General features: G+C 64.9%; 54 protein-coding genes and 1 riboswitch (1 of these 55 only partly in view). Of the genes, 40 read left to right on the top strand and 14 right to left on the bottom strand.

Annotation, left to right across the window (positions count from 1 at the left end; translation table 11 throughout):
• Nucleotides 1–459, bottom strand: partial view of a DUF1697 domain-containing protein gene (locus V9L18_RS20160; protein WP_337348927.1) — the 5' portion only. The gene continues 81 nt to the left of window position 1, outside the view; the window shows 459 of its 540 coding nt (coding positions 1–459); its start codon is at nt 457–459; its stop codon lies off the left edge, out of view.
• 43 nt (nt 460–502) lie between these two features.
• Nucleotides 503–1,222 carry an IclR family transcriptional regulator gene (locus V9L18_RS20155; protein ID WP_066292257.1) on the bottom strand — a complete coding sequence of 240 codons (720 nt, stop codon included), beginning with the start codon at nt 1,220–1,222 and terminating at the stop codon, nt 503–505.
• 112 nt (nt 1,223–1,334) lie between these two features.
• Here V9L18_RS20155 and leuC point away from each other — a divergent pair, with 112 nt between their 5' ends.
• From leuC to V9L18_RS20125, 6 genes are all read left to right on the top strand, one after another.
• The gene (gene leuC, locus V9L18_RS20150) at nt 1,335–2,789 is read left to right on the top strand and encodes a 3-isopropylmalate dehydratase large subunit (protein ID WP_337348926.1); all 1,455 of its coding nucleotides are present in this window, start codon (nt 1,335–1,337) and stop codon (nt 2,787–2,789) included.
• A gap of 9 nt (nt 2,790–2,798) precedes the next feature.
• The gene (gene leuD / locus V9L18_RS20145) at nt 2,799–3,401 is read left to right on the top strand and encodes a 3-isopropylmalate dehydratase small subunit (RefSeq protein WP_337348925.1); all 603 of its coding nucleotides are present in this window, start codon (nt 2,799–2,801) and stop codon (nt 3,399–3,401) included.
• 153 nt (nt 3,402–3,554) lie between these two features.
• Complete coding sequence (gene murA / locus V9L18_RS20140) at nt 3,555–4,880, top strand: UDP-N-acetylglucosamine 1-carboxyvinyltransferase (protein WP_337348924.1); 1,326 nt, start codon at nt 3,555–3,557, stop codon at nt 4,878–4,880.
• Nucleotides 4,881–4,890: 10 nt separating this feature from the next.
• Nucleotides 4,891–5,712, top strand: a complete 822-nt coding sequence (locus tag V9L18_RS20135) for a lysophospholipid acyltransferase family protein (RefSeq protein WP_337348923.1) — start codon at nt 4,891–4,893, stop codon at nt 5,710–5,712.
• Nucleotides 5,709–6,761 carry an NAD(P)H-dependent glycerol-3-phosphate dehydrogenase gene (locus V9L18_RS20130; RefSeq protein ID WP_337348922.1) on the top strand — a complete coding sequence of 351 codons (1,053 nt, stop codon included), beginning with the start codon at nt 5,709–5,711 and terminating at the stop codon, nt 6,759–6,761. Before V9L18_RS20135 ends, V9L18_RS20130 begins: the two co-directional genes overlap by 4 nt.
• Before the next feature lie 2 nt (nt 6,762–6,763).
• The gene (locus V9L18_RS20125) at nt 6,764–7,903 is read left to right on the top strand and encodes a D-alanine--D-alanine ligase family protein (protein WP_337348921.1); all 1,140 of its coding nucleotides are present in this window, start codon (nt 6,764–6,766) and stop codon (nt 7,901–7,903) included.
• A 73-nt stretch (nt 7,904–7,976) separates the two neighbouring features.
• Here the strand turns inward: V9L18_RS20125 and V9L18_RS20120 are convergent, their stop codons facing one another.
• Nucleotides 7,977–8,510, bottom strand: a complete 534-nt coding sequence (locus V9L18_RS20120; protein WP_337348920.1) for a DUF3515 domain-containing protein — start codon at nt 8,508–8,510, stop codon at nt 7,977–7,979.
• Nucleotides 8,511–8,663: 153 nt separating this feature from the next.
• On the opposite strand from V9L18_RS20120, the gene V9L18_RS20115 reads away from it, so the two are divergent.
• The 6 genes from V9L18_RS20115 (at nt 8,664) to rsmD (ending at nt 17,785) form a co-directional block, all read left to right on the top strand.
• Nucleotides 8,664–11,252, top strand: a complete 2,589-nt coding sequence (locus tag V9L18_RS20115) for a hypothetical protein (protein WP_337348919.1) — start codon at nt 8,664–8,666, stop codon at nt 11,250–11,252.
• A gap of 4 nt (nt 11,253–11,256) precedes the next feature.
• Nucleotides 11,257–12,633, top strand: coding sequence for a hypothetical protein (locus V9L18_RS20110; protein WP_337348918.1), 1,377 nt, complete (start codon nt 11,257–11,259; stop codon nt 12,631–12,633).
• Between the two features lie 122 nt (nt 12,634–12,755).
• Nucleotides 12,756–13,811, top strand: a complete 1,056-nt coding sequence (locus V9L18_RS20105) for a thiamine-phosphate kinase (protein ID WP_337348937.1) — start codon at nt 12,756–12,758, stop codon at nt 13,809–13,811.
• Between the two features lie 22 nt (nt 13,812–13,833).
• A complete protein-coding gene (locus V9L18_RS20100) occupies nt 13,834–14,856 on the top strand; it encodes a DAK2 domain-containing protein (protein WP_337348917.1) in 1,023 nt (340 codons plus the stop codon).
• Nucleotides 14,846–17,113: an ATP-dependent DNA helicase RecG gene (locus V9L18_RS20095; protein WP_337348916.1), complete on the top strand. Its 2,268-nt coding sequence runs from the start codon at nt 14,846–14,848 to the stop codon at nt 17,111–17,113. The genes V9L18_RS20100 and V9L18_RS20095 overlap by 11 nt, the downstream gene beginning before the upstream one ends.
• Nucleotides 17,114–17,158: 45 nt before the next feature.
• Nucleotides 17,159–17,785: a 16S rRNA (guanine(966)-N(2))-methyltransferase RsmD gene (gene rsmD, locus V9L18_RS20090; RefSeq protein WP_337348915.1), complete on the top strand. Its 627-nt coding sequence runs from the start codon at nt 17,159–17,161 to the stop codon at nt 17,783–17,785.
• A gap of 31 nt (nt 17,786–17,816) precedes the next feature.
• Here the strand turns inward: rsmD and V9L18_RS20085 are convergent, their stop codons facing one another.
• Entirely contained in the window at nt 17,817–18,605 is a 789-nt protein-coding gene (locus V9L18_RS20085; protein ID WP_337348914.1) for a spermidine synthase, read from the bottom strand.
• Entirely contained in the window at nt 18,605–19,834 is a 1,230-nt protein-coding gene (locus V9L18_RS20080; RefSeq protein WP_337348913.1) for an aminotransferase class I/II-fold pyridoxal phosphate-dependent enzyme, read from the bottom strand. The genes V9L18_RS20085 and V9L18_RS20080 overlap by 1 nt, the downstream gene beginning before the upstream one ends.
• Before the next feature lie 43 nt (nt 19,835–19,877).
• Here V9L18_RS20080 and coaD point away from each other — a divergent pair, with 43 nt between their 5' ends.
• The 7 genes from coaD (at nt 19,878) to ftsY (ending at nt 27,988) form a co-directional block, all read left to right on the top strand.
• Entirely contained in the window at nt 19,878–20,378 is a 501-nt protein-coding gene (coaD, locus tag V9L18_RS20075; RefSeq protein WP_337348912.1) for a pantetheine-phosphate adenylyltransferase, read from the top strand.
• A gap of 123 nt (nt 20,379–20,501) precedes the next feature.
• Nucleotides 20,502–21,026, top strand: a complete 525-nt coding sequence (locus V9L18_RS20070; protein ID WP_337348911.1) for a YceD family protein — start codon at nt 20,502–20,504, stop codon at nt 21,024–21,026.
• A gap of 36 nt (nt 21,027–21,062) precedes the next feature.
• Nucleotides 21,063–21,266: a 50S ribosomal protein L32 gene (gene rpmF, locus V9L18_RS20065; RefSeq protein ID WP_009356569.1), complete on the top strand. Its 204-nt coding sequence runs from the start codon at nt 21,063–21,065 to the stop codon at nt 21,264–21,266.
• 21 nt (nt 21,267–21,287) lie between these two features.
• Nucleotides 21,288–22,016, top strand: coding sequence for a ribonuclease III (gene rnc, locus V9L18_RS20060; protein ID WP_337348910.1), 729 nt, complete (start codon nt 21,288–21,290; stop codon nt 22,014–22,016).
• An 8-nt stretch (nt 22,017–22,024) separates the two neighbouring features.
• Complete coding sequence (gene mutM, locus V9L18_RS20055; protein ID WP_337348909.1) at nt 22,025–22,981, top strand: bifunctional DNA-formamidopyrimidine glycosylase/DNA-(apurinic or apyrimidinic site) lyase; 957 nt, start codon at nt 22,025–22,027, stop codon at nt 22,979–22,981.
• Between the two features lie 140 nt (nt 22,982–23,121).
• Nucleotides 23,122–26,712: a chromosome segregation protein SMC gene (gene smc, locus V9L18_RS20050; RefSeq protein ID WP_337348908.1), complete on the top strand. Its 3,591-nt coding sequence runs from the start codon at nt 23,122–23,124 to the stop codon at nt 26,710–26,712.
• A 64-nt stretch (nt 26,713–26,776) separates the two neighbouring features.
• The gene (gene ftsY / locus V9L18_RS20045) at nt 26,777–27,988 is read left to right on the top strand and encodes a signal recognition particle-docking protein FtsY (RefSeq protein ID WP_337348907.1); all 1,212 of its coding nucleotides are present in this window, start codon (nt 26,777–26,779) and stop codon (nt 27,986–27,988) included.
• 67 nt (nt 27,989–28,055) lie between these two features.
• Here ftsY and V9L18_RS20040 read toward each other — a convergent pair whose 3' ends face one another.
• Nucleotides 28,056–29,291, bottom strand: a complete 1,236-nt coding sequence (locus V9L18_RS20040) for an MFS transporter (RefSeq protein ID WP_443197981.1) — start codon at nt 29,289–29,291, stop codon at nt 28,056–28,058.
• Between the two features lie 226 nt (nt 29,292–29,517).
• Between V9L18_RS20040 and V9L18_RS20035 the strand changes: the two genes are divergently transcribed.
• A complete protein-coding gene (locus V9L18_RS20035; RefSeq protein WP_337348906.1) occupies nt 29,518–30,876 on the top strand; it encodes an ammonium transporter in 1,359 nt (452 codons plus the stop codon).
• Nucleotides 30,873–31,211 carry a P-II family nitrogen regulator gene (locus V9L18_RS20030; protein WP_015937412.1) on the top strand — a complete coding sequence of 113 codons (339 nt, stop codon included), beginning with the start codon at nt 30,873–30,875 and terminating at the stop codon, nt 31,209–31,211. The genes V9L18_RS20035 and V9L18_RS20030 overlap by 4 nt, the downstream gene beginning before the upstream one ends.
• A gap of 88 nt (nt 31,212–31,299) precedes the next feature.
• Here V9L18_RS20030 and V9L18_RS20025 read toward each other — a convergent pair whose 3' ends face one another.
• Entirely contained in the window at nt 31,300–32,703 is a 1,404-nt protein-coding gene (locus V9L18_RS20025; protein ID WP_337348905.1) for a glucose-6-phosphate dehydrogenase, read from the bottom strand.
• Nucleotides 32,704–32,846: 143 nt separating this feature from the next.
• Here V9L18_RS20025 and ffh point away from each other — a divergent pair, with 143 nt between their 5' ends.
• Together ffh and V9L18_RS20015 are read left to right on the top strand one after the other, a co-directional pair.
• Entirely contained in the window at nt 32,847–34,430 is a 1,584-nt protein-coding gene (gene ffh, locus V9L18_RS20020) for a signal recognition particle protein (protein ID WP_337348904.1), read from the top strand.
• 103 nt (nt 34,431–34,533) lie between these two features.
• Nucleotides 34,534–35,268: an alpha/beta hydrolase gene (locus tag V9L18_RS20015; protein WP_337348903.1), complete on the top strand. Its 735-nt coding sequence runs from the start codon at nt 34,534–34,536 to the stop codon at nt 35,266–35,268.
• Nucleotides 35,269–35,272: 4 nt separating this feature from the next.
• Here V9L18_RS20015 and thiC read toward each other — a convergent pair whose 3' ends face one another.
• Nucleotides 35,273–37,021 (bottom strand): phosphomethylpyrimidine synthase ThiC, encoded by a 1,749-nt coding sequence (gene thiC, locus V9L18_RS20010; protein ID WP_443197982.1) that lies wholly within the window; start codon nt 37,019–37,021, stop codon nt 35,273–35,275.
• A gap of 57 nt (nt 37,022–37,078) precedes the next feature.
• A riboswitch (TPP riboswitch) is annotated at nt 37,079–37,186 on the bottom strand.
• A 75-nt stretch (nt 37,187–37,261) separates the two neighbouring features.
• Here thiC and V9L18_RS20005 point away from each other — a divergent pair.
• The 17 genes from V9L18_RS20005 to V9L18_RS19925 all read left to right on the top strand — a co-directional run bounded on the left by V9L18_RS20005 (nt 37,262) and on the right by V9L18_RS19925 (nt 50,561).
• Entirely contained in the window at nt 37,262–38,344 is a 1,083-nt protein-coding gene (locus V9L18_RS20005) for an amidohydrolase family protein (RefSeq protein ID WP_337348902.1), read from the top strand.
• A 105-nt stretch (nt 38,345–38,449) separates the two neighbouring features.
• On the top strand, nt 38,450–39,325 hold the full coding sequence (locus V9L18_RS20000) for a VOC family protein (RefSeq protein ID WP_337348901.1): 876 nt from the start codon (nt 38,450–38,452) through the stop codon (nt 39,323–39,325).
• A 118-nt stretch (nt 39,326–39,443) separates the two neighbouring features.
• Complete coding sequence (locus V9L18_RS19995; RefSeq protein WP_337348934.1) at nt 39,444–39,881, top strand: hypothetical protein; 438 nt, start codon at nt 39,444–39,446, stop codon at nt 39,879–39,881.
• A gap of 204 nt (nt 39,882–40,085) precedes the next feature.
• Complete coding sequence (rpsP, locus tag V9L18_RS19990; RefSeq protein WP_337348900.1) at nt 40,086–40,499, top strand: 30S ribosomal protein S16; 414 nt, start codon at nt 40,086–40,088, stop codon at nt 40,497–40,499.
• Between the two features lies 1 nt (nt 40,500).
• Nucleotides 40,501–40,743 (top strand): RNA-binding protein, encoded by a 243-nt coding sequence (locus tag V9L18_RS19985; RefSeq protein WP_066292169.1) that lies wholly within the window; start codon nt 40,501–40,503, stop codon nt 40,741–40,743.
• 108 nt (nt 40,744–40,851) lie between these two features.
• Nucleotides 40,852–41,397, top strand: a complete 546-nt coding sequence (rimM, locus tag V9L18_RS19980; protein WP_337348899.1) for a ribosome maturation factor RimM — start codon at nt 40,852–40,854, stop codon at nt 41,395–41,397.
• A complete protein-coding gene (trmD, locus tag V9L18_RS19975; RefSeq protein ID WP_337348898.1) occupies nt 41,398–42,198 on the top strand; it encodes a tRNA (guanosine(37)-N1)-methyltransferase TrmD in 801 nt (266 codons plus the stop codon).
• 248 nt (nt 42,199–42,446) lie between these two features.
• Nucleotides 42,447–42,806 carry a 50S ribosomal protein L19 gene (gene rplS / locus V9L18_RS19970; RefSeq protein WP_337348897.1) on the top strand — a complete coding sequence of 120 codons (360 nt, stop codon included), beginning with the start codon at nt 42,447–42,449 and terminating at the stop codon, nt 42,804–42,806.
• 85 nt (nt 42,807–42,891) lie between these two features.
• On the top strand, nt 42,892–43,569 hold the full coding sequence (lepB, locus tag V9L18_RS19965) for a signal peptidase I (protein ID WP_337348896.1): 678 nt from the start codon (nt 42,892–42,894) through the stop codon (nt 43,567–43,569).
• A complete protein-coding gene (lepB, locus tag V9L18_RS19960; protein ID WP_337348895.1) occupies nt 43,570–44,433 on the top strand; it encodes a signal peptidase I in 864 nt (287 codons plus the stop codon).
• Nucleotides 44,434–44,435: 2 nt separating this feature from the next.
• Nucleotides 44,436–45,173 (top strand): ribonuclease HII, encoded by a 738-nt coding sequence (locus tag V9L18_RS19955; RefSeq protein ID WP_337348894.1) that lies wholly within the window; start codon nt 44,436–44,438, stop codon nt 45,171–45,173.
• A gap of 54 nt (nt 45,174–45,227) precedes the next feature.
• Nucleotides 45,228–45,554, top strand: a complete 327-nt coding sequence (locus V9L18_RS19950) for a DUF2469 domain-containing protein (RefSeq protein WP_056335405.1) — start codon at nt 45,228–45,230, stop codon at nt 45,552–45,554.
• 146 nt (nt 45,555–45,700) lie between these two features.
• Entirely contained in the window at nt 45,701–46,057 is a 357-nt protein-coding gene (locus tag V9L18_RS19945; protein WP_337348893.1) for a YraN family protein, read from the top strand.
• Nucleotides 46,058–47,602, top strand: a complete 1,545-nt coding sequence (locus V9L18_RS19940) for a YifB family Mg chelatase-like AAA ATPase (RefSeq protein WP_337348892.1) — start codon at nt 46,058–46,060, stop codon at nt 47,600–47,602.
• Nucleotides 47,603–47,612: 10 nt separating this feature from the next.
• Nucleotides 47,613–48,797: a DNA-processing protein DprA gene (gene dprA / locus V9L18_RS19935; RefSeq protein ID WP_337348891.1), complete on the top strand. Its 1,185-nt coding sequence runs from the start codon at nt 47,613–47,615 to the stop codon at nt 48,795–48,797.
• Between the two features lie 50 nt (nt 48,798–48,847).
• Nucleotides 48,848–49,774 carry a tyrosine recombinase XerC gene (locus tag V9L18_RS19930; RefSeq protein ID WP_337348890.1) on the top strand — a complete coding sequence of 309 codons (927 nt, stop codon included), beginning with the start codon at nt 48,848–48,850 and terminating at the stop codon, nt 49,772–49,774.
• 283 nt (nt 49,775–50,057) lie between these two features.
• On the top strand, nt 50,058–50,561 hold the full coding sequence (locus V9L18_RS19925; protein WP_337348889.1) for a DUF3145 domain-containing protein: 504 nt from the start codon (nt 50,058–50,060) through the stop codon (nt 50,559–50,561).
• 102 nt (nt 50,562–50,663) lie between these two features.
• Here V9L18_RS19925 and V9L18_RS19920 read toward each other — a convergent pair whose 3' ends face one another.
• The 6 genes from V9L18_RS19920 to V9L18_RS19895 form a co-directional block, all read right to left on the bottom strand.
• Complete coding sequence (locus V9L18_RS19920) at nt 50,664–51,899, bottom strand: beta-ketoacyl-[acyl-carrier-protein] synthase family protein (RefSeq protein ID WP_337348888.1); 1,236 nt, start codon at nt 51,897–51,899, stop codon at nt 50,664–50,666.
• Between the two features lie 161 nt (nt 51,900–52,060).
• Nucleotides 52,061–52,306 carry an acyl carrier protein gene (locus tag V9L18_RS19915; RefSeq protein ID WP_009359314.1) on the bottom strand — a complete coding sequence of 82 codons (246 nt, stop codon included), beginning with the start codon at nt 52,304–52,306 and terminating at the stop codon, nt 52,061–52,063.
• Between the two features lie 81 nt (nt 52,307–52,387).
• Entirely contained in the window at nt 52,388–53,449 is a 1,062-nt protein-coding gene (locus V9L18_RS19910; RefSeq protein WP_337348887.1) for a beta-ketoacyl-ACP synthase III, read from the bottom strand.
• A complete protein-coding gene (locus tag V9L18_RS19905) occupies nt 53,446–54,375 on the bottom strand; it encodes an ACP S-malonyltransferase (RefSeq protein ID WP_337348886.1) in 930 nt (309 codons plus the stop codon). The genes V9L18_RS19910 and V9L18_RS19905 overlap by 4 nt, the downstream gene beginning before the upstream one ends.
• A gap of 88 nt (nt 54,376–54,463) precedes the next feature.
• Nucleotides 54,464–55,708 (bottom strand): PucR family transcriptional regulator, encoded by a 1,245-nt coding sequence (locus V9L18_RS19900; RefSeq protein WP_337348885.1) that lies wholly within the window; start codon nt 55,706–55,708, stop codon nt 54,464–54,466.
• Nucleotides 55,709–55,896: 188 nt separating this feature from the next.
• Nucleotides 55,897–57,429: transketolase-like TK C-terminal-containing protein (locus tag V9L18_RS19895; protein ID WP_443197980.1), on the bottom strand; the 1,533-nt coding region annotated here is incomplete at its 5' end.

The following is a 57,429-nucleotide window of genomic DNA, read 5'->3' as shown; positions in this document are numbered from 1 at the left end:
CTTCGATGAGACCTTGCTGAAGGGGCTGTCCAACGTGCCGCCCGCAGGTGCCAGCCAGGCCAGGGCTTCCGGTCCGAGCCTTTTCTGTTCTGTACCTTCCAGGGCCGCCCCGGCCGCATCCAGTTCATCCAGCATGGCGGTGTCTGAAGCCAGCGTGACATAGGTGTGGGTGGATTTGTCGTCATCCGGGTACGGGCACGCGTCCACCAGTTCGGACACTCTCTGTGCGGTGAGGACAACCACCCAGGCGTCATAGCCGAATGATGTCCGCAGGCAAGCCTCGAAGTCCTTCTTAACGGCGGCGGGTCCCAGTTCGCTGGCCAGGACCACGTTGCCGCTGGCAAGAAGGGTCTTGACGCCGTCAAAGCCCGTGGCTTCCAGGGCTGCCTTGAGATCCGCCATCTTGATATTGATCCCGCCCACGTTGATGCCGCGGAGGAACACTGCGTAGCTGTTCATGCTGAAAGCCTAGCCGCGGCGGCGCGTCACCTGCGGGTAGGCCCTAGTCGTTGTTCTTGCGCAGGGCTTCGGTGAGGATGCGGCCTGCGTTGCATACCACTTCGGCGTGCAACCGGCCCGGCTGGCGGGTGAGGCGTTCGATGGGGCCCGAGATCGACACTGCGGCAATGACACGGCCGGACGGTCCGCGCACCGGTGCGGAAACTGAGGCAACCCCCGGCTCACGTTCGCCGAGGCTCTGTCCCCAGCCCCGCCGTCGTACTCCCGCCAGCACCGTGGGCGTAAAGCGCGCGGATTGGAGGCCTTCGAGGAGCCGGTCATGGTCTTCCCACGCGAGCAGGACCTGGGCGGCCGAGCCGGCCTTCATGGAGAGCTGCGTGCCCACCGGAATGGTGTCCCGCAGGCCGATCGGACGCTCCGCGGACGCAACGCACACACGCCAGTCGCCCTGGCGCCGGAAGATCTGGGCACTTTCGCCTGTGGCGTCGCGCAGTTGCATCAGTACAGGTCCGGCGGAAGCGATCAGGCGGTCTTCTCCCGCGGCGGAAGCCAGCTCAACGAGCCTGCTCCCGAGCACGAACCGGCCTTGGATGTCACGGCTGACCAGCCGGTGATGGACCAGGGCAAGGGCAAGCCGGTGGACGGTGGGCCGGGCGAGGCCGGTGGCTGCTACGAGCTGGGCCAGGGTGGTAGGCCCGGCCTCAAGTGCGTCCAGCACATGGGCCGCTTTATCAATGACACCGACTCCACTAGAATTGTCCATGTAATGATATTGCCGTCTCAATATCTGAGATGCAAATGTTTCGGCTGGCGATTTGCACAGCCGCCCTGATTCAGTGGACCTTAACAGCCAACAGCAGTGAAGGGAGATGGCCGTGGCAAAGACACTGGCCGAGAAAGTCTGGGACGCGCACGTGGTGCGCAAAGGCGACGGCGAAGGAGCCAACGCCCAGCCCGACCTTCTCTTCATCGACCTCCACCTCGTTCACGAGGTGACCTCCCCGCAGGCTTTTGAAGGCCTGCGCCTGGCCGGCCGCAAGCTGCGCCGCCCGGACCTCACGATTGCCACGGAGGACCACAACACGCCCACACTGGACATCGACAAGCCCATTGCCGACCTGACCAGCCGCACCCAGATTCAGACGCTGCGCAACAACTGCGCAGAGTTCGGCGTCCGGCTGCACTCCCTTGGCGATGCCGAACAGGGCATCGTCCACGTGGTGGGTCCCCAGCTTGGCCTGACGCAGCCCGGCATGACAGTGGTCTGCGGCGACTCGCACACCTCCACGCACGGCGCGTTCGGCGCGCTCGCGATGGGCATCGGCACCTCCGAGGTGGAGCACGTCATGGCCACGCAGACGCTGTCCCTGAAGCCGTTCAAGACCATGGCCATCAACGTCGAGGGCACCCTCCGCCCGGGCGTCACGGCAAAGGACATCATCCTCGCCGTCATCGCCAAGATCGGCACCGGCGGTGGCCAGGGCTACGTCCTGGAATACCGTGGCTCCGCCATCCGGGCGCTGTCCATGGATGCCCGCATGACCATCTGCAACATGTCCATCGAAGCCGGGGCCCGCGCCGGCCTCGTCGCGCCGGATCAGACTACCTACGACTACATGTACGGTCGCCCGCACGCCCCGCAGGGTGCCGAGTGGGACGCCGCCGTCGAATACTGGAACACGCTGCGTACCGACGACGACGCCACGTTTGACGTCGAGGTGGACCTCGACGCCGACACGCTTGAGCCTTTCGTCACCTGGGGTACCAACCCTGGCCAGGGCGTGTCGCTTTCCGGGTCGGTGCCGTCCCCGGATGACTTCGGCGACGAGAACGCCAAAGCCGCCGCTGAGCGTGCCCTGCAGTACATGGGCCTGGCCGCAGGTACGCCCATGAAGGACATCCGCGTGGACACTGTCTTCCTCGGCTCCTGCACGAATTCGCGGATGGAGGATCTGCGCGCTGCGGCAGACATCATCCGCGGCCGCCAGAAAGACCCCAACATCCGCATGCTGGTGGTACCAGGCTCGGCACGCGTCAGGCTGGAAGCCGAAGCTGAGGGCCTGGACAAGGTTTTCAAGGACTTCGGCGCCGAGTGGCGCTTCGCCGGCTGCTCGATGTGCCTGGGCATGAACCCGGACCAGCTGGAGGTGGGGGAGCGTTGCGCCTCAACGTCCAACCGCAACTTCGAAGGCCGGCAGGGCAAGGGCGGACGCACGCACCTCGTCTCCCCGGTGGTGGCAGCAGCCACGGCCATCCGCGGCACGCTGAGTTCGCCGTCGGACCTTGATCCGGCCCCCGAGTCCGCCGCCATCCGCACCGACGCAGCCTAGGAGACCGATATGGAAAAGTTCACCACCCACACGGGCATCGGCGTCCCGCTGCGCCAAAGCAACGTTGACACGGACCAGATCATCCCTGCCGTCTACCTCAAGCGGATCACCCGCACCGGCTTCGAGGATGCGCTCTTCTCCGCCTGGCGCAAGGACCCTGCCTTCATCCTGAACCAGGCACCGTTCAACGCCGGTTCCGTACTGGTGGCCGGACCTGATTTCGGCACCGGCTCCTCCCGTGAACACGCCGTCTGGGCGCTGAAGGACTACGGCTTTAAGACCGTCCTGTCGTCACGGTTTGCGGACATCTTCCGGGGCAACTCCGGAAAGCAGGGGCTGTTGGCCGCTGAAGTGGCCCAGGACGACATCGAGCTGATTTGGAAAGAGCTCGAGAACGCACCGGGAACCGAAGTGACGGTTGACCTGGTTTCCAAGACTGTGATCTGCGGCAACATTGTGGCGCCGTTCGAGATCGACGACTACACACGGTGGCGTCTGCTCGAAGGCCTCGATGACATCGGCCTGACGCTGCAGCACGAAGAGGACATCACCGCCTACGAGGCCACCCGCCCCGCATTCATGCCGAAGACGCTCCCGGCCCGTCTGTCCTGAACAGCCGGACCGGCCAGCCGATAAGCCAGGCCAAGGAGGACGCCACACCCTGCCGGAGGCGCCCGCGCATTTCGGTTCGGTAACGCGACCTCCTATGCTTAGCTGGAGCCTTTGCAAGGACTTGGGGGCGAGTAATCGTAAGGAAACCGGTATATGAGTAGTGTTCTGACAATCCGCGGCGGAGTCCCGCTTACAGGCCGCGTCAGCGTCCGTGGGGCCAAGAATCTTGTTCCCAAGGCCATGGTGGCGGCGTTGCTGGGCAACGAACCCTCGGTGTTGCGGAACGTTCCGGAGATCAAGGACGTGGAGGTAGTCACCTCCCTCCTGCAGCTGCATGGCGTGACCGTGGTCAAGGACCCCGTCAACGGGGACCTGACGCTCGATCCCAAGGCGGCCAAAACCGCTCCCAGCACGGCCATTGATGCCCACGCCGGCGATTCTCGGATTCCCATCCTGCTGTGCGGACCGCTGATCCATGCGATCGGTGAGGCCTTCATTCCTGACCTGGGCGGTTGCAAAATCGGCGACAGGCCCATCGACTACCACCTCAATGTCCTGCGCCAGTTTGGCGCGGTCGTGGAAAAGCGCCCGGGCGGCATCCACATTTCGGCGCCCAAGGGCCTGCACGGTGCCAAGATCTCGCTGCCGTACCCGTCCGTTGGAGCCACCGAGCAGGTGCTGCTCAGCGCTACCCGCGCCGAGGGCATCACCGAGCTCTCAGGTGCGGCGACGGAACCCGAAATCATCGACCTCATCGCGGTGCTGCAGAAGATGGGCGCCATCATCAGCGTCCAGACTGACCGCACCATCCGCATCGAAGGCGTCCGAGACCTCGGCGGCTACAACCACCGTGCCCTCTCGGACCGCAACGAATCGGCGTCGTGGGCATCAGCCGCGCTCGTGACGCGGGGCGACATCTTTGTCGAAGGTGCTTCGCAGCGGGACATGATGACCTTCCTCAACACCTACCGGAAGGTGGGCGGCGGGATGGACATCGGCGAGGACGGCATCCGCTTCTACCACCGGGGAGGCAAGCTCAACCCGCTGGTCCTGGAAACGGACGTACATCCCGGCTTCATGACCGACTGGCAGCAGCCGCTGGTAGTGGCGCTCACCCAGGCCGAGGGCGTGTCGATTGTCCATGAGACGGTCTACGAGAACCGCTTCGGCTTCACGGACGCCCTCATCAGGATGGGTGCCAGCATCCAGGTGCACCGCGAATGCCTGGGCAGCGTGCCGTGCCGGTTCGGCCAGCGCAACTTCCTGCACTCAGCCGTTATCTCCGGACCCACCCAGCTCAAGGGAACCGACATTGACGTCCCTGACCTGCGCGGCGGCTTCAGCCACCTCATCGCAGCCTTGGCCGCTACCGGCACCTCCCGCGTGACCGGAATCGACATCATCAACCGCGGCTATGAGCGGTTCACGGAAAAGCTGGCAGGCCTCGGCGCAGATTTCGACATCACCACAGCAAAGTAGCGGGGGGCACGTGAAGGAAACGGCCAAGAGCCAGGCCACCTTTGTGGTCGTTGCCGGCATCGTCAGGCCGGTGATGAACCTGCTGATGAACAAGAAGTGGGAGGGCATTGAGAAGCTGCCCGCCGGCGGCTTCATCGCAGCACCCAACCACTGCACCGAAATCGATCCCCTCATCGTGGGCCACCTCCTCTATAACAACAAGAGGGCGCCCCACTTCCTCGCCAAGGCCGGACTGTTCAAGGTGCCGGTGCTGGGCTGGGTCCTGCGGGCCACGAAGCAGGTCCCGGTGGAACGCTCGACGGCGGGAGCCAACCGCTCCTTGCAGGTCGCCCAGGAGATCGTCGCCGAGGGCGGCGCGATCATCATCTACCCTGAGGGAACCTTGACCAGGGACCCGGACCTGTGGCCGATGAAAGGGCACACCGGCGCGGCCAGGCTGGCGCTCGAGGGTGGCATTCCAGTGGTGCCGATCGCCCACTGGGGCGCCCACGAGGTCTTCCCCCGCTATGCCAAGCGGTTCCACATGTTTCCCCGCAGAACCTCCACGGTTGTTGTGGGTGATCCGGTGGACCTCAGCCCCTACACTGGCCGTCCGCTGGACAAGGCCACACTGACGGCGGCCACCGAGGCGATCATGGACGCCGTGACGGCTTTGCTGGCTGGCATCCGCAACGAAGAGCCGCCCGTCGAGCGGTGGGATCCCGCCAAGCACAAGCAAGCGAAACACGGGCGGTTTGTGGAGCGGGGACCACGGGCCGCAGGTGCTGGCCCTGCCGCTGGAACCGCAGATGCGGCTGGAACGTCGGCTGGCGACGAGGCGGACGCCCTGTGACCGGTGACGGGCGCCGCCCCGGCTCAGCCCGCTCGGTTGCGGTCCTCGGTGCCGGTTCCTGGGGAACCACCTTTGCCAAGATCCTGGCCGACGCCGCCACGGCCGCGGGCGACGAACGGCAGATACGGGTCTGGGGCAGGCGCGGGGAAGTCGTGGAGCAAATCAACGGCATACACCGAAACATCCAGTACCTGAAAGACATCGCCCTGCCGGAGACCATCACCGCCTCCACGGATGTGGGCGAGGTCCTGGCAGGAGCGGACCTGGTGGTCCTGGCGGTACCTGCGCAGTCCCTGCGGCTGCAACTGCGCGAATGGAAGCCACTGATCGACCATCAGGCCATGGTGGTTTCCCTGATGAAGGGGCTCGAGCTCGACACCGACGCCCGGATGAGCGAAGTCATCAGCCAGGAACTCGGCATCCCGGCGGACCGCATCGCTGTGGTGTCGGGTCCGAACCTGGCCATGGAAATCGCCCGTGAGGAGCCAACGGCGTCAGTTGTCGCGTGCAGTGATTCCGCTGCTGCCGGGTGGATCGCTCGCAGCTGCACGGCGCCCTACTTCCGCCCGTACACCACGGCCGACGTCGTGGGCGTGGAAATCGGTGGCATCGTCAAGAACGTCATCGCGCTGGCTGTCGGTATCTGCGAGGGTAAGCAGATGGGGGACAACACCAAGGCGTCCGTGATCACCCGGGGTCTGGCTGAAACCTCACGGCTGGCCCTCGCCCTCGGCGGCGAGGCCCAGACCATGGCCGGCCTCGCAGGGCTGGGCGACCTGGTGGCCACGTGCTCCTCGCCGTTGTCCCGGAACCACACAGCGGGCCGCCTGCTGGGGGAGGGCCTGACGCTGGACGAGGTTGCCCAGAAAATGACCCAGACTGCCGAAGGGATCAAGTCCGGCCAGGCCGTGCACGAACTGGCCGGAAAGCTCGGCGTCGACATGCCCATTACCGCTGCCGTTGTAGCTGTCCTGGCCGGCAAACTGTCCGTTGACCAACTGGGGCCGCTTCTGCTGGCCCGGGAACTGAAACCTGAAGGCGATTACTGACCATGTCCGAAGACAACCTGAAAGCGGCCCCTCCCGCCAAACCGCGGGTGGCCGTGCTGTTTGGCGGCCGGTCCAGCGAACATGCAGTGAGCTGTGTGACCGCTGCCGGAGTGCTTGCCGCCATCAACAAAGACAAATACGAGGTCATCCCCATCGGCATCGCCAAATCGGGGCAGTGGGTCCTTGCCTCGGGGGACACCGCCCAGTGGTCATTGTCGGCGTCGTCGCTGCCGGAAGTCCCGCCGTCGACCGAAACGGTGACGCTCGCCGAGATCGGCGGCGAGCACCAGCTGATCGTCGCCGCACCCAACGAAGTTCCGCAGGAACTGGGGACGGTCGACGTCGTATTTCCACTGCTGCACGGTCCGTTCGGTGAGGACGGCACCATCCAGGGACTCTTGGAACTGTCCGACACCCGCTACGTCGGCGCCGGGGTCCTCGCTTCAGCCGTGGGCATGGACAAGCACTACATGAAGGTGGTCTTTGAGGCGGCCGGCCTCCACGTCGGACCCTACATCGCTGTTACCGACCGGCAATGGCTCAAGGACGCCGAGTCAGTCCGCAAGCAGGTGGACCGCCTCGGGTTCCCGGTCTTCGTCAAGCCCGCGCGGGCCGGATCCTCCATGGGAATTTCCAAGGTGGACTCATTGGAGGGGCTGGACGCCGCCGTCGAGGAAGCCCGCCGCCATGACCTCAAGCTGGTCATCGAAGCCGGCATAGTAGGCCGCGAAATCGAATGCGCCGTCCTGGAAGGGCGCGGGACAGCAGCGCCGCGGACTTCCATGCCTGGTGAGATCTCCGTTGCCGGCGGCACCCACGAGTTCTACGACTTCAACGCCAAGTATGTCGAGGATGACGCCGCTGCACTCAGCTGCCCGGCGGACATCCCGGAGGAAGCAATCGCCCGCGTTCGAGAACTGGCAGCAGCGGCGTTTGATGCCGTGGGAGCCGAAGGACTGAGCCGGGTTGATTTCTTTTACACCCCTGAGGGTGAGCTGATCATCAACGAAATCAACACCATGCCCGGCTTTACACCGAAGAGCATGTACCCCCAGATGTGGGCGGCTTCGGGCCTGGACTATGCAGAGCTCATTGACGAACTCATTTACTTGGCACTGAACCGGAAGACCGGCCTGCGCTGACGTTCCGGGCGCCCCGCGCGGACGCCGGGCCTGTCCTTCCGGGCCTGTCCTTCCAGGCCAGGCCCGGCGTGGCCTACCCGGTGGACGGCAGGTTCTTCAGCTCTTCCTGCCCGACGCAGTTCCCTGTGGCGGGGATCTTTGCCGCCGCGGCCGACAAGTCAGCAAGGACTGTCGCGGAACTGACGGCCTCCTGATCCTTGGTCAGGAGGATTTCGGTGGCTGGTTCGCGGCCGAAGGTAGTCAGGGTCCACGCGGTGTCCCCCTCCTTGATGACCCAATCCACGCCGTTGACGCTGACGCAGCGGTCCGTCGTCGGTCCCGGAACGTTGACGCCACAGCGCAGGATTACTTGCGAGGGGTCGCCCCACGCAGCGGTTGCCTGGCTGTTGGTTTTCCGCAGGCCCGCGTCCCCGATGGCATCAGGCAGTGCCACCATCATGGGTGCGCAGGCGGGGTTGGCTGCGTCCTGCGCCGCGGTAACATCCACTACCGGGGAACACGCCGCCAAGCAGAGTCCCACAGCGAGAACGGCCACTACTGCACCGGAAGCCCTGCTGTACGCCGTCGGGATGGGCATGGCTGGTGCGGGTAAAAGGGCGGGGCGCATCAACCCATCATCTCCATTTACCGTTTGCTGCGCCAATCCTTGGATTCGCCTAATCAAAGGCTTGGATCAGTTTTTGCGCAGGTATCCCCGCGATGCCCGTGGTTCCCCTAGGATGACTGCATCACTTCTGGTCTCACCCCTAAGCGAGCACTCTTGAATATTCTGCGTCGGACGGCCCTGGCCGTGTCCGTTATCGTGCTGTCGTCAGCCCTTCCCCAGTTCGCGTTTGCGGCGCCGGCTGATCTGTCCGTGCCGGCGGGCGTTTCCGCCGTGGCGGATCCGGGTCCTGTGCCGGTGGACGACTTTGTCCGCCCCGACGTTCCTCCGCGGCACATCGAATCGGAATACACGTACGTTGACCAGCCGCTGGCGGGGACCATCAAGACCACCCTCGTGACTGTGAAGCTTGCCGACAAAACGGTAGAGGAGACCAACGCAGCGGTTCCCATGGCGGCCGCCCAGGCTTCCCTGAGTGCGGCAAGCGCGTACTGGTCAACGCAGACTGTGGGCAGGGTGAACATGTCGCTGATCAAGGCCGAGACGGCCCGGCCGTCGGCGGCGCGCTCCACCCAGTCGCCCAACGAAATCGTTGACATCGTCTCGCGCGAGCTGGGATGGACGCAGACGTCCTACACCGCGCTGGTGATGTACATTCCGGGCGCCTATCTGACCAATGGCGCCGCCGGCATGGCTTTCAGCAACGGCTCCGTGGGCGGCCGGATCATCATGCCCCAGAACGGCAGGCTCAGCACGCCGGTCCTGACACATGAATTCGGACACGCTCTGGGGCTTGACCACGCGAACAGCCTCCAGTGCGGCAGCGGGATCTCCGACGTCGCCCCGGGACCGTACGGGGGATTCGCGGATTCGTCATGCAGCATCAAAACCTATGGCGACAACCTGGATGTCATGGGCATCTCGCACTACGACTTCATGCCGGCCATAGGTGCCCCGTTCTGGGAGATGGGACGCTTCGGCAACGGCAACGAGATTGCCGACGCCGGCACTGTCACCGCAACAAAGTCACTGACGCTTAAGCCGTGGGCCGGCACGGGTGCAGCCCGCGCCGCAAAGTTCACAGACCCGAAATCGGGCGAGGTCTACTACCTGGAACTGAGGGCACCCGTCGGATACGACGTGGGCAAGGCCATTGGCGGGAACCGGGGCGTGAAGATCTCGCAGCAGGGTTCGGGAAACTCGTCCATATTGCTGCCTCCTTCGACTTTTCCCATCAGCGGCAACTACAGCTCCACCCAGGCGTGGCAGGCCGGCACAACCTTCAAGACCCATGCGGGGACGAAGGTGACCATAGATTCGGTGAGTGACACCTCCGCGACCGTGACGCTTCGTCCTCCGGGCGCGCCGGGTATCGGCGCTATCGATGCCGTAGAACTGCAGCGTGACAGCTCGGCGGTGAAACTGGTGGTGCGGGGCTGGGCATACGATGGCGCCAAACCAGCGGAATCAAGCGACGTGCACGTCTACCTGAAGACACCTGACGGAGTGGAGCGCAGCTACGCAGTGCCGGCGAACCAGCCGCGGCCGGACGTTAACAGCGTGATGCAGGTGACCGGTCAGCACGGTTACTCTAAGACTTTTGACGTCACCGCAGCCGGGCCGTACCGGGTGTGCGTGTACGCAATGGGAAGCGTCGAAAACACATACCTTGGCTGCAGGACGGTGACAGCGGAAGCGTCGCCGCCGCCGCTGGGTGTGCTTGACTCATTCAGCTACGCCGTGGAATCCGGAAAGGGTGTTCTCAAGGCTCGGGGCTGGGCTTTCGATGCCGGCGCTTCCTCTGCCAGCATCCCCGTGCATATTTATCTCAGCGGCCCCAGCGGCCAGAGTGCCCACGCCCTGACTGCGAACGGCTCCCGCCCGGACGTCAACTCCGTGTTTTCGATTTCCGGAGCCCATGGATTCAGCCTGAGCACGCCGGTGACACAGGGCGGCCGTTATACCGCGTGTGCCTATGGCCTCTTTGTCGCCCCGCTCTCGCAAGGCAACAGCTTCCTTGGTTGCAAGGAAATCCTGTTGCCGGCGACTCCAGCGCCTGCCGGATTTGTGGATAGCGTCTCCCTGCGCAAGGTTGACACGAAAGCCTACCTCTCGGTCTCCGGGTGGACGGCAGACCTTGGCTCCCCACTGGCCTCCATCCCAGTGCATGTCTACGTCACGTCACCCGATGGAAGCGTCAAAGGCCAGGCATTCACCGCCGACCGGCCGCGCGCTGATATAAACAGTGCGCTCGGCATCACTGGCAACCACGGTTTCGAGCCATCGGTGGAGATCCAGGGAGCCGGCACCTACAGGGTCTGTGCCTACGGGATACCGGTCAGCCCACTGGCGGAGGGCAACAGCCTCCTGGGGTGCCGGAGCATTAACGTGCCGGCCACGCCTGCGCCCGTGGGGTCCTTCGATTCGCTCGTCGTTGAGTCCGGGGCTGCCGGGTCGGTGCTGGTGTCCAAGGGCTGGGCCTATGACCCGGCCTTCACCTCGGCCAGTATCCCCGTGCATGCATACCTCACGGCGCCAGACGGGGCGGTGAGTGCTGTCGCCTTCACCGCGGATGTGCCCCGCCCCGACGTCAACAAAGTGATGGGCATACCGGGAAACCACGGATACACCGTTTCGGTCCCCCTTGCACAACGCGGCAAATACACCCTCTGCACCTGGGGACTGGCCGTGTCATCCCTCTCTGCTGGAGTAACACAGCTGGGCTGCAGGGCGATAAACTACTGACCAAATGACTAAAATTATCGACGTCGGTTCTCCTCGAAGAATGGCGCCCCAGGAGACGAGGACGGCTCACCCGGCGGTCAAAATTGGCATCAGGGTGTTGGTAAATGCAGTGGCCGTGGCGGTCCTCGGGCTGTTGACCTGGGGAAGGCTTCCGCCCCTGGCCCGCCAGACCGTCTGGGCTGAGGACGGCGGAGTATTCCTCCGCGACGTACTCAGCAATGGACACTTGAGGAGCATCCCGCTTCCGTACGACGGGTACCTCCATGTCATCCCGCGCACGCTGGCAAGCCTGGCCCACGCCGTCGTGCCGCTTCAAGGCTATGCGTTGGCCATGTCGCTCCTGAGCTGCCTGGCTGTTGCGGCCATTTCCGTAGCGGTTTTCCACCTGTCACGTTCGGTTGCAGAGTCCGTTCCCGTGCGGGTCATGATCGCAGCGATCCCTGTACTGCTGCCGATCGGGCCGCAGGAAGTACTGGGGAATGCAGCGAACCTCCACTGGTACCTCCTCTGGCTGATGCCTTGGCTGCTGCTTTACAGGCCCAAGTCGCGCCCGGCAGGGGTAGTGATGTTTGTTGGCGCCTTCCTTACGGCGGCCAGCGAGATCATCACCGGTATGTTCTTGCCGCTGGCCGTCTGGGCTGCGTTCCGGCGTCGCAATTTTGCAGCCTCCGCAGGTCTGGTGCTGGGGGTCGGACTGCAAGTCCTGGCCACCTTGACCAAGCCGCGTTTCAGTGGTGCAGCCCCTTCCGATGCCGTGGATGTCATATCAGTATTTCTAGGGTTCGGGCTGTTGCCGATCGGTTCCATCTGGCACGCGGACAGCCGGACCCTGGCGTCGAACATTGTCTCTTACGGGGGTTGGGCGCTCTTCATTCCCTGCCTGCTGGTTGTTGCCCTTCTCACGTACACTCTCTTTGCCGGCGGCCGCGGGCTGAAACTCACAGCACTCGGCGCCCTGGGAGCTTCGGTGCTGTGCTGGGTGGCGTCCGTCGTGCTGAGCGGTAACACCATGTTTAACTACGCCACGTACACCGAGGCTGACTGGGCCACAGGGTTCGGCTATATCCGCTATGCGGCGGCGCCGGCGATGTTCCTCCTCCTGCTGGTGCCATTGGCTGTCGCAGCTGCCCTTGCGAAGGGACATGTCAACCGGAGGGCTGCCTTCGCGGTCACCGGGATGTTCCTTGCTTTCCTCTTGGTCAGCTACCTGCCAGCGTCCACCGTGCGTCAGGCCGGCCCCTCCTGGTCAGCGGGCGTCAGCGACGCCCGGGTGGCCTGCGAGGCTGATCCCAGCCTTGCCACTGGGACTGTGCTGATAGCGCCCGTGACGTGGAAGTTTGCCCAGGTCCAGATTCCCTGCAGCGAGCTCCGTTCTCCGTGAGGAGTGCGGAGCGCAAGCTGGCACCGGCAACGAATGTCGGTGCTGCGCTGTAGCGTAGTGGCGTGCCTGTAAATGCTGTGCCTGGGAATGCCCCCACCGATAAAGCCCTGCCTGAAAAGGCACTGCCCGAAGAAGCTGCGCCTCAGAAAGCCGCCCCTGGAGAGGCCGTGACTGTCGCGGAACTGTCCGAGTCCGATCTTCTGACCCGGATATTCCCTCGGCTGGCGATGGACAGCCGCCATGCCGCTGCCACGCTGCTGGGTCCGGGGGACGACGCCGCGATCGTTGCCGCCCCGGACGGCCGGACGGTCATCAGCATCGACACACAGGTGCAGGACCAGGACTTCCGGCTTCAGTGGCCCAACGGGTACCGCACCACCGGCTTTGACGTGGGCTGGAAGGCTGCTGCCCAGAACCTCAGCGATATCAATGCCATGGGCGCCACCGCAACGTCCATAGTGGTCAGCCTCACCCTTCCGCGGGACACCCCGGTCAGTTGGGTGGAGGATCTTGCCGATGGCCTGGCAGCCGGAATCCGGAAGCTGGGCGCTGACTCCTGTTCTGTTGCCGGCGGTGACCTCGGCCGTGGCCGGGAGATTTCGGTCAGCGTCGCTGTGCTGGGCACCCTGAGCGGCGGATCGCCGGTCCTGAGATCTGGAGCCTGCCCCGGCGATGTGCTGGCACTTGCCGGTACGGTGGGGCGGGCGGCGGCTGGGCTAGCCCTCCTGGAGTCGGACGCAGGCATAGAGTCCCTGACTCCGGAACAGCGCAAACTGGTGGCACTTCAGTGCCGGCCGGTGCCTCCTCTTGCCGCAGGTCCGCTGGCACGGTCAGGCGGCGCAACGGCGATGCTGGATATCTCCGATGGGCTCCTCCGGGACGGGGCCCGCCTCGCCCGCTCCAGCGGCGTCGTCCTGGACCTGGATCCGCAGGCGCTTCGGCAACTGTCCGAAGGGCTGGAACCGGCGTCGGACCTTCTCAATGCCGACCCCATGGAGTGGGTGCTGGCCGGAGGAGAAGACCACGGACTCCTGGCCACATTCCCTCCCGGCGTTCAGGTGCCTCCCGGATTCACTGCGATAGGCTCAGTACAAGCCTTGGGAGAAAGCGAAAGCCCGGGCATCAAAATTGCAGGCCACGCCGCGGACACCGGGGGATGGGATCACTTTGCACACTAAGGTTGCCGCCAACGCGCAAGCGATGAAGCGGTGGTTGGGCAAGGCTGAAACGGCTCTTGGCAACCACAGCGACCGCCTTAACGCCATCAATATCTTCCCCGTGGCGGACGGTGATACCGGCACCAACCTCTATCTCACAGTCCGGGCGGCCTCCCGCGCGCTCCAAGGCGTCGGGCCGGGCAACGGCAGCACCAGCCTGGATTCCCGGCAGCCCGACGCCGGACAGGCGGACGTCGGAGCTGTCCTGGCAATGGCCGGACAGGCGGCCTTGGAGCAGGCAAGGGGCAATTCGGGCACACTCTTTTCCGTCTTTCTGTGCGCAGCCGCGGAGCCGCTGGCCGGCCACACCAGGCTGACGTCCACCCTGCTTGCCGCCGCCCTCAACCGGGCTCAGATCAGGGCCTGGTCAGCATTAAGCGACCCCGTCCCCGGGACCATGCTCTCAGTTATGGAAGCTGCCGCCCGTGCTGCTGCCGCGGTGGATGCCGGTCAAAACGGCGACGACAGCAACCACGCTCTTGGCTTGTCGCTGGACGCCGCTGTTGAGGGCGCCCTGGCGGCAGTTATCCGCACGGAGGACCAGCTGGACGCCCTGCAGGCGGCGCACGTCGTGGACGCCGGCGGTGTGGGAATGCTCCTCATCCTGGATTGCCTCCGATCCGCCGTCCTGGGGGAGGAACTGCAAAGCGAGCTCCTCGACGGGCTGCACGGCTACGACGTCCAGGACCCTCATATTCACACCAGCATGCCTGACGACGACGGCGTGGAAGTCATGTGCACCATCAGCCTCTCGCCGCTCAACGCGGCCACCCTGCGGCAGCGGCTCGATGAGATCGGCGAGTCCGTAATCATGAGCCAGGTGGGTTCTTCGGCTGAGGCTGACGGCAATTACCGCTGGCGCGTCCACGTCCACGTACCGGATGCAGAACTGGCCGTCCGGCTCATCCGTTCCTTGGGGGATCCCACGCAGATCACGGTCAGCGAGCTCGCCCTGCCGAGAGACCCCGACACCGACCCGGTGAACTCCAGTGGGCATGAACGCTGAATTCGACTTTGACCTAGGACGCCTCGTCGGCAGACGCTCCGCCGGCGTCATCGAGAAACACCTTGGCCTGACTACCGTCGGTGCCTTGCTGAACTACTTCCCCCGGAGGTACCTGGACCGGGGCGAGCTGACCCCTATCAGCGAGGTTCCCCTGGATGAGGACGTCACTCTGATAGCCCGGGTGGTGTCCAACAGCACCCGTTCCATGAAGGCACGCCGCGGCACCATTACCGACGTCGTGATTTCCGACGACGACGGAACGCCGGGGCTCCGGCTGGTCGGGGGCAGCGATTACCGCGGCAAAGTCCCCGGCACGCTCAAAGTCAGCTTCTTCAACGGTTACCGCGCCAAGGCTGAACTGCTGCAGGGGCGGCGGGCACTGTTCTCCGGCAAAGTCACTCGCTACGGTGGCTTGTTGGGGCTCACGAATCCCGATTTCCTTTTGCTGGACGAGGACCCCTTCACGCAGGGGAAGGACCCGGAGTCGCTGGCCCTGATGCCCATTCCGGTCTATCCGGCCACGGGCAAACTCACCAGCTGGGCCATCCAGAAAGTTGTGCGGGCATTGCTCGAAACGGCCGACCTCGACGCGCTGCCGGACCCAATTCCGCCTGCTGTTGCGGCACGGGAAAAGTTCCTGCCGGTCGCTGAGGCATACCGGCTGATCCACGCACCGGAATCCACGGCGGACTGGCAGCGTGCCCGGGATCGGTTCCGCTACCAGGAAGCGCTGGTCCTGCAGTCGGCATTGGCCAGGCGCCGGGCCCAGTTGGCCGCCGAAGAGGCCACCGCCCGGCGTCCTGTCCCGGACGGCCTTCTCGCTGCCTTCGACCGGCAACTCCCGTTTACCCTGACTGCCGGCCAGGCCTCCATCGGCAAGACACTCTCCACTGAACTTGCCCAGGACGGCCCCATGAACAGGCTCCTGCAGGGCGAGGTGGGTTCGGGCAAGACCGTCGTTGCACTCCGGGCCATGCTGCAGGTGGTCGACGCCGGAGGCCAGGCAGCACTCCTCGCCCCCACCGAAGTCCTCGCCGCCCAGCACTTCGAATCGATCAGGCGCACCTTGGGCTCGCTGTCCCGGGACGGGCTTCTTGGCGGATTGGGCAACGACGCCGTCCAGGTAACGCTCCTGACTGGATCCATGCCCACTGCGGCCCGCAAGCAGGCCATGCTGGACGCCGCTTCCGGTACGGCCGGGATCGTCATCGGCACCCACGCCCTGCTCAGCGGCAACGTGTCCTTCTATGATCTCGGCCTGATCGTGGTGGACGAGCAGCACCGGTTCGGCGTCGAGCAACGGGATGCCTTGCGGGCGAAGGCAAGCAAACCGCCCCACCTGCTGGTCATGACTGCCACCCCCATTCCCCGAACCGTGGCAATGACAGTTTTTGGGGACCTTGAAACGTCTGTGCTTGATGAGCTGCCCGCGGGCCGGGCCCCCATCTCCACCCACGTGGTGGGCCTGGCCGAGAACCCGGGCTGGGTAGGCCGCATTTGGTCCCGGTCGCGGGAGGAGATCGACGCCGGGCACCAGGTTTATGTTGTCTGCCCCAAAATTTGGACTGACGACGACGGCGACTTCAGTCCCGGAGAAGCGGAACCAACGGCGGCGGACCTGGAAGAGGGCGGCGCGGCGCGCGAGCTCGCGTCGGTGACGTCCGTCGTCGAGCAGCTCCAGCAGGAGCCGGCTTTGGCTGGCGTGCCCTTGGCTCCGCTTCACGGGCGCCAGGACCCTGCGGTCAAGTCGGCGGCCATGGCTGATTTCACGGCCAACCGGACCAAGCTTTTGGTCTCCACCACGGTCATTGAGGTGGGCGTCGATGTCCACAACGCAACCCTCATGGTGATCCTCGACGCCGACCGTTTCGGTATTTCCCAACTCCACCAGCTCCGTGGGCGTGTGGGCCGCGGCGGACACCCCGGCACGTGCCTCCTGGTGACGGCCCTGGAGCCCGGCCATCCAAGCCGTCGCCGGCTGGACGCAGTGGCCGCCACCACTGATGGTTTTGAACTCTCCCAGGAAGACTTGAAGCTGAGGCGTGAAGGGGACATCCTTGGCGCCTCACAGTCAGGTGTTCGGTCCACGCTGAAACTCCTCAGAGTGCTGGAGCATGAGGACGTCATAGCAAAGGCACGGGAGGACGCCCAGAAGATCGTGGGTTCGGATCCGTCCCTTCAGCAGCATCCGCAGCTGGCACACGCCATCGATGGATACCTCAATCCCGAAAAGGAGGCGTTCCTTGAACGAGGATAACGCGGCGACAGCCGGCACGGCGGCGCGGAACAGGAAGTGCCCGGCATGAGCAGGATCATCGCGGGAGCTGCCGGTGGCACGCCTTTGGTCAGTGTTCCCGGATCACTGACCAGACCCACGACGGACCGCGTCAAGGAAGCCCTGTTTTCACGGCTGGATGCCTTCGATGTCATCTCCGGCGCGCGGGTCCTTGACCTGTACGCCGGCTCAGGGTCGCTCGGTGTGGAGAGCGGCAGCAGGGGCGCCGGAACCGTTGACCTTGTCGAATTCGATGCCAAGGCGAGCGGTGTGTGCCAGCGCAACGCGGACCTGGTCAACGGCGTCGTGGGGCGAAAAGTCGTCACCGTGCACCGCTCCAGGGTGGAGTCGTTCCTGGAGCGCGCCACACTTGACGACAACTGGGACCTGGTCTTCCTGGATCCGCCCTACCCGCTGGACGAGCCGGCCCTGTCCGCCGTGCTGGCCAAGCTTAATGCGCACCTTGCGCCGGCCGCCGTTGTGGTGGTCGAACGCTCGTCGCGGTCGCCGGAACCTGGTTGGCCGGTGGGAATGGAACGTTTTGCCGAGAAGAAGTACGGGGAGACGCGCCTCTGGTTCGCGGAGCCCTCGGTTCCGGATGCGATTCAGGTCGAGGAAGAACTTGACGAGCACGCAGACGCCGGCGGCAATTGAACGCCGGTGGTCAAAGTCCGGTCACTGAAACTCAGCCTGCGAGGCCGTCCAGTTCAACGCCCGCCAGCACTTTGGCCGGGTGAGGTCCCCGCGCGGTCAGTTCCACTGACCAGTTCCGGGGCCACGGGAATTGTGTACCGGCGAGGATGATGTTGCCCGGGTAGCGGCCAGCGAACATCCCGGCCTCAGCGAAGGCCGCGACATCCTCCATGGCCCGGCGAAGGGCAGCGGCCTGGCTGCGCACCAGGGTGAGTCCGGGTTCATCCCCCACGTTGACGATCAGCAGGCCGTCTGCTGTGAGCCGTGCGCGGGCCTCCTCGTAGAAACCGGTACAGGCGATGTGCTCCGGGGCGTCCGGTCCGGAGAAGATATCCAGGATAATCACGTCGAACCGCAACTCCGGTGCCAGTCCGGCCAGGGCCTCACGGGCGTCGGCGATCACAGGATGCAGGTCCGTGCCGTCCGGCAGCGGCAGCTGTTGAAGGACGAAATCCAGCAGTTCGCGCTCCAATTCAACGGCATACTGGACGGATCCTGGCCTGGTCGCTTGGATGTAGCGGGCCAGGGTCAGGGCACCGGCCCCAAGATGGAGCGCCTTGATCGCCTGCCCCTCCGGAGCTGCCAGATCCACCAGGTGGCCGATCCGGCGTAAGTACTCGTAGAAGATTTCCTCGGGATGGTCCACATTGACGTGGGACTGCTCGGCACCGCCAATGGTCAGGATGTATGCGCCATCGATGAGGTGGTCCGCTTCGATGGAGGCATGTTGACCCGTGGTTCGCAGGAATCTGGTGGCCGCATGCCGGCCGTCCGCAGGCATCAGAGCCTTCCGCTGAGGCTGGCCAGCCGTGCGGCGGCCTCTTCCAGGACTTCCACTTTCTTGCAGAACGCGAATCGGAGCAGGCTGCGTGTCCGTTCAGCGCCGTCGGGGTGGCAGAAGACTGGCACCGGGATTGCCGCCACTCCTACGAGTGCGGGAAGCCGGCGCGCAAGGTCCACCGAGTCTTTGATGCCCAGCGGGGCGGTGTCCACGTTCACGAAGTAGGTGCCCTGCGGGGTGAAGACTTCGAAACCGGCCGCACGGAGCCCCTCACTGAGGATGTCGCGCTTGTGACGCAGCGTGGCAGAAACTCCGGTGTAGAAATCATCCGGAAGGGCCAGTGCCGTTGCGATCGCCGCCTGGAACGGCGTCCCCGAGCTGTACGTCAGGAACTGTTTCACGGTACGGACGGCGGACACCAGACGCTCCGGTCCGGTCAGCCAACCGATTTTCCAGCCAGTAAACGAGAAGGTCTTGCCTGCGGAGGAGATGGTCAACGTCCGCTCCGCAGCCCCGGGCAGTGTGGCGACCGGAATGTGGCTCACGCCAAACGTCAGGTGTTCGTACACCTCATCGGTGATGATCAGGCAGTCATGCTTCGTGGCAAGATCGACGACCCGCTGAAGCACCACCAGCGGGAAAACGGCACCCGTGGGATTGTGCGGATTGTTGAGCAGCACCACACGCGTACGGTGGCTGAAGGCCGCTTCGAGGGCGGCCATATCCGGGAGGAAGTCAGGGGCGAGCAACGGAGCAGTCACGTGGGTGGCCCCGGACAGCCCGATCATGGCGCCGTACGAGTCATAGAAGGGCTCGAACGTCAGCACCTCGTCGCCCGGACCGGTCAGGGCCAGCAATGAAGCGGCAATACCCTCGGTGGCTCCCGTCGTGACGATGACCTCCGTCTGAGGGTCCGGGGCCAAGCCGTAAAACCGTTCCTGGTGGGCCGCGACGGCCTCACGAAGTTCAACGGTGCCCTTCCCCGGAGCATACTGGTTTGCGCCGGCGCCGATGGCTGCCTGCGCGGCAGCCCGGATCTCTGCCGGCCCGTCCTCGTCCGGGAACCCCTGGCCCAGGTTTATCGCGCCGGTCTGCAGGGCGAGCGTGGTCATCTCTTCAAAGATGGTGACCCCCAGCTGGCCGTCCTGTCCGAGCAAGTTGGCCCCGAGGGCTGCGCGCTGCCACGGAGCAGGTGCGGTGGGTAGAAAAAGGTCCCGTGGTGGATGCATTCAGTCATGGTATCCCGGCGTCGGAATGCGGTAGGTTCGGTGCATGAGACGCGCTGTCTGCCCAGGATCCTTTGACCCCATCCACAACGGCCATCTCGAGGTAATCGCCCGGGCGGCCGGCCTCTTTGACGAGGTCATCGTGGCTGTATCCACCAACTATGCGAAGAAGTACCGGTTCAGTCTTGGGGACCGGATCGACATGGCTCGGGAGACCCTTGCATCCTTGAAGGGGATTGTGGTTGAGCCCGTCGGTGAAGGGTTGTTGGCTGAGTATTGCCGCCAGCGTGGAGTGTCTGCGATTGTGAAGGGACTTCGGTCCTCGTCGGATTTTGACTATGAACTCCCCATGGCCACCATGAACCGCCAGCTCAGCGGAGTCGAAACAGTGTTCCTGCCCGCGGAAGCCCATTACCTGCACCTGTCCTCCACCCTCATCAAGGAAGTTGCGTCCCTGGGCGGCAGCGTTTCGGACTATGTGCCGCGCTCGGTGCAAAAAAGGCTGCTGGCTGGCGAGTCTTCGTCCGATCAGCCGCCGAGAGGGTAGGCTAGTCCGGTACTCGGCGGCCTTCGGTGGCCTGGTTTGAGTCCATACGGGTCTTCAGGCTAAGATGGTACGTCGGTCATATGTTCAACAGGAGTTCTCATTAAGCGAGATGCTAGTTCGCCCTTGGCGTTCGACGTCAAGGACCTCGGGCGCAGCCCGGGAAGCATGCGGACACTGAAGGAACATGTACCCGCACCAAGTGATCTTGGTGTGGCGCTCATTGGCGTTCAGGAAGGCTCGGATGTTGAGCTGGATCTGAGGCTTGAGGCCGTACACGAAGGAATTCTGGTATCAGGAACCGCAGTCGCTGCAGTAACGGGCGAATGCGGCCGATGCCTGGATCCCCTTGCGTATGACCTTGAGGTCAATGTGCAAGAACTTTTCTTCTACGAAGGCGTCCTGCTTTCGGATGAAGAAGACGATGAAGAGCAACGTCGAGTCGAGCACGATCTAATCGATCTTGAACCGGTGTTGCGGGACGCAGTTGTAACCATGCTGCCGTTCCAGCCGGTGTGCCGGGAAGACTGCCAGGGCCTTTGCTCCGAATGCGGAGCTCGCCTGGAAGACGAGCCGGGGCACCACCACGAGGTCTTGGATCCTCGCTGGGCTGCCCTAGCTGATATGGCTAAGCCTGACCGGCAAAATTGATTTGTACGTGTTTGTCTAGAGAGAAATGAGTTAGCCGTGGCTGTTCCCAAGCGGAAAATGTCTCGCTCGAATACCCGCGCCCGCCGCTCCCAGTGGAAGGCAACTGCCCCCCACCTGGTGAAGACCGTAGAGAACGGCCAGGTCACCTACAGCCTGCCGCACCAGGCAAAGGTCGTCACCGACTCGGCTGGCACTGCGCTGTTCCTTGAGTACAAGGGACGCAAGGTCGCAGACGTCTAATTGGCCATTCAGGCTGAGATGATGTCTTCAACTGAAGAGCTTCTGAAGCGTCTCGGTGTCTCCATTGACGCCGGGACGCTTCGTCTTGCTCTCACGCACCGTTCCTACGCCTACGAAAACGGCGGAATCCCTACCAACGAGCGGCTGGAATTCCTGGGTGACTCCATCCTGGGCTTCTCCGTCACGGATGCCCTGTACCGGGACAACCCGTCGCTGCCGGAAGGGGACCTGGCGAAACGACGCTCCGCCGTCGTCAGCACACGGGCCCTGGCCGGCATTGGCCGCAGCCTCGGCATTGGCGACTACATCTACCTGGGCCAGGGCGAGAAGCTCACGGAGGGCAAGAACAAGGCCTCCATCCTGGCGGACACCATGGAAGCACTGATCGGTGCCACTTACGTGTCCAACGACATCGAGACCGCGCGCCAACTGGTCATGCGCCTGATTGGTCCACTCCTTAAGGACGCGGCCGCCCTCGGCGCCGGAACGGACTGGAAGACCAGTATCCAGGAATTGGCAGCCAGCAGGCAGCTCGGCAGCATCCACTACGCGGTGGAAGGGGCCGGGCCGGATCACGCCCGCACCTTTACGGCCGTCCTGGAGATCGGCGGCAACGCCTATGGCAAGGGTTCCGGTCATTCCAAGAAGGAAGCCGAGCAGGAGGCCGCCGCCGATGCCTGGCGCGTGCTCTCCGGAGCTTCCCGCACGGAGGCTGCGGACGGCTCCGCGGGCTCCGCTGCCTCCGTCTAGGCTGACCTGTGCCGGAACTCCCGGAAGTGGAAGTAGTCCGCCGCGGACTGGTGAGTTGGGTCCGCGGCCGCAGCATCACCTCAGTTGACGTGCTGGACCCCCGATCCATCCGCCGCCATGCGCTGGGCACGGAGGACTTCGTCGGCAACCTGGAAGGCGCCACAGTGGCGGATGTAGTCCGCCGCGGCAAGTTCCTCTGGATGCCGTTGCTGGATGCAACGTTGACTGGCTCTGCGCAGGCCACGCCTGCCATCGCCCTGATGGCCCATCTGGGCATGAGCGGTCAGCTCCTGATGCAGGACACTTCTACACCCGATGAAAAGCACCTCAAAGTCAGGCTCCGGCTCAGTCCGCGCGACGGCATGCCGGAACAGCTCCGTTTTGTGGATCAGCGGATTTTTGGCGGGCTGTTCGTCACCGGCATGGTTCCTACGGACGACGGCGGCCCCGGGGGTCTCGCTGAATCCCCGGTTCCGCTCATCGCCGAGGAGGCATCCCACATTGCCCGCGACCCCCTTGACCCGGCGTTTTCTTTTGAGCTTTTCTTCACCAAGCTCCGCAAACGCAGGACCGGCCTGAAACGCGCCCTGCTGGACCAGGGACTGGTTTCGGGGATCGGCAACATCTACGCGGATGAGGCCCTGTGGCGGGCCAAACTGCACTACGCCCGTCCTACCGACAAGCTGCGGCGTGCCGACGCGGCCAGGCTCGTGGACTGCGCCCGTGAGGTCATGCTGGACGCGCTGGCTGCCGGCGGGACAAGCTTTGATTCGCTGTACGTGAATGTCAACGGCGCCTCAGGCTACTTTGACCGCTCACTGAATGCCTATGGGAGGGAAGGCCAGCCCTGTGGGCGGTGTGCCGCCGTCGGACTTAATTCGCCGATCCGACGCGAGCAGTTCATGAACCGGTCGTCCTACACTTGCCCGGTGTGCCAGCCGCGACCGCGGAACGGGCGCTGGTAGCTCGGGGCCCGCAAGCAGACGTCCCAGCCGGCCGCATCACGCCAGGACAACTGCCGCAAATCCGAGGAAACCCGCAGTGACGCAGTAGATTTGGGGACAGCAAAGCAGCCGCTTCAGCCACTCAGGAGACCAGAAACACCTTGCACCTCAAAAGCCTTACTGTCCGGGGGTTCAAGTCGTTCGCGTCCGCCACGACCTTCGATTTTGAACCCGGTGTCACGGCAGTGGTGGGACCGAACGGTTCCGGAAAGTCCAATGTTGTGGACGCCCTCTCCTGGGTAATGGGTGAACAGGGGGCCAAGACGCTGCGCGGCGGCAAAATGGAAGACGTCATATTCGCGGGAACCTCAGGGCGGCCTCCGCTGGGCCGGGCCCATGTCTCCCTGACCATTGACAACGCTGACGGGGCATTGCCGATTGAGTACAGCGAGGTCACCATCTCGCGGACGCTCTTCCGTACCGGGGGATCTGAGTACGCCATCAACGGTGCCAGCTGCCGCCTGCTCGATATCCAGGAACTGCTTTCCGACTCCGGTCTCGGCCGGGAAATGCACGTCATCGTGGGCCAGGGGCAGCTGGACAAGGTCCTCCACGCCACCCCTGAGGACCGCCGCGGCTTCATTGAGGAGGCCGCCGGAATCCTGAAACACCGCCGCCGCAAGGAAAAGACCGTCCGCAAGCTCGAGGCCATGCAAGCCAACCTCCAGCGCCTGACCGACCTCACCGGTGAAATCCGGCGGCAACTCACGCCGCTGGGCAAGCAGGCCGACGTCGCGCGCCGGGCCCAGCGCGTCCAGTTCGACGTCCGGGACGCGCGTGCTCGGCTCCTGGCAGACGACCTCGTCAGCCAGCAGGCAACCCTCGATCAGGACGTGGCGGATGAGGAAGCCCTGAAGGCACGCCGTGCCGTGGTGGAACAGGAGCTGGAGTCCGGGCGAAGGAAACAGGCCGCCATGGAACAGCTCGCCGCGGAAGCAACACCGCTGCTCAATGCTGCGCGCGATACCTGGTATCGGCTGTCCGCAGCGAGGGAGCGCCTCCGCTCCCTCGGTTCGTTGGCCCAGGAACGCGGTCGGTTGCTTGGCGCGGTAGACGCTGAACCGTACTCGGGAAGGGATCCCGAACAACTCGAACGGCAGGCTGCCCGAGTCCGGGACGAGCTGGCGGAACTCGATCGCCAGCTCCTGGACAGGCGCAGTTCCCTGGAAGCAGCGACGGCCGCCAAATCCGACGCGGAAAGCGCCGCGGCCGCCGAGGAGAAACGGCTGACGGCCGTCCTTCGCGCCGCCGCGGACCGGCGGGAGGGCCTGGCGCGGCTTGCCGGCCAGGTAGGCGCCGCACGGTCAAGGGTGGAGTCCGCCCAGGCTGAACTTGGCAGGCTTCGCGAGTCACTCGCCGCCGGGCAGGAGCGGCGTCGCAAGGCCCAGACCGAGTTCACCGCTTTGGAAACCCAGGTAGCAGGGGCCGAGGAAGGCGAGGAAAGCCTCGACGCCGACTACGAGGACGCCGCTGCCGAACTGGACGCGGTGAATGAGGAGATCGACGGCCTGGCCGCGGCCCAGGGGGAGGCTGTACGCGAACGCGACGCACTCGTAGCCCGGCGGGATGCCCTCCAGCTCGGACTTAACCGCAAGGACGGCACGGCGCGCGCACTGGACTCCGGGTTGGACGGCCTCGTCGGCACCCTGGCTGCGGACCTCACCATCAGCCCCGGCTACGAGACGGCGATAGCGGCGGCACTCGGCGACGCCTCCGAAGCGGTTGTGGTCCAAGACCCCGCCGTGGCTGCCGCCGTGGTGCAGTTCCTCCGGGATGACGACGGCGGGCGCGCCTCCCTGCTGCTCGCGTCAGTTCCTGCCCTGCCGGACGCAGGGGTTCCCGCCACCGGGACACTGCCGGAGGGTGCGCGCTGGGCCGTTGACCTCATATCCGCCGCGGAAGGCAGCCGCCCTGCCGTGATGGCGCTCCTCGCCCGCGTGGCGGTGGTTGAAGACCTCAATGGTGCTGGCCAACTGGTTGCTGAGCGGCCTGAGCTGACGGCGGTGACCCGGGCCGGGGACGTCTTCACCGCGCTGACTGTGACTGGCGGCTCGGCGAAGGCGCCGTCCCTGCTCGAGGTGCAGGCCGCCGTCGACGACGCCGAGACCAGGCTTAGTGTGGTCACTGCCGACCTGGAGCGGAACCGGTTCGCACTGGCGGGCGCCCAGGCCCGGCGCGCCGAAGCCCAGGTCCGGGCCGAGGCCGCCCTGGACCGGCTGCACGAATCAGACGCCCGGCTTGCGGCTGTCGCTGAACGGCTGGGCCACTTGAACTCCGTCCTGCGCAGCGCCGTGGGGGAGAGCGACAGGCTGGCAGCGTCGCTCGCCAAAGCCGAGGCCAACGTGGCCATTGAGGAACAAGCGCTCGCAGCCATCACTGAACGCCTGGCCGCCGCGCAGCAGGCACCGGCCGAAGAGGAACCCTCCACCGAACAACGCGATGCCTTGGCCGTGGCGGCGTCTCAGGCACGGTCCGCGGAAATGGAAGCCAGGCTGTCGCTCCGCAGCGCGGAAGAGCAGCTGATGGCCACCCGCAACCGGGCCGCGTCGCTCGAGCGGGCCGCGGCCACTGAACGCAGGGCGCGCGAGGAAGCCGCCGAACGGGCACGCCGCCGCCGTATTCAGGCCCGGCGTGCGGCCGCGGTGCAGTCGGGTGTGGAGCTTGCCCTGCGCTTTATCGACGTATCGGTGGAGCAGGCCCGGCAGGAACGCGACCTCGCCGAGGAGAACCGTGAGCAGCGCGACCGCGCCCTGCTGGAGATCAGGACCGCCAATGATGCCTTCACCAGTGAACTGGCGGAACTGACGGACTCGGTCCATCGCGACGAGCTGGCCCGGGCCCAGCAGCGGGCGCGGATCGAGGCCCTCGAAACCCGTTCCATCGAGGAACTCGGCATCACCCCGGACCTGCTGGTGGCGGACTTCGGCCCGGAAGTTCCTGTGCCCGTCCCGGCGGACGAAAACCAGGACAAATGGGCCGCCCTCAGGGCGCCGGTGGATGATAACGGCGCCCCGGTCCTTGAAGGCAAGCCCTACGTCCGGGAGGAGCAGGAGAAGCGGCTCCGGAAGGCCGAACGGGACCTGTCCGCCCTCGGCAAGGTCAACCCACTGGCTCTTGAGGAATTCGCGGCGCTGGAAGAACGGCACCAGTTCCTCAGCACCCAACTGGAGGACCTCAAATCCAGCCGCAAGGACCTGCTGGATATCATCAAGGAAGTGGACGACCGCGTCCAGCGTGTCTTCGCTGAGGCCTTCGAAGACACCCAGGCGCAGTTCATCCGCGTCTTCGCCAGGCTCTTTCCCGGCGGCGAGGGCCGTCTTGTCCTGACGGATCCCTCGGACATGCTCACCACCGGCATCGAGGTGGAAGCACGCCCGGCCGGCAAGAAGATTAAGCGGCTATCCCTGCTCTCGGGCGGAGAACGGTCCCTGACGGCTGTGGCCCTGCTGGTGGCGATCTTCAAGGCCCGCCCCTCGCCCTTCTACGTGATGGACGAGGTGGAGGCCGCCCTCGACGACACCAACCTGGGCCGGCTCATCACCATCTTCGAGGAACTCCGCGAGTCCAGCCAGCTGATCGTGATCACGCACCAAAAGCGGACCATGGAAGTGGCTGATGCCCTGTACGGCGTCACGATGCGGGGCGACGGCGTCTCCACCGTCATCAGCCAGCGCCTGGGCGCCGAGGTGTGACTGCCCCGATGTCCGGCCACACGTGTGTGACATCGGGGTCAAACGCGTGTGAGAAGCTAGGGGAGTGAATGACATCCTTCCCATTATTCTGTCCATTGTTGCTGCCCTGGCGGTTGTTGGCGGGCTGATCCCGGTCCTGTTGAAGACGCGGAAGAACATCACCCAGTACCCGGGGACGCGCGACGCCAACGATCCCGAGACGCTGAAGGGAACCGGCGGAACACTCGTTGAGGACGCACCTGCGGTCCCTGCCGACCGAAAGGCCCCCGCCGGCGTCGACCTTGACGGGCTGGAAACCACTGAGGTCCCCGACACTGTGGCGGGCCTTGAAACCATCCAGGTCGAGACCCCCCTTCCCGTCGCTGGCCGCCTGACCCGCCTGCGCGAACGCCTTGTCCGGTCGAACAACATCCTGGGGAAGGGCCTGCTGGCACTGCTCTCCAGCGATAAGATTGATGAGGATGTCTGGGACGAAGTTGAGGAAACCCTCCTTCTGGCAGACCTGGGAACCGAACCGACCATGCAGCTCGTGGATGCCCTGCGGGAACGCGTCAAGGTCCTTGGCACCCGGACCCCCGAGCAGGTCAAGGCGCTGCTCCGCGAAGAACTCATCAAACTGGTCGATCCCACTATGGACCGCAGCCTGAACACCACCAGGCACGCCGACAAGCCCGCCGTCGTAATGGTGGTTGGCGTCAACGGCGTGGGCAAAACCACCACCGTAGGCAAGCTCGCGCGCGTACTCGTCGCGGAAGACAAAGACGTGCTCTTGGGTGCAGCAGACACCTTCCGTGCGGCGGCCGCGGAGCAGCTGGCCACCTGGGGCCAGCGCGTGGGAGTTCCCACCGTGAAGTCCGACGTCGACGGTGCGGATCCGGCGTCTGTCGCCTATGAGGCGGTCAAGGCTGGCATCGACCAGGAAGTCGACGTCGTCATGATCGACACCGCCGGCCGCCTGCAAAACAAGGTCGGCCTGATGGACGAACTCGGCAAGGTCAAGCGCGTCATCGAAAAGCTCGCCGAGGTTGACGAAGTGCTGCTCGTCCTGGATGCCACCACCGGCCAGAACGGGCTCAACCAGGCCCGGGTCTTTTCCGAGGTGGTCAACATCACCGGCATCGTCCTGACCAAGCTGGACGGCACCGCCAAGGGCGGAATCGTGGTCGCGATCCAGAAATCGCTCGGTGTTCCAGTCAAGCTCATCGGTCTTGGCGAGGGCGCGGACGACCTCGCCCCCTTCGAGGCCGAGGGATTTGTCGACGCCCTGCTGAACTGACTCCTACTTCACTTGAGGGGTGAGATCCCGCCGCTTAGCCCGGGCTATTGCGGCGGGATCTCACCCCTCAAGTGCGTTTAAGCGGTTCGCGCGTCACTGACCAGCTGGCCGCGGCCACGACCAGGACAGCACCCGTGACGCCGAAAGCCCAGCCGTAGCCCAGCCGGTCGGCGAGCACTCCGGCCAGGATTGGACCCGCAATGGCGCCGATATCCGCCGTCATCTGGTAGATGGCCAGGACCTTTCCCCCGGAGCGGCCGTTTCCGATGACGTCGGCTACCGCGGCCTGCTGCGCGGGTCCCAGCAGCCCGGAACCGATGCCGGCCAGCGTGGAGGCCACCAGGAACCAGCCCAGTTCATGCGTCAAGCCAATGGCTGCAGTGGCCAGGCCGGTGACGAGCAGTCCTGTCACCATCATGGGCTTGCGCCCCAGGGAATCGGCCAGGCGGCCGGAGAAAGTCAGGGCCGCTGCGTTGCCCGCGGCAAATACCGCCAGCGCAAGCCCTGCAGCCTCTGGGCCTGCACCGAGGGCCGCGACGGCAAACAGCGGAACCGTTGCCATCCTGACGCCGAACGTCGCCCACCCGTTCGCAAAACTGGACACCAGCGAGGACCGGTAGACGCCGTCGCTGAGGGCGTCTGCCAGGCGCATGTCAGGATTCCGCGGCTGCCCCTGGCCGGCCTCCCTGCGCTCATGGCTGAGCTGTGTTTGGACGACGGCGGCCGCGACGACCAGGGCCGCGGCGTACGCGAGGAAGGGCACCCGCAGCCCGAAGCCTGCGAGCAGGCCTCCGACGATAGGGCCGCAGACGTTCCCCACCAGGAACGCCGAGGCGTAGGCGCCGGACACCCGGCCGCGGCTTTCCGGAGGTGCCAGGCGGATCACCAGTGCCATGGATGCCACGGTAAACATGACCGAACCGATACCGCCAAGCCCCCGGAAAAGCAGCAGTTGCCAGTAGCCCTGCGCAAAAGCGCACGCCGCAGTGGACCCTGCCACGATCAGCAGTCCCGCCACGTAGACCGGCCGTTCACCCCATCGGCCAATCAGGGCGCCTCCGGCCGGAGCGAAGACCAGGCGCATCAGGGCGAAGATTGCCACGATCACCGCAGCCTCGGTGTTTCCGACGCCGAAGGTTGTGGCGAATTGTGGCAACACAGGCGCAACAAGCCCGAATCCGAGGGCAATCAGGAACGCCGCGGCCAGCATCACCTTGATGTCGCGCGGCAGCTTGTCCTGCCCCGACCGCCGCAGGCCGGGAATCCGCGACGTGGCGCCGCTCACAGGGGGTCTGGACGTCATGGGGCCGGGGTCCTTGCGCTTTCGTATGAGGGTTGCTTGCAAGAGTGATGAAACATAACCGTAACAAGCCAGATATGCACCATTTACTTCCTAGAGGTTGTTGTAACAAACGCGCAATCTAAATCCTCCGTGGGCGAAACACAGCGAGACCAGACTCTTCATAGGACGCAAAAGGCGTTGGCAGGCGGAGAAATCCGCAGTATCGATCTGAGAGAGGACGTGCACCATGGAACTTACCGCAGGTCACGTATGGCTCATGGTGGCGGCAGCGCTCGTGCTGTTTATGACACCGGGCCTGGCATTTTTCTACGGCGGCATGACGCGCGCCAAGGCCGCACTGAACATGATGATGATGAGCTTCATCTCCATCGGCATCGTCAGTGTTGTCTGGGTACTCTGGGGTTACTCCATGACTGGCGGTGAGGGCTTCCTGCAGATTGTCGGAAACCCCTTCGCCAGCTTCGGCCTTGAAGGCGTCAACACGGCGGAAGCGCCCGAAGGCCTCATCCTGGTCGGCTACGGAGCAACCTTCGCCATTATTACCGTGGCCCTGATCAGCGGAGCCATCGCGGACCGCGCCAAGTTCGGTGCCTGGTCAGTCTTCGTCCCCGTTTGGGTCACCCTCGTCTACTGCCCGCTTGCCTATATGGTCTGGGGCGGCGGCCTCTTCGGTGAGGAAGGCGCGATCGGCCAGGCGCTCGGCCCGGCCATCGACTTTGCCGGCGGCACCGTGGTTCACATCAACGCCGGTGTGGCCGCGCTGATCCTCGTCCTGATCATCGGCAACCGCCGGGGATTCGGCAAGGACCCGAACCACCGCCCGCACAACATTCCGTTCGTGATGCTCGGGGCTGCCATTCTGTGGTTCGGCTGGTTCGGCTTCAACGGAGGCCTGGCCGCCAGCGCTGAGCAGGGCGGTCTGATCTGGGTCAACACCCTCGCAGCACCTGCCGCGGCCATGATCGGCTGGCTCATCACTGAACGCATCCGCGACGGCCACCCGACGTCCCTCGGTGCTGCTTCGGGCGTCGTTGCCGGCCTGGTTGCGATCACCCCGGCCTGCGCCAACGTCAGCCCTGTCGGGGCCCTCGGCCTCGGCGTCGTGGCCGGCGTCGCATCCGCCCTTGCAGTTGGACTCAAGTTCCGCTGGGGCTTCGATGACTCCCTGGATGTTGTGGGTGTCCACCTCGTTTCGGGCATCATCGGCACCGTCGCACTGGGCTTCATCGCCCTCCCCACCGATGGTGTGGGCGGCGGCCTCTTCTACGGCGGCGGCATGACCCAGATGTGGGCACAGTTGGCAGCAGCCGGCATCGCCATCGCCTACTCCGCAATCCTTACCGCGATCATCGCGTTTGCCATCCACAAGACGATGGGCTTCAGGGTCTCGGATGAGCAGGAAGTCGTTGGTGTTGACCTCAGCCTGCATGCTGAGACCGCTTACGAGTTCGGTGTGGGCGGCCACGGAGGCAGCTTCCAGCCCCTTCATGAACTGATCACCGGCAAGGGTGCACCGGAACAGGGCGCAAGCGCCGATTCCAAGAAGACTGAATCAGCAACAGGCAAGGAAAGCGTGGGGGCATGAAACTGATCACAGCAATCGTCAGGCCGGAGAAGCTCGAGGCCATCCGGGAAGGCCTGGAAGCCTATGGCGTCCAGGGACTGACGGTCAGCGCGGCAAGCGGGTACGGCCGGCAACGCGGCTACACGGAGGTGTACCGGGGAGCTGAATACAACGTGGACCTCCTGCCGAAGATCAGGGTCGAGGTGCTGGCCACGGATGAGCAGGCCGACGACATCCTGGACGTCATCATCGCAAGTTCCAATACGGGACGCGCAGGGGACGGCAAGGTCTGGACCATGGATGTATTCGAAGCGGTCCGGGTCCGCACCGGCGAACGCGGCGTCGCCGCCATCTAGCCCCGTCGGGCAGTCAGCAGCACCACCAAGAAGCACGGAGCGGGCAGGAACCTGGAAAGGTTACCTGCCCGCTCTGGCGTTTGCCCTCTTACTTCCCCTGCACCGGCCCGGACCAGCCGGCGGGACCCGAGGACCCGGCGTCGTACTCCTCCACTGGCGCCGTGCCGCGCGACCAGGCTTTGAGGACCGGCTCAACAATCCGCCAGCAGTCCTCGGCGGTGTCGCCGCGGACGGACAGCAGAGGGTCCCCGTTGAGCACTCCCTCCAGCACTTCGCCGTAGGGAAGCAGTTCGGAGGCGTTCAGCCCGGCGTGGAGGGTGGCACGGTCCAGGCTGAAAATGTCTCCGGGGCCGTTCACATCAACGTCCAGGTCCAGGGTGTCCGGTCCAAATCCGATCCGCAGCTGGTTGGGCGCGTCCAAGCCCGTGAAGCCGGCGGGAAGATGGGGTACAGGGCGGAACGTGACCACAGCTTCCTTGCGCTTCACGCCTAGCGCCTTGCCTGAGCGAAGGATGAAGGGGACGCCCTGCCAGCGCCAGTTGTCGATCTCCACGGTGACTTCCGCCAGCGTCTCTGTTTGCCGGCCAGGGTCAACCCCTGTTTCCTTGGCATAGTCCGGGACCTGCTTCCCGGAAAGCAGCCCGGCGGAATATCTCGCCCGCCTAGTGGACTGTGCGTACGGTGCCTTGATGCTGCTGGCACGTAGCACCATGGAGATGGCGTCACGAAGGTCTCGTTCGCCGATCGTGGCCGGGGGTTCGAGGGCCATCACCGCCATGATGTGCAGGAGGTGGCTCTGGATCATGTCGCGCAGGGCGCCGGCAGTGTCGTAATAGCGCGCCCGCCCTTCCAGTGCGAGATCCTCGTCAAAGATAATCTCCACCTTCTCCACGTGATCGCGGTTCCAGACTGGTTCCAGGAACGTGTTGGCAAAGCGCAGACCCAGAATGTTGAGCACTGTCGCCTTGCCCAGGAAATGGTCCACGCGGTGGATGTGGTCTTCCGGAACCAGTGCTGTGAGCGTCCGGTTCAGGGACCGGGCTGATTCCTCGCTGGAGCCGAACGGCTTCTCCATGACCAGACGCGTACCGGCGGGTACCTGGCCCGGCCTGAGGGTTTCGCAGGCCCGCTGGCTGACCTGCGGCGGAAGGGCGAAATATACGGCCGCCGGTGCGTCCAGCGACGCCAGCAAGGACGCGAGCGGCCCGTCCGCTGTGACATCCAGCTGATGGTAAGCCGTTCCGGCCTCCATGGCCGACAAAGCCTCGCGCCCTGCGGCGTCGGCGGACTCAGAGGCGGCGGCAAAGGCATCATGGACCCGCGCCTGCCACTGCTCCGCGGTCCACGCATCGGAGCCGGCCCCGACGAGTTTGAGCCCTTCGGCGCGGCCCTTCGCCACGAGCCGGGCGAGTCCGGGCAGCAGCAGGCGGCCCGTGAGATCGCCGGAAGCGCCAAGAATGAGCAGGGTTTTTACAGTCGTTTGGCTCGTCACCTTGCCAGCATGCCATCTTGAAGGTCTGTCTTGGTACCCTAGATAGTCGAGTCCCGTCGCCGAAGCAGTTGGAAACAACAGCCGAGGCGCTGGTGTGCCGAAGGGCCGCCATCCGTCCATCCACTGAAAGAAGTGCACGGCGCGTGTTCAATTCACTCTCTGACCGGTTGACAGCAACCTTCAAGAATCTTCGTGGCAAGGGCCGCCTCACCGAGGCTGATGTCGACGCCACCGTCCGGGAGATCCGCCGTGCCCTGCTGGATGCAGACGTTGCCGTTCCGGTGGTCCGCGAATTCACCGCCCGCGTCCGCGAGCGGGCCCTTGGCGAAGAGGTCTCCGGCGCGCTGAATCCCAGCCAGCAGATCGTCAAGATCGTCAACGAGGAACTGGTTGAGATCCTCGGCGGCGAGACCCGCCGGATCCGCCTGGCCAAGACCGGCCCCACCATCATCATGCTCGCCGGCCTCCAGGGCGCGGGTAAGACCACCCTCGCCGGCAAGCTGTCCAAATGGCTCAAGGCACAGGGCCATAGCCCCATCCTGGTGGCCTGCGACCTCCAGCGGCCCAATGCCGTCACCCAGCTCCAGGTGGTGGGCAAGCGCGCCGGCGTCCCGGTTTACGCACCCCACCCCGGGGCCACCCATGAGCTGGAGCACCCCGCGGGCGATCCCGTAGCAGTGGCCCGCGCCGGTGTCGAAGAAGCCCGCCAGAAGCTTCACGACGTGGTAATCGTGGACACCGCCGGCCGCCTCGGCGTCGACGCCGACATGATGGAACAGGCACGGCAGATCCGGCGGGCCATCGTTCCCAACGAAGTGCTGTTCGTGATCGACTCCATGATCGGCCAGGACGCCGTGAACACGGCGATGGCCTTTGACGAGGGCGTTAATTTCACCGGTATCGTGCTGTCAAAGCTCGACGGCGACGCCCGCGGTGGTGCCGCGCTCTCTGTTGCGTCGGTAACCGGCAAGCCCGTCATGTTCGCCTCCACCGGCGAAGGCCTGGACGACTTCGAGCTCTTCCATCCGGACCGGATGGCCTCCCGCATCCTGGATATGGGCGATGTCCTGACCCTCATCGAGCAGGCGGAAAAGAACTGGGACAAGGACGAAGCAGCCCGGATGGCGAAGAAGTTCGCCGACCAGGAGGACTTCACCCTGGACGACTTCCTGGCCCAGATGCAGCAGATCCGCAACATGGGCTCCATGAAGAAAATGCTCATGATGATGCCGGGTGCGCAGAACATCCGCCAGCAGCTCGAGCAGTTCGACGAGCGGGAAATCGACCGCGTCGAGGCAATCGTCCGGTCCATGACCCCGCACGAGCGCGTTGCCCCCAAAATCATCAATGGCTCCCGCCGGGCCCGCATTGCCCGCGGTTCGGGCGTCCACGTCTCCGAAGTCAATGGGCTGCTCGAACGTTTTGCCCAGGCCCAGAAGATGATGAAGAAGATGGCCCAGGGCGGCGGCATGCCGGGAATGCCAGGCATGCCGGGAATGGGCGGCCCAGGCGGCGGCGCACGCAAGGGGGCCAAGAATGCCCCGAAGAAGAAGGCCCGCTCCGGTAACCCGGCCAAGGCAGCCCAGGAGCTCAAGGACGCGGAGGCGCGGCGCGCCGGAGCGGCCAAGGCGCTCCCCACGGGTGCAGCGTTTGGCCAGCAGTCCGGTGACTTCGATCCTTCGCAGCTGAACCTGCCCAAGGGCTTCGACAAGTTCCTCGGCAAGTAATCGCATCGCCCAACTGGGTAGCAGCAGATGTCGTTATGAGCGCTCAAAACGACACCTGCTGCTACCCAGTTGGGATGTCGGAGCCGTGGAATAGGGTTGGGTCATGTTCAAGCAGCGGGTAGTGTTCGTGCACGGCGCCGGAAGCTTCGGCTCAGCGGCCTGGCCCCGGCAGCACGGCATGGCACTGACCTACGACGCCCTGTTTCTCCGGCGCCACGGCTTTGACTCTGTTGCTGAACCGGTCGAGTCCTCCTTTGCGGAGGACACCGCCATCGTTTTGAGATCCCTCGCCGACGACGGCAGGGGTGCCGCCGGTGGCCACGTTGTGGCGCATTCCCAAGGGGCGATCTCCGCCATGATGGCCGCCGTCGAGCGCCCCGACCTGGTGTATTCGCTGACGCTCGTGGAGCCGGCCTGCCTGTCGTTGACCGCGGAACTGCCAGCGACGGCGGCGCACCGGGAGCTCATGAAGCCCCTCTTTGATGTCCGCCACCAGCTGAGTGACGAGGATTTCCAACGGGAGTTCGTCCGCCGCGTCTATGCTGCAGATCTCCAGGAGCCCGCCACCCAGGAGGAACGACGCTCCGCCCGGCGGCTCCGGCTGCAGGCCCCGGCCTGGGAGGCGCCGCTGCATATCGTCCCGGGCGTGCCAACGCTGGTGCTGACCGGCGGCTGGGAGCCGCTTTATGAAGAGATCGCCGGATACCTCCGCGAAACCGGTGCCCTGCACCGCATTGCTGCGGGCGGGCACCGGCCCCAGGATTCGGCGGAAGGCGATCACGCCATCCGGGCGTTCGTGGGCGACGTCAGCCGCGGCCGGTCAGCCCGGGCCTCCTGACGCGTTAGCGCGAAGGCACCTCCAGGTCAGGCAGGTAAACCTTCCCGCCTGCCGCGAGGAACTCCTCGCTCTTTTCTCGCATCCCGGCCGCCATCTCCGCCAGGGCTGCCTGGGATTCAGCCGAGCCATACTCATCCCGGATGTCCTGGCTGATCCTCATGGAGCAGAACTTGGGGCCGCACATGGAACAGAAGTGGGCGGTTTTGGCCGGCTCGGCGGGCAGCGTCTCGTCATGGAAGGCTTCCGCAGTGACCGGGTCCAGGGACAGTGCGAACTGGTCCCGCCAGCGGAACTCGAACCGCGCCTTTGACAGGGCGTCGTCCCGCTCGTGGGCGCCGGGGTGGCCCTTGGCCAGGTCGGCGGCGTGGGCCGCGATCTTGTATGTGATCACACCCGTCTTCACATCGTCCTTGTTGGGCAGGCCGAGGTGCTCCTTAGGCGTGACGTAGCAGAGCATGGCGGTGCCGTAGCGGGCGATCTCGGTGGCCCCGATGGCGGAGGTGATGTGGTCGTAGCCGGGTGCTATGTCCGTGACCAGCGGTCCGAGGGTGTAGAACGGGGCCCCCTTGCAGAGCTCCTGCTGGCGTTCCACATTCTCCCGGACAAGGTGGAACGGTACGTGGCCGGGTCCTTCCACCATCACCTGCACGTCGAATTCCCAGGCGCGCTGCGTCAGTTCAGCCAGCGTATCCAGCTCGGCAAACTGGGCGGCATCGTTGGCGTCCGCCGTCGCTCCCGGGCGCAGCCCGTCGCCGAGGGAGAAAGCGACGTCGTATTTGGCGAAGATTTCGCACAGCTCGTCGAAGTGGGTGTACAGGAAGTTCTCCTGGTGATGCGCGAGGCACCAGCCGGCCATGATGGAACCGCCACGGGAAACGATGCCGGTGACACGGTTGGCCGTCAGCGGCACGTAGCGCAGCAGCACTCCGGCGTGGATGGTCATGTAGTCCACGCCCTGCTCGCACTGCTCAATCACGGTGTCGCGGAAGATCTCCCACGTCAGTTTGTTGGCCTCGCCATTGACCTTCTCCAGCGCCTGGTAGATGGGCACCGTGCCGATGGGGACGGGGGAGTTGCGGATGATCCACTCACGCGTGGTGTGGATGTCATCGCCGGTGGACAGGTCCATCACCGTGTCGGCTCCCCACTGGGTTGCCCACTGCAGTTTGTCCACTTCCTCGGCGATGGAACTTGTCACAGCCGAGTTGCCGATATTGGCGTTGATCTTGACCAGGAAGGCCTTGCCGATGATCATCGGCTCGGATTCCGGGTGGTTGATGTTGTTGGGGATGATGGCGCGGCCTGCCGCCACTTCGCTGCGGACCAGTTCCACGTCACAGTTTTCGCGGAGGGCAACGAACTGCATCTCCGGGGTGATGACACCCTGCTTTGCGTAGTGCATCTGGGTGACTGTCCGGCCGTCGACGGCGCGGCGGGGCACCGGCTGTGCTCCCTTCCACTCTGCGGAGGCTGCGCCGCGGCGGACTGCCGACTTGCCGTCGTCGAGCAGGTTCCGTTCCCGGCCGCTGTAGGGCTCGGTGTCGCCACGGGCCGCGATCCATTCCGAGCGGAACGGGTCCAGGCCCACCACCGGATCACTCCCAGGGCCGGCGGTGCGGTAGGTCCGGAAAGGGCCGTTCGCCTCGCCGTTGGGCGATGGTTCCAGCGCAATTTCCGTTACCGGAACCCGGATTCCGGTGGCCTCGTCACTGATGAACGCCAACGAATGGGATTTCAGCGACTGGGTCTCAATGCCGGCTTTCCCCTTGGCCGTCTCATTTTGGGCAGCAATCAGCCGTGTTTCTGGTGTACTCAATGAATACTCACTTCCTTCGCCGGCATTACCCGGACAGGTTCAACGGTCGCAGGCTGCGTCAGCCTGATCTCAGCCCCTGCAAGGGCTCCCGTGTGGTCTAGATGAAGCTACCACAGGTGCGGGAGGGCACTCCTGACCGTGACGTGGGCGGGCTCTTCCGCGGATTAGGCTGTTGCCATGGCCGGAATCATCGAATTCAGCGGAACAGTGCTCACCGGACCGAATGAGGAACGGCGGGGCCTCTGGTCCGTCGACGGCCGTCTCACGTTCCACAGGCCCCCCACGTCCCCCGATGCTGTGCTGGGGGGCTGGGTCCTTCCCGGGTTCGTTGATGCCCACTGCCACGTTGGCCTGGGACCCGGCGGCGTCGTCCCGGATGCGATGGCTGAAGAACAGGCCCGCACCGACCGCGACGCAGGCACGCTCCTGGTCCGTGATGCAGGGGCGGCAAGCGACACGCGTTGGCTGCAGCAGCGTCACGACATGCCCAGGCTTATCCGCGCCGGGCGGCATATTGCCCGGTCACGGCGCTACCTGCGGGATTTCGCCGTCGAGGTGGAGCCGGACGGCCTGGTGGAGGCCGTGCGGAAGCAGGCGAGGGCCGGCGACGGCTGGGTCAAGCTCGTGGGGGACTGGATTGACCGCGACGCCGGAGACCTCGCACCGTCGTTTCCCGACGCCGTCGTCCGCGATGCCGTGCAAGCGGCCCACGACGAGGGCGCACGGGTGACCGCGCACTGCTTCGCCGAAGACACCCTTGACCAGATGCTCGACGCCGGCATCGACTGCATCGAGCACGCCACCGGATTGCTGCCCCGGCACGTTTCCCGGCTCGCCGCCCAGGGTGTCCCCATCGTCCCGACGCTGATCAACATCGACACCTTCCCGGACATCGCCCGCCAGGCCGAAGCGAAATTCCCGCGGTACGCCGAGCACATGCACGCGCTGTGGGAACGCAGGTACGAGCGCGTGTACGAAGCCTTCGAAGCGGGTGTGCGAATCTATGCCGGGACAGATGCGGGCAGCGTCATCCGGCACGGACGGATCGCCGACGAAATCCTGGCACTGCACCGGGCAGGCCTCCCTCCTGCGGCGGCCCTGGATGCTGCTTGCTGGGGTGCGCGGACGTGGCTCGGCGCTGAGGGGATCTCCGAGGGTGCCAGCGCCGATGTGGTGTTGTGCGGGGAAGACCCCCGGCGCGTCCCCTCCACTGTCGCCACGCTCCGGCACGTCGTGTTGCGGGGCGAGGTGATCCGCTGACCGTTGAAGATCACGCTCGTACAGTTGGGAATAAATTGAAGCTTCAAGTAATTTAGAAGAGTAGAGGCCTCCGAGATCCGGCGGCCGTTGGACCGGGAGTTTTCGATGACTGCAGAATCCACCAGCCAGGACCTTCTACCTGCCGAGCTCACCATGGGCACGGTGATGCTGAAGGTCGGCGACATGAAGCTCATGACTGACTACTACCAGCGCGCACTGGGCCTGGACGTGGTGGCCGAACAGGACGGTGGCCTCTACATGGGCCGGCTCGGAAAGCCGCTAGTGCATCTGGCCGCCGCCCCCGGGCTGACTCTTCCCGGCAGGGGCGAGGCCGGGCTGTTCCACACGGCGCTGCTCTTTGAGGACCAGGCGGCACTGGCGGCCACAGTCGCTACGGCGGCCCAATATGAGCCCCGCTCGTTCACGGGCAGTGCGGACCACTTGGTCAGTGAAGCCTTCTATTTCAACGACCCGGAGGGCAACGGCATCGAACTCTACTGGGACCGGCCGCGCAAAAACTGGTCCTGGAATGGAACGGACGTGGTCATGGACAGCCTGGCACTGCCTCCGCAGCGCTACCTGCAGGAGCATCTGACCCAGGAATCCGTTGACGGCCAGCAGCGGACGGCCGCCGGGGTGGGCCACGTCCACCTCCAGGTGGGCGACGTCCACACCGCCCACGATTTCTATGTCGGCACGTTGGGGTTCGAGAAGACGGCGGGCTGGCATGGCCAGGCGCTTTTTGTGTCAGCCGGGCGCTACCACCACCACATGGCCATGAACGTCTGGAACAGCCGCGGCGCCGGTCCCCGGAAAGATACCCTCGGCCTGGGGGAGGTGCTCATTGAGGTGCCGGCCGGAGACGACGTCGGCGCACTTGCCGATCGGCTGAAGGTCGCCGGGGTTCCCAGCCACCATACGGGGGCCGAGTTGCGCTTCGAGGACCCTTGGCGAAACAGCATCCGGGTCGCTGTGCGCTAAGCCGGGTGCGGCGGCCCAGAGAAGCAAGGAGCCGTGTACTAGGCTGATTCCGAACGGCCGGGGCAGCTCTGCAGCTGCCTGCCAGAGCCGCACCGTCGACGGAATGAGGGCGATTCCCATGGGCTTCACCGAAATCTTTGTTTCAACCCACGACGCCGCGCTGAAGCGTGCCGGGATACTGGACGACGGCGGTTCCCCCGCCACACCCGGCCTTCGGATTCCCGGGATCAGTGACTTCGAAATTGAACAGCTCGGGGACCTCGCCGGCGCGGCCGTGCATGCCGGTGGTGCGGACTATGAACTGGCCATGGTGGATGTGGCCAGCGATTCACTGCTGGGTGTTCCGCCCGCCATGGTCCGGGCGCTCGCTGAGCTGCTCAGCTATGAGACCGAGGGGGAGGGCAATGTCCTCGACGACGTCGCCGAAAAATGGGCGGCCCAGGACGACATGCCATTCGGTGCGGCCGAAGCCAGGAAATACGTGCAGCAGCTGGCAGAGCTGGCCAGTGGAATCGAGGATGCCGACCGCACCGGGCTGTACGTCTGGTCATCCTGAGCAACGTGGGAGCATCGCAGGTGTCCGGCGGATCGGTCCCAAGTCGAAATCCGGGCGCTGATCTGGCACAATAAACAGGTACTCGATCTGCGTGGCCCCTCTCTCCGCGTCTGGATCCTGTCCTTCGAACCCTCAAGTATGGCCCGCCCCACGGGTGCAGAACGCCGGGTTCACCCCTTTTCTGAAACAGGAGTGACCACAAAAGTGGCCGTAAAGATTCGCCTTAAGCGCTTTGGCAAGATGCGCGCACCGTACTACCGCATCGTCGTTGCGGACTCACGCACCAAGCGTGATGGCCGTGCAATCGAAGAAATCGGCAAGTACCACCCCACCGAAGAGCCCTCATACATCGAGGTTGACTCCGAGCGTGCCCAGTACTGGCTGTCCGTCGGCGCCCAGCCGTCCGAGCAGGTTGCCGCGATCCTCAAGATCACCGGTGACTGGCAGAAGTTCAAGGGCCTCCCGGGCCAGGAAGGCACCCTGAAGACCAAAGCTCCGAAGGCTGCCTTCGTTGCTCCGGAGAAGGGTTCCGTGATCATCCCGGAAGCGATCACCAAGAAGTCCAAGCAGTCCGACGCCCCGGCCGAAGCCGAAGCCGAGACCACCGAGGCTGAGTAGATTGCTGGCTGAAGCGCTCGAACACCTGGTCCGCGGAATCGTTGATTCCCCGGAAGACGTCAAGGTCACCTCGAAGAACAACCGCCGCGGGGACACCCTCGAAGTGCGCGTTCACCAGGACGATCTCGGACGGGTGATCGGCCGCCAGGGCCGCACGGCACGCGCACTGCGCACCGTTGTGGCGGCACTGGCTGACGGCGAGCCGGTAAGGGTCGACGTCGTCGACACCGACCGCCGCCGCTAAAGCGCTCGGCAACATCAGTTTTGCTCCGGCCCTTCCACCAACGGTGGAGGGGCCGGAGTGCTTTCACCACAACGCCTAACCCCAGCACAACCACGAACAGAGGACCAGATGCAGCTTCAGGTGGCACGAATCGGCAAACCGCATGGAATCCGCGGGGAAGTGACGGTCCAGGTGCTGACTGACGCCCCGGCGGACAGGTTCGTTCCCGGCACCGAGTTTGTGGTGGAACCTGCCTCGGCCGGTCCGCTCACTGTTGAAAGTGCGCGCTGGAACAAGGACATCCTCCTGCTTGCCTTCGAGGGAATCGAAACCCGCAACCAGGCCGAGACCCTCCGCGGCGCCAAACTGTTCATCGAAACCGAAGAGCTGGACGAGGACGACGACGAAGGCTGGTACGAGCACGAGCTGGTAGGACTCGAGGCCCGGGTTGGCTCGCAGGTGGTGGGCAAGATCGCAGCCCTGCACACCATGCCCGTCCAGGACCTGCTGGTGGTCGAAGCCCCGGACGGTAAGGAAATCCTGATCCCGTTCGTGGAACAGATCGTGCCCGAGGTCAACGTCGCCGAGGGGTTTGTCCTGCTGACGCCGCCTGATGGCCTCTTTGACATCAACACCGACGACGCCGGTGCGGCCGGGCCGGAGGACAACGCGTAGATGAGAATCGACGTCGTCAGCATCTTCCCGGAATACCTGGCGCCCCTGGAGCTGTCCCTCATCGGCAAGGCCCGCCAGGACGGCCTGCTGGACCTTCGCGTCCACGACCTGCGCGACTTCACCACGGACAAGCACCGCTCGGTGGATGACACACCCTACGGCGGCGGTGCTGGCATGGTGATGAAGGCAGAACCCTGGGCGCAGGCACTGGCCTCCGTGGCCGCAACGGGTGGAGACAAATCAGCCAGGCCTGTGCTGATCGTCCCATCGCCGGCGGGGGAGCGCTTCAGCCAGGCACTGGCGCATGAACTGGCCGAAGAGGAACAGCTTGTCTTCGCCTGCGGACGCTACGAGGGCATTGACGAGCGCGTCATCGAATGGGCGGAGGAACACTTTACCGTGCGGCCCATGAGCCTGGGCGACTACGTCCTTAACGGCGGCGAAGTGGCCGTACTGGCCATGGTGGAGGCCATTGGCCGCCTGCTGCCCGGCGTTGTCGGGAACCCCGAGTCCCTGGTGGAGGAGTCCCACTCGGACGGGCTGCTCGAGTACCCCGTTTACACCAAACCCTCCGTCTGGCGGGACCGGGAAGTGCCGGAAGTGCTGCTGAGCGGCAACCACGGCAAGATCGCCCAGTGGCGCCGCCATGAGCAGTTTCGGCGGACGGCTGAACGCCGCCCTGACCTCCTGGAAACTTTCGACGCCGGGAAGTTACCCCGCGCGGACCGGACTGCTCTCGCCGACCTGGGGTACGACGTCGTCGACGGCCGTCTTCGGCCGCGGCCTGACGCGCCCAACTGACCGCGCCGCCCGCCGGCGACGATTGGCTGTAAGCCGCCGGATGTGGCAAAATTAGTCCTTGTGTCTGCTGGGTCCGCACCTGCCACAGGGGGAGCGCAACCAACAGCGGGACACCCCGGTGCCGCCAATCAGTGACGGAACCGGACCACAAAACTTTCGACGGCAATTTCCGGCTCGCGCAAGCGCCTCCGGGCTTGGCCGCCGTGACCCAAAGTGAATGACCTGTGGCGTTCACCAGGAGTGGAATTATGCATATTCTCGATTCCGTAGATGCAGCCTCGCTGCGCACCGACGTTCCTGCGTTCCGCGCAGGTGACACCCTCAAGGTGCACGTGAACATCATCGAAGGCAAGAACTCCCGTGTCCAGGTATTCCAGGGCTTCGTCCTGGGCCGCCAGGGCGACGGCATCCGCGAAACCTTCACGGTCCGCAAGGTCTCCTTCGGCGTCGGTGTGGAGCGTACCTTCCCGGTACACTCCCCGATCATCGACAAGATCGAGCTCGTCAGCAAGGGCGACGTCCGTCGCGCCAAGCTGTACTACATGCGCGCCCTGCGCGGCAAGGCCGCAAAGATCAAGGAAAAGCGCGACTTCACCACCGCCAAGTAAGTCCCCCCGGACCTACAAGGCAGGGCCACAGCCGTACCAGGCCAGCGCCGGAGCCAACCGCCACAGCGCCCCAGGATACGGATTCATGGACCAGACAAAACGCCAGCCCAGAAGAATGGGCTGGCGTTTTGCGTTCCTGGCACTCCTGCTCGCCGTTGCCATCAGCGGACTCATCCGGTCGCTGTGGCTGGATGTCTATTACATACCGTCCGAATCCATGGAGCCGCTTTTGCAGGGCGGAGACCGCATCCTGGTCTCGAGGACGGACTTCCAGATGGAACCCGTCCGCCGTGGTGACGTCGTGGTCTTTGACGGACGGGGCTCGTTCGCCCCGTTGAACAGCGGGAAGGGGCCCCTGGCGGATGCGGCGGCGGCCGCCGCCCAATGGATTGGGCTCGTCGGAAGCGACACTACCTACGTCAAGAGGGTGATCGGCGTTCCCGGAGATACTGTGGTGTGCTGTGACACCGACGGAAAGATCACCGTGAACGGTGCGCCGTTGGACGAACCGTATCTCTTCCCGGGGGATGTGGCCAGCCGGCAGGCCTTCACCGCCGAAGTGCCGGAAGGGCGGCTGTGGCTGCTCGGGGACCACCGGTCCCTGTCCGCCGACTCCCGCAGCCTGCTTGGTGCCCCGGGCGGCGGAATGGTGCCGCTGGACAGGGTGATCGGCCGGCCCGTCCAGATAGTCTGGCCGCTTGATAGATTTGCTGCAGTAGCACGGCCGCAGCAGGCAGGACCAACAACAGAGGACGGACATTAGATGCCCGAGAACCACGCCCGGATCCCCGATCCTGGCCATGACGGCGGCCCTGAAGCCCCCGCCGCCCGTGCTGCTGCCGAATCCGACGCCGCTGCAGCCGTTCCGGAATCCGCGCCGGCTAAAGCCGAGGGAGGCGCCCCCGCCAGCCCGGCCGCCGGGAAGCACTCTTCTGCTCCCCGGGCGGAGCCTTCGGCGCCGGGCCCCCTCTTTGTCTGGCTGAAGGAAATCGCCACGGTGGTGGTGATCGCTGTGGTGCTCTCATTCCTGATCAAGACTTTCCTGTTCCGCGCGTTCTACATTCCGTCCGAATCCATGGTCAGCACCCTGGATGTCAACGACCGTATTTTCGTCAACTTGCTCGTTCCCGAACCTTTCGCCCTCTCGCATGGCGATGTGGTGGTCTTCCGGGACACCCAGGGCTGGCTGGCTGCCGCCCCGGAGAAGACTGAGGGGCCGTTCACCTGGGTTCAGGACGGCCTGACATTTGTGGGCCTGCTGCCGGACGACTCGGAGCAGCATCTCGTCAAGCGCGTCATCGGACTGCCCGGAGACCACGTGATCTGCTGCGACGCCGGCGGTAAACTGACCATCAACGGAGCCCCGGTAGACGAGAGCTACGTCAACGCCGCCGAAATCCCGGAGATCCGCAACTTCGATGTCGTTGTACCGGAAGGAAAGGTCTGGGTCATGGGCGACAACCGGAACCACTCGGCCGATTCACGCGCCCACATGGAAGCCAACGGCGGCTTCGTCAACCTCGCTGACATCGAAGGCAAGGCGGCCGTCATCGCGTGGCCGTTGAATCGCATCAGCGTCCTCGACAACTACCCGGACGTCTTCAAGAACGTGCCCGCCGGAGGCTGAGGATGTCCACAGCAATACCCCTCGCTCCAGCCAAGGCTGCTGCGCGGCCTGCCACCGGGCCACGTTCCAAGGCCCCCACCCTGCGCCACGAACGCACCTTCAAAGCCCTCGGCGCCAGGTACCTGGCCGGCGTGGACGAAGTGGGGCGCGGCGCCCTGGCCGGGCCCGTGAGCGTGGGAATCGCCGTCGTCGACCTCCTAGCCCAAAAGCCGCTCGCGGGGGTGCGGGACAGCAAGCTGCTCAGCCCCGCAGAACGGGAACGCCTGGAACCGTTGGTACGCAAGTGGAGCGTGGCTTCGGCGGTAGGGCATGCCTCGGCGGCGGAGATCGACGCGCTGGGCATCATCGCCGCGCTCCGGTTGGCAGGTACCCGCGCTTGGATGGACGTCCTGGCCACAGGAATCACCCCCGACATCGTGCTCCTGGACGGCAGCCACAATTGGCTCTCACCGGCTGAGCAACCCTCACTGTTTGATGAGGCCCCGAGCGACGCCGGCTGCGCCGCGCCCGTCCATACCCGCGTGAAGGCAGACATGCAGTGCCTGAGCGTGGCGGCCGCCAGCGTGATTGCCAAGGTCGAACGTGATCAGCAAATGCGCCAACTGCACGCCGAATTTCCGGATTTCGGCTGGGACATCAACAAAGGCTACGCCACGTCCCTGCACCGCGATGTCCTCCGTGCCGCAGGCCCCACGCCTTATCACCGCGTGAGCTGGCGGCTGCTTGGCGGAGAACTCTGACGCCTGCCCTTCGCCGTGACGCCAGCGCCGCGCTCAATGGTGCAAGATGGAAGCATGAGTGCCGAGGATCTTGAAAACTATGAAACCGACATGGAGCTTCAGCTCTACCGTGAATACCGCGATGTCGTCGGGCTGTTCAGCTACGTTGTCGAGACCGAACGGCGTTTCTACCTGGCTAACCACGTGGATCTCCAGGCCCGCAGCGCCGACGGCGAAGTCTACTTTGACCTGACACTGCAGGACGCCTGGGTATGGGACGTCTATCGCTCAGCCCGGTTCGTCAAAAGCGTCCGGGTGCTGACCTTCAAGGACGTCAACGTCGAGGAGCTTCCCCGCAACGAGGAACTGGCGTTGCCCAAGGACGTTGACCTTGGCAACTGACGCCCCCGCTTCACGGCCTGCCAGAAGCCCTGCCTGAACGCCACTTGTCCTCAACACCCCCGGCGGCCAGCCGGGTTGCCCACATAGGCTAATAGGTCCCTGTCCTCCGCGGTCCTGCTCCTGCAGGCTGGTTTGCGGAGGTAGCAATGAAATCCAAAGACCTGTTAGGCAGGCGTGGCGAGGAACTCGCCGCCGTTTATCTTGAATCGCTGGGCATGCTGGTGGTCGATCGGAACTGGCGCTGCACCGAGGGCGAAATCGACATTGTCGCCCTGGACCGGGACGCCCTGGTGATCGCCGAAGTGAAGACACGCCGCTCGCTCGACTACGGCCATCCGTTCGAGGCTGTGGGGGAAGCGAAGCTGGCGCGGCTCCACCGCCTGGGTGCAGCCTGGTGCCGCGAGAGCGACGTTCGGATGCCGCTGCGGAGAGTCGATGTCATCGCCGTGCTGGACGACGGCGTTGGCGAACCCGTCGTGGAGCACCTCAGGGGCGTGGTGTAAATGACTTTGGGCCGCACCTACTCGGTTGCCCTCGTAGGGTTGAACGGGTACATCGTCGAGGTCGAAGCCGACATCGGACAGAGCCTCCCTGCATTTATCCTTCTCGGCCTGCCTGATGCTGCCCTCAACGAGGCGAAGGAGCGCATACGCTCGGCTACCAAGAATTCCGGGATTCCGCTGAGCCGGAGAAAAATCACCGCTAACCTGATCCCGGCCTCGCTTCCCAAGCGTGGTTCAGGCTTCGACCTGGCAGTCACCATGGCAGTCCTGCGTGCCGCGAACGACATCAAGCCAACCGAGCGCACTGTCTTCATAGCCGAACTAGGGCTGGACGGCCGGTTACGGCCGGTGCGGGGCATCCTTCCGGCAGTGATGGCGGCGGTGCAGGCAGGATACCCCGACATCGTCGTGGCACAGGCAAACCTGGCCGAAGCCGCGCTGGTACCCGGTGCCAACGTCAGAGGCTATCGGACCCTTGCCAGGCTGGCACTGGACTGCGGCGCCGACCCGCAGGAACTGGTGCTGGACTTCGAACCCGACGACGCTCCGGATCCCAACGGGACGGAAGCAGGCTACGAAGCCGTTCCCGACATGGCCGACGTCTCAGGGCAGGGTGACGCCAGAAGGGCCCTTGAAGTGGCCGCCGCCGGTGCGCACCATCTGCTGCTCACCGGACCGCCGGGCGCCGGAAAGACCATGCTGGCGGAGCGGCTGCCAGGGCTGCTCCCGGACCTCGCCGACAACGAGGCCATGGAAGTCACCGCCATTCATTCACTCTGCGGGTTGCCTTCCTCTGCTGTACAGCTCCTCCGCAGGCCACCGTTTGAGAACCCGCATCATTCCGCCACTGCGGCCGCAATCATCGGAGGCGGATCAGGACTGCCGCGGCCAGGAGCCGCATCACGGGCCCACCGTGGTGTCTTGTTCCTTGACGAGGCCCCTGAGTACGAACGCCGGGTCCTTGATGCCCTTCGGCAGCCGCTGGAGAGCGGGGAGCTCGTGATCCATCGCTCCGCCGGGACAGCCGCGTATCCTGCCAGGTTCCAATTGGTCCTGGCCGCCAATCCATGTCCCTGCGGAAAGGCCTCGGGTAAGGGCCTGGACTGTACGTGCACCCCCATGATGCGGCGCCGCTACCTTGCCAGGATGTCCGGACCCCTGCTGGACCGGGTGGACATCCAGTTGCAGGTGGAGCGTGTCTCCTTGGCGGACTTCGGCCAGGGCGGCATGGAAGAGGACACCGCTGCGGTGGCGCAGCGGGTGCGTGCCGCCCGCCGCAGGCAGTTCGAACGGCTGCACCCCCTTGGCCTGGAAACCAATTCGCAGGTTCCTGGCCGGATCCTGCGAGGCGAGCTCCGACTCCCGGCGTCATCGACCCGCATCCTGGACAACTCCCTGGAGCGCGGCGTCCTGACGGCGAGAGGCTATGACAGGGTGCTGCGGCTCGCATGGACCCTGGCCGATCTTGCCCATCGTGACAGGCCGGACCTCAATGACATTGGACAGGCCCTGGGCCTGCGGCAGGCTGCCTCGGCAGTGGCATAAGGAACTGGACATGGACAACGAACGGATAACCCGCGCCTCATTGTCGCGGCTGATGGAGCCGCAGGATGCGGCAGGACTCGCGCTGGTCAAAGCAGCTGGAGCCACCGACGCGCTGCGGATAGCCACTGGCCAACTGGCCGCCGGACCGGCACTGGAACAGGAAATCACGGCGTTGCTGGCGGACAACGGAGCAGGAACCAGCTGGGCTGGGATGGGGGCGGCCCTGAAACGCTGGGCCCCCAGGATTCCGGACCTTGCACCCGAGCGGGATTTGGCCACTATGGCCCGCCTCGGAGGCCGGCTGATTGTCCCCTCCGATGACGTGTGGCCCGCGCAGTTGGCGGAGCTCGGACTCCAGGAGCCCATCTGCCTGTGGTGGCGCGGCCTGGAACAGCCGCTCCCGGATGTTTCCCGGTGCGTGGCGCTCGTGGGCTCTCGGGACAGCACCAGTTACGGCGCGTCCGTCACGGGCGAGCTCGCATACTCGTTGGCCCAGCGTGGCTTTACGGTTGTGTCCGGCGGGGCCTACGGCATCGATGCCCACGCCCATCGTGCCGCCCTTGCCGGGGGAACCGGCGCAGTACCCACCATCGCCGTGATGGCTGGCGGTGTGGACCGGTTTTATCCTTCCGGGAATGAGGACCTGCTCCGGGCGGTCTGTAACCAGGGAGCCGTCCTGGCCGAGGTTCCCCCGGGGTCGGCCCCAACCCGGTACAGGTTCCTTCAGCGCAACCGGCTTATCGCGGCACTTTCCGCTGTAACGGTGGTGGTCGAAGCGCGCTGGCGGTCCGGGGCCCTGAATACAGCCCATCACGCAGAAACCCTGTGCCGGGCTGTCGGTGCGGTTCCGGGATCCGTTCATAGTGCCAATTCGGCGGGGTGCCACCGACTGCTCCGGGACGGCGGGGCCGTCTGCGTCACAGATGCCGGTGAGATAGCTGAGCTAGCCTCACCGAGCGGCGAAGCCGTTCCGGAAGCCCGGACGGGACGCGCAGCAGAGCACGACGGCCTGACCCTTGAAGATCTGATCCTTCTTGACGCATTGCCGCTCCGGTCCGCAACTTCTGTGGACAAACTATGTTCTGTTGCAGGGCTCAGCCAGGAATCAGTGCGGGCCGGGCTGGGAAGACTGGGGCTCCTCGGACTGGCCCTTTCTGAACGGGGCGGGTGGAAGCGTGCCAAAGGGTCAGCCTAGATTGCTGTGTCCGGCCTTTATCTGCGAACAAATGCTGGGAGAGTAAGCATGTGGAGATTCAGGAATTGCCGCCGGCCCTTGCGCGGGCAGCCGAAGCCTTCGGCAAATATTTGGCGGGGGAGCGGGCCAGGTCCGAGCACACCGTCCGTGCGTACCTTGCTGACGTCCGGAGCATGCTGGCATACAGCGCGTCCGAAGGCGTTACTGACCTGCCCGGCCTTGAACTTGGCACCCTGCGGCGGTGGCTTGGTGTCCAGAGCGAGGCGGGGGCCGCCCGCTCCACACTCGCCCGGAGATCGGCTACGGCGCGGTCTTTCACTGCCTGGGCACTCCGGGAAGAACTCATCAACGAGGATCCCTCGCTTCGGCTGAAGGCGCCGAAAAAGGAAAAGTCCCTACCCGGTGTCCTGCAGGCCCAGCAGATAACGAGGCTGCTGGCCAAGCTTGAGGAGGCTGCCCTGGAAGGCGCGCCGCTCGCCGTGCGCAACCGGGCCATGGTGGAACTCCTTTACGCTACCGGCATTCGTGTGGGTGAACTGGCCGGCATGGACGTCGACGACCTCAACCCGGACCGCCGAACGCTCCGTGTCATCGGCAAGGGAAACAAGGAAAGAACCGTTCCCTATGGAGTTCCCGCCGCGGTCGCCATGGATGACTGGCTCCGCAGGGGCCGGCCGCGGCTGGCCCAGGACCAGAGCGGAGCCGCGTTGTTCCTGGGATCAAGGGGCAACCGGGTGGATCAGCGGCAGGTAAGGGCAGTGGTAAAGGATCTCTTCGAAGCTTTGGGCGACACCTCGGCCACGGGTCCCCATGCCCTCCGACATTCAGCGGCTACTCATCTCCTGGACGGCGGTGCGGATCTGCGGGCCGTTCAGGAGATCCTGGGGCACAGCAGCCTCGCCACGACGCAGGTCTACACCCACGTCTCCGTCGACAGGCTCCGCAAGAGTTACCAGCAGGCACATCCCCGGGCCTGAGTATGCCGTCGGCCAGTGGCGCCCTTGGTTTCGGCTGGAAATGACGCAGAGGAAGGCCCCAAGGAATTGCAGTGGCGTAATTAGGCGGCGTGCGGCACAATAAGAGTCAAGTCCGGCAACTTTCAAGTCTCGCTTGAAGCTCAGTGCTTCGTGCGTAATGGCAAGTCCGGACACAGTTACATATTCAGGCAGGGATAACCGCAGCCGGCAGGAACACGGCACAGCGCATTTCATCCAGGCAGAGGTCGTTGGGGAAGACGTACCTACAGCTATGGAGGATGGAATGTCTGTTGCAATGACCCGCGGTGTGTTGTTCGTACACTCGGCCCCTACCGCTCTGTGCCCGCACGTGGAGTGGGCCATTGGATCCGTCGTGGACAAGCGAACGGATCTTGAGTGGACCCCTCAGCCTGCTGCGCCCGGAATGTTTCGGGCCGAGCTCTCCTGGACCGGCGCTCCCGGGACCGGATCGAAGCTGGCCTCCTCACTGCGCGGCTGGGCCCATCTCCGCTATGAGGTCACCGAGGAGCCAAGCCAAGGTGTCGACGGTGGCCGCTGGTCACATACGCCCGAACTGGGGATCTTCCACGCCACGACCGATGTTCACGGCAACATCATGGTCTCAGAGGACCGGATCCGGTACGCCTACGAGTCAGGCGCAGGTGATCCCTCCGCGGTTTACCACGAGCTGTCCTTGGCCCTTGGCGAGGCATGGGACGAAGAGCTGGAGCCCTTCAGGCACGCCGCCGAAGGCGCTCCCGTGCGCTGGCTCCACCAAGTGGGCTGACGCCCCCGAAAGGTGTTACCGCCGTCGGGCATCAAAACCGTTTCCATAGCAAAAACAAGGGCCCCGCCAACCGGCGGGGCCCTTGCTTTTCACTAGGAGATGCTAGACGCTGCGTACTGCGATCACGGCATTGTGGCCGCCGAAGCCAAAGGAGTTGCTCAATGCCACAATGTTCCCGGCCGGGAGGTCACGCGCGGACGTAACGACGTCGAGCGGGATTTCCGGGTCCTGGTTTTCGAGGTTGATGGTCACCGGTGCCTTGCGTTCGTAAACGGCGAGCACGGTCAGGACAGCCTCCACGGCGCCGGAGGCTCCCAGGAGGTGGCCCATCTGCGACTTGGTCGCTGAGACTGCCACATTGTCGATGTGGTTGCCCAGGGCGGCACGGAGAGCCGTGTACTCCGGCTTGTCGCCCACGGGCGTCGACGTCGCGTGGGCGTTGACGTGCACAACATCCTCGGCCTGGATGCGGCCGTCGAACATGGCTGCCTTCAGCGCGCGGGTAGCGCCCAGGCCCTCGGGGTCCGGAGCCGTGATGTGGTACGCGTCGGCGGTTACCGACGTGCCTGCGAGCTCGCCGTAGATGCGTGCGCCACGTGCCAAAGCGTGCTCTTCGGCTTCGAGGACCAGCGCGCCGGCGCCTTCGCCCATCACAAAGCCGTCGCGGCCGAGGTCATACGGACGGGAGGCGCCCTCGGGGTCCTCATTCCGGCGGGACAGTGCCTGCATGGAGGCAAACGCCGCCAGCGGCATGGGGTGGATGGCAGCCTCGGCGCCGCCACACATCACCACATCAGCCTTGCCGGAACGGATCAGGTCGAGGCCAAGGTGGAGGGCTTCTGTGCCGGAAGCGCAAGCAGAAACAGGGGTGTGGGCGCCAGCACGGGCACCAAGGTCAAGGCTGACGGCTGCAGCGACACCGTTGGGCATCAGCATGGGAACGGTCATCGGAAGGACCCGTCGCGGGCCTTTTTCCTTCAGGGTGTCCCAGGCGTCGAGCAGGGTCCAGACGCCGCCGATCCCTGTAGCGAAGGCAACGGCGAGGCGGTCGTGGTCGATTTCGGTGATACCGGAATCGGCCCAGGCTTCCCGGGAGGCGATGACGCCGAACTGGGTGGAAGGGTCCATGCGCTTTGCTTCGACGCGGCTGAGGACGTCGAGGGCAGGGGTACTGCAGCGGGCAGCGAAGTGGACGGGAAGTTCATACTTGGCAACCCAGTCGTCCTCCAGGGTGCGGGCACCAGAGACCCCCTTAAGCGCGTTGTTCCACATTGTGGGTACGTCGCCGCCGATGGGCGTGGTGGCACCCAGACCGGTAATGACTACTTTGCGTGTCATGGGATCACTCTCTGTCGGTGGGCAGCCCGGGTCCGGTTTCTCCGGCGGGGTCCCGCGTGTGGGATGTAGGGCAGGTGGCTGCCGGTTTGATGCGGCTGGACTGCCGGTCCGGAGTTCCCGGTCCGGCAGTCCAGCCAAGCCGCAAGCGACTGGCGTTGTGGCTAGGCCTGCGCGCCGGCGATGAAGCTGACGGCGTCGCCGACGGTCTTGAGGTTCTTGACCTCTTCGTCCGGGATGCGCACGCCGAACTTCTCTTCGGCGTTGACCACGATGGTCATCATGGAGATGGAGTCGATGTCCAGGTCCTCGGTGAAGGACTTGTCCAGCTCCACAGCCTCGGGCGCGAGGCCGGTCTCTTCGTTGACGATTTCAGCCAAGCCGGCCAGGATCTCTTCGTTGCTAGCCATTGATGGCTCCTTTTCTTGTTATTGCCGGCAGGGGCTGCCGGAAACGGTTCAGACAGCGGATGCTGCCTGGGTGGGGCGTTCCTACGGAAGGACGATTACCTGGGCGCCGAAGACGAGCCCGGCTCCGAAGCCAATCTGCAGCGCAAGACCGCCGCTGAGTCCTGGGTTTTCCTGGAGCAACCGGTGCGTGGCCAAGGGGATGGACGCAGCCGAGGTGTTGCCGGCGTCGGCAATGTCCCGGGCCACGGTGACGGTTTCGGGAAGCTTGAGCTTTTTGACCATTTCGTCGATGATCCGCATGTTTGCCTGGTGCGGGATGAACGCCACGAGGTCCTCGGCCTGCACACCGGCAGCCTCCAGGGCCTGCTGCGCCACCTTCGCCATTTCCCACACAGCCCAGCGGAACACGGTCTGCCCATCCTGACGCAGCGTCGGCCACAGGTCCTGGGCTTCTTCCAGCAGCGCGAAGTCACCGGACTCGTCCGACTGGCGCGCTGCCTGGCTCAGAGCCCGGACATCGAGCATGGACCGCGTCATGCCAATGGCGTCCCACTTGCTGCCATCTGAACCCCAGACGGACGGACCAATCCCGGGTGTGTCGGATGGACCGATCACTACCGCGCCGGCACCGTCGCCGAGCAGGAAAGAAATGGTGCGCTCGTGGTTGTCGATGACGTCGGAGAGCTTTTCCGCACCCACGACCAGGACGTATTTGGCGGCGCCGGACCGCACCAGGGCATCGCCTTGGGCAATGCCGTAGCAGTAGCCGGCGCAGGCTGCTGAGATATCAAAGGCCGGAGCCGGCGTTGCGCCCAGCCGGTCAGCCAGGCTGGCCGCCGCCGACGGAGTGGCGTAGGGGTGGGTCACGGTGGAGACGATGACGGCGCCGAGCTGGGAGGCTTCGATACCGGCCTGCTTGAGGGCCTCCTGCGCCGCCCCTTCAGCCATGTCGATGACGCTGACATCGGCCGGAGCGCGGTGGCGCGTGACGATGCCGGTGCGCTGCCGGATCCACTCGTCCGAGGAATCAATCCACTGGCAGACGTCGTCGTTGGTGACAATGATGTCCGGTCGGTAAGCGCCGATTCCCAGGATGCGCGTGTTCTCCTGGACGGGCGCCTGCTTAAGCGTGGGAACGCTCATGCGTTGCCCTCCAATTCTGCGAAGAGTGCCAGTGCGGCTGAGAGGTCATCCGGCGTCTTGACGGCAACCGTCTTGACTCCGGGCATACCGCGTTTGGCGAGGCCCGCAAGCGTGCCTGCAGGAGCCAGTTCAATGACTCCGGTGACGCCCCGCTGCACCATCGTATCCATGCAAAGGTCCCAGCGGACCGGACGGGAGACTTGGGCAATCAGGCTGTCGACACCGGCCACGCCGCCGGTTACGTCCTTGCCGTCGAAGTTGGAGAGCAACGGAACCCGGGGATCCTGCGGCTTCAGGGTTGGTTTGAGCGCCTCAAGGGCGCTTACCGCCGGGGCCATGTGCGAGGTGTGGAACGCCCCGGCCACCTTGAGGGGAATAATGCGGGTCTTGGCGGGTGGGTTCTCTGCCAGCGCCTTGAGCTGGTCGAAGGTCCCGGCGGCCACAGTCTGGCCCGCGCCGTTGACGTTGGCCGGAGTGGCGCCGGACGCTTCAATCGCGGCCCGGACCTCTGCAGGGTCCCCGCCTATCACAGCGCTCATGCCGGTGGGAGTGACTGCCGCGGCGGCGGCCATGCTGTTGGCGCGCTCCCGGACGAAAGTCATGGCTTCCTGTTCGGTGAGGATTCCGGCCAGGGCGGATGCGGTGATTTCGCCCACCGAGTGGCCGGCGAGGATCACCGGGAGGGAGCTGAGTTCGACGTCGAAGAGGGACTTCGCCGCCACCAGGCCGGCCGCAACAATAAGCGGCTGCGCTACGGCGGTGTCCTTGATGGTTTCCTCATCCGAGGTAGTCCCGTGGGCTGTCAGGTCGATGCCTGCGATTTCGCTCAGGGAGGCCAGCTGGCCTGCTACCGAAGGCAGTTCCAGCCAGGGGGCCAGAAAACCCGGGGTCTGTGAGCCCTGTCCAGGGCAGACTATTGCAAGCACGTATCCAGCTTTCCAAATTACTGTGTGATTCAGCGGTGTTTCTCTGCACCAAGCTCACGGGGTCAGGTTGTAGGAAGTCTACAACGCCTCAGGTCTGATTCCGCGCCGGATGACGCTCGGTCGGTGCTTTCGGGGGCGCCGCGAGGCGGCCCACAACCAACGCAGCCTGAAGCACAAACGCCTCGCGGGGAAGGAGTGGATCCCAGCCTGTGACGTCACAGACGCGCTTCAGCCGGTACCTGACCGTGTTCGCATGGACAAACAATTCCCGGGCGGTCGCCTCAAGCGAGTGGCCCAGCTCCAGGTACGTACCCAGCGTCTCCACCAGGCCATTGGAGGCCGCCACGAGGGGGCGGTAGATATTCTTGACCAGTGACCGGCGCGCCGCGTCGTCGCCGGAGATGACGCGTTCAGGCAGCAAATCGTCGGCGGCTACGGGCCGCGGAGCCGAAGGCCACGCCCTGGCTGCCGTGAGGCCGGCAAAGGCGGACTGCGCGGACCCGCTGGCTTCCAGGAGCGAACTCGCCTCCGGGCCGTAGACCACGGGTCCCGGGGCAAACATCTCGCTGAGCTTGAGGTAGGCCGTTTCGCGGTCCTGTACGCCGCCAAGAATCAAAATCAGGCGGTCGCCCTGGATTCCCACCAAGGCGTCCTCGGCGTAGCGGCCAGCCAGCCGTCGCAGTTCGCTGACATAGCTGGCACTCGGTTCTGACGGAGAATTGCCCACCATCACCGTAAACCGCTCCTGGGCCTTCCAGCCCAGGGCAGCGATGCGTGAGCGCAGTGCGTCGGTGTTTTCGCCGCGCAGGATGGCGTCCACGATCAGCGCCTCAAGCCGGGTGTCCCACGATCCGCGGGATTCAGCCGCCCGTGCGTAGACATCAGCGGCGGCGAAGGCAACTTCGCGCGAATACCGGAGCACGGCCTCGCGGAGCGATGGCTGGTCGGCCTCGGGAGCGATCACGGGGACCTGGTCCTCAACTACTTCAACCACAATCCGGATGAGTTGGAGCGCCTTCTGGAGGCTGATGGAGCGCGTGAGTTCGGTCGGGGCGGTACCAAAGACGTCGGAGAGGATCCAGGACGGCGAACTGGGTCGCTCGTACCAGGTGACAAAGGCAGCAATGCCGTTTTGGGCCACCATGCCCAGCGCGGACCGTTCGTCAGAGCTGAGCCGGCTGTACCACGGCAGTGACTTTTCGAGCTGCCGCAGGGTGGTGGTGGACAGTTGGCCCACGCTCGCCCGGAGCTTTTTCAGGGTTTCGGATTTCTCCGGAGTCATGCTGCGCGAGGTCGGCTTGCGCTTCACGGGCGGGGGAGTTGGCTCTGGCATCCTTTGAGCATACGGTGCCTGCCCCGCAAGCTCCATTTGTGCAAAGGCTACAACCGACGTGGTGGTGCGTCACAGGTTTGTCCGTCGGGTAAACGGCTGGCCCGGGAACGACGACGGCGACCCTCGCCGTGCGGTGAGGGTCGCCGTCGTCGTTCATTGCAGCTGGCTGTAGGTCAGCTGCGGGCGGATCAGGAGTCGCCCCCTGCGTTGCCTGTGGAACCGGCGTTGACGTTGTGCAAGCGGTACTTTTCGATTGCCTTCGCCGGTGCCTGTGCGTCCACTTCGCCACGGCGCGCCAGCATCTCCAGCGAACGGACCACGATGGAGTGGATGTCGTTCTTGAAGAAGCGGCGTGCTGCTGCGCGGGTGTCGGAGAAGCCGAAGCCGTCCGCGCCGAGCGAGGCAAACTCGTTTGGCAGGAACTGGCGGATCTGGTCCGGGACGGCCTTCATGTAGTCCGAAACGGCCACGATCGGTCCGGTGGCACCAGCGAGCTGCTGGGTGACAAACGGGACGCGAGCGGGCTGGCCCGGGTTGAGGAACGCTTCTTCCTCGGCGGCCATGCCGTCGCGGCGCAGTTCGTTCCAGGACGTGACGGACCAGACGTCGGCGGAGACGCCCCAGTCCTCGGCCAGGAGCCGCTGGGCTTCCAGCGCCCACGGCACGGAGACACCGGAGGCCAGGATCTGGGTCCGGGGACCGTCGATCTTTGCCGGAGCCAGCAGGTAGATGCCTTTGAGGACACCTTCGACGTCGAGCTCTTCGGGTTCGGCCGGCTGGGTGATCGGTTCGTTGTACACCGTCAGGTAGTACATCAGGTTCCGGTCGGTGGAGTCCGGTCCGTACATCCGTTCGATGCCGTCTCGGATGATGTGGCCCATTTCGTAGCCGTAAGCGGGGTCGTAGGTGACCACGGCGGGGTTGGTGGCGGCGAGGATGGGGGAGTGGCCGTCGGCGTGCTGGAGTCCTTCGCCGGTGAGGGTGGTCCGTCCTGCGGTGGCGCCGATGATGAAGCCGCGGGTCATTTGGTCCGCTGCTGCCCAGAAGGCGTCGCCGGTGCGCTGGAAGCCGAACATGGAGTAGAACACGTAGACCGGGATCAGGGGTACGCCGTGGGTGGCGTAGGCGGTCCCGGCGGCGGTGAAGGCTGCGACGGCGCCTGCTTCGTTGATGCCGGGGTGGATCAGCTGGCCCTGGGCGGATTCCTTGTAGGCCAGGACGAGGTCCCGGTCCACGGACAGGTAGTTCTGGCCCTTGGGGTTGTAGATCTTCGCCGTCGGGAAGAACGCGTCCATGCCGAAGGTCCGTGCCTCATCGGGAATGATCGGGGCGATGTGCTTGCCGAAGTTCTTGTCCCGCATGAGGTCCTTGAGCAGCCGGACAAAGGCCATGGTGGTGGCCGCCTGCTGCTTGCCCGAACCGCGCTTTGCCACTTCGTAGGACTTGGCGTCCGGAAGGGCGATGTCAGCGTGCTTGGAGCGGCGCTCCGGAACAGATCCGCCCAGTGCGGCGCGGCGTTCCATCATGTACTGGATTTCCGGCGCGTCCGTGCCCGGGTGGAAATACGGCGGCTGGTACGGGTCCTTTTCGAGCTGTTCGTCCGTGACCGGAATCCGCAGATGATCCCTGAACTTCTTCAAGTCGTCGAGGGTGAGTTTTTTCATCTGGTGGGTGGCGTTGCGGCCTTCGAAGTGGGGTCCGAGTCCGTAGCCCTTGACGGT

The organism is Pseudarthrobacter sp. CCNWLW217 (assembly GCF_037203985.1).
Classification (GTDB): Bacteria; Actinomycetota; Actinomycetes; order Actinomycetales; family Micrococcaceae; genus Arthrobacter.
The sequence above is the reverse complement of the archived record's forward strand: the minus strand, read 5'-3'. Positions and strand labels throughout refer to the sequence as shown.

What these genes read in the sequence shown, in the direction of transcription:
- V9L18_RS20015 (WP_337348903.1), top strand. Translation starts at nt 34,534, where the DNA reads ATGTTCAAGCAGCGGGTAGTGTTCGTGCACGGCGCCGGAAGCTTCGGC.
- V9L18_RS19945 (WP_337348893.1), top strand. Translation starts at nt 45,701, where the DNA reads ATGAAATCCAAAGACCTGTTAGGCAGGCGTGGCGAGGAACTCGCCGCC.
- V9L18_RS19920 (WP_337348888.1), bottom strand. Translation starts at nt 51,899, where the DNA reads ATGACACGCAAAGTAGTCATTACCGGTCTGGGTGCCACCACGCCCATC.
- V9L18_RS20155 (WP_066292257.1), bottom strand. Translation starts at nt 1,222, where the DNA reads ATGGACAATTCTAGTGGAGTCGGTGTCATTGATAAAGCGGCCCATGTG.
- rimM (WP_337348899.1), top strand. Translation starts at nt 40,852, where the DNA reads ATGCAGCTTCAGGTGGCACGAATCGGCAAACCGCATGGAATCCGCGGG.
- V9L18_RS19955 (WP_337348894.1), top strand. Translation starts at nt 44,436, where the DNA reads ATGTCCACAGCAATACCCCTCGCTCCAGCCAAGGCTGCTGCGCGGCCT.
- V9L18_RS20100 (WP_337348917.1), top strand. Translation starts at nt 13,834, where the DNA reads ATGAAGCGGTGGTTGGGCAAGGCTGAAACGGCTCTTGGCAACCACAGC.
- V9L18_RS19995 (WP_337348934.1), top strand. Translation starts at nt 39,444, where the DNA reads ATGGGCTTCACCGAAATCTTTGTTTCAACCCACGACGCCGCGCTGAAG.
- V9L18_RS20120 (WP_337348920.1), bottom strand. Translation starts at nt 8,510, where the DNA reads ATGCGCCCCGCCCTTTTACCCGCACCAGCCATGCCCATCCCGACGGCG.
- V9L18_RS19940 (WP_337348892.1), top strand. Translation starts at nt 46,058, where the DNA reads ATGACTTTGGGCCGCACCTACTCGGTTGCCCTCGTAGGGTTGAACGGG.
- V9L18_RS20095 (WP_337348916.1), top strand. Translation starts at nt 14,846, where the DNA reads ATGAACGCTGAATTCGACTTTGACCTAGGACGCCTCGTCGGCAGACGC.
- coaD (WP_337348912.1), top strand. Translation starts at nt 19,878, where the DNA reads ATGAGACGCGCTGTCTGCCCAGGATCCTTTGACCCCATCCACAACGGC.
- trmD (WP_337348898.1), top strand. Translation starts at nt 41,398, where the DNA reads ATGAGAATCGACGTCGTCAGCATCTTCCCGGAATACCTGGCGCCCCTG.
- V9L18_RS20035 (WP_337348906.1), top strand. Translation starts at nt 29,518, where the DNA reads ATGGAACTTACCGCAGGTCACGTATGGCTCATGGTGGCGGCAGCGCTC.
- V9L18_RS20030 (WP_015937412.1), top strand. Translation starts at nt 30,873, where the DNA reads ATGAAACTGATCACAGCAATCGTCAGGCCGGAGAAGCTCGAGGCCATC.
- V9L18_RS20085 (WP_337348914.1), bottom strand. Translation starts at nt 18,605, where the DNA reads ATGCCTGCGGACGGCCGGCATGCGGCCACCAGATTCCTGCGAACCACG.
- V9L18_RS20110 (WP_337348918.1), top strand. Translation starts at nt 11,257, where the DNA reads ATGACTAAAATTATCGACGTCGGTTCTCCTCGAAGAATGGCGCCCCAG.
- V9L18_RS19900 (WP_337348885.1), bottom strand. Translation starts at nt 55,708, where the DNA reads ATGCCAGAGCCAACTCCCCCGCCCGTGAAGCGCAAGCCGACCTCGCGC.
- V9L18_RS20000 (WP_337348901.1), top strand. Translation starts at nt 38,450, where the DNA reads ATGACTGCAGAATCCACCAGCCAGGACCTTCTACCTGCCGAGCTCACC.
- V9L18_RS20005 (WP_337348902.1), top strand. Translation starts at nt 37,262, where the DNA reads ATGGCCGGAATCATCGAATTCAGCGGAACAGTGCTCACCGGACCGAAT.
- V9L18_RS19925 (WP_337348889.1), top strand. Translation starts at nt 50,058, where the DNA reads ATGTCTGTTGCAATGACCCGCGGTGTGTTGTTCGTACACTCGGCCCCT.
- V9L18_RS20040 (WP_443197981.1), bottom strand. Translation starts at nt 29,291, where the DNA reads ATGACGTCCAGACCCCCTGTGAGCGGCGCCACGTCGCGGATTCCCGGC.
- lepB (WP_337348896.1), top strand. Translation starts at nt 42,892, where the DNA reads ATGGACCAGACAAAACGCCAGCCCAGAAGAATGGGCTGGCGTTTTGCG.
- dprA (WP_337348891.1), top strand. Translation starts at nt 47,613, where the DNA reads ATGGACAACGAACGGATAACCCGCGCCTCATTGTCGCGGCTGATGGAG.
- rplS (WP_337348897.1), top strand. Translation starts at nt 42,447, where the DNA reads ATGCATATTCTCGATTCCGTAGATGCAGCCTCGCTGCGCACCGACGTT.
- V9L18_RS19910 (WP_337348887.1), bottom strand. Translation starts at nt 53,449, where the DNA reads ATGAGCGTTCCCACGCTTAAGCAGGCGCCCGTCCAGGAGAACACGCGC.
- leuD (WP_337348925.1), top strand. Translation starts at nt 2,799, where the DNA reads ATGGAAAAGTTCACCACCCACACGGGCATCGGCGTCCCGCTGCGCCAA.
- V9L18_RS19915 (WP_009359314.1), bottom strand. Translation starts at nt 52,306, where the DNA reads ATGGCTAGCAACGAAGAGATCCTGGCCGGCTTGGCTGAAATCGTCAAC.
- rsmD (WP_337348915.1), top strand. Translation starts at nt 17,159, where the DNA reads ATGAGCAGGATCATCGCGGGAGCTGCCGGTGGCACGCCTTTGGTCAGT.
- V9L18_RS20125 (WP_337348921.1), top strand. Translation starts at nt 6,764, where the DNA reads ATGTCCGAAGACAACCTGAAAGCGGCCCCTCCCGCCAAACCGCGGGTG.
- murA (WP_337348924.1), top strand. Translation starts at nt 3,555, where the DNA reads ATGAGTAGTGTTCTGACAATCCGCGGCGGAGTCCCGCTTACAGGCCGC.
- V9L18_RS19950 (WP_056335405.1), top strand. Translation starts at nt 45,228, where the DNA reads ATGAGTGCCGAGGATCTTGAAAACTATGAAACCGACATGGAGCTTCAG.
- rnc (WP_337348910.1), top strand. Translation starts at nt 21,288, where the DNA reads ATGTCTTCAACTGAAGAGCTTCTGAAGCGTCTCGGTGTCTCCATTGAC.
- V9L18_RS20080 (WP_337348913.1), bottom strand. Translation starts at nt 19,834, where the DNA reads ATGCATCCACCACGGGACCTTTTTCTACCCACCGCACCTGCTCCGTGG.
- lepB (WP_337348895.1), top strand. Translation starts at nt 43,570, where the DNA reads ATGCCCGAGAACCACGCCCGGATCCCCGATCCTGGCCATGACGGCGGC.